Origin of the sequence: Clostridium sp. CAG:221 (assembly GCA_000435835.1) — a bacterium.
Classification (GTDB): domain Bacteria; phylum Bacillota; class Clostridia; order Clostridiales; family Clostridiaceae; genus Clostridium.
This window is the reverse complement of sequence record FR883425.1, coordinates 1-47,548: the sequence shown is the minus strand read 5'-3', so window position 1 is coordinate 47,548 and position 47,548 is coordinate 1. Positions and strand designations below refer to the sequence as shown.

Genomic DNA, 47,548 nt, shown 5'->3' with positions numbered 1-47,548 from the left:
CTTTGTGCTTCTTTTCTTTCGTTTATCATTAGTAAAACCTCTATGTAATAAATTTATATATTTTAAATTATATTACATATTTGTATAAAATTAAAGACTGTTGACACTTTGTCAACAGTCTGAAGGAATTTCCCTTAGGGAAATTCCTTCTTATTATTTAAAATAAACTCAGAGAGTTTTTTCCTAAATTCATAATTCATCATTCATCACTTATAATTATCAATGGTTTTTATATCGAAGGTGAAGGGGAATTCTGTGGCTTGTTTGTTTATAAAGTCTACATCATAGCCAGTGCCATCTTTATAGAAGAAGCCATGACTTAAATCTATTTTTATATAGCACATATTTTTGTCATTTTCATTATTATGTTTAAAATACCATGAACTAAAAGCATCCATCAGCTTATGACGTATTTCTGAGTTTTCTTTTTTTAAAGGATGACCTATATTATGGGCCATTCCACTGAATCTATAAGATTTATTACATAAAGCTACTTTTTCATTAAGTTCAAGTTCTAATACTTTTAAGGATTCAGCATGAGTAACAACATAAAAGGCACCATCATAATAAAATGTATCAACAAATCTTACAGAAGGGATGTTTTCATCGCAAGTTGCTAGAGCAAATTGATAATCTCTTGCAAATAAGTCTTCCAAAACTTGAATACTTTTTTCAAATGTATTCATATAAGCATTACCTCCAAATATTTATTATATTAATTAAGGGTTAAGAATACATGTACACTTATAATTATACCAATAAATACCAAAAAATATTACACTCCATAAAACATATAAACTAGAATAAAGGTAAAGAAATATATATAAATAACATAAACTCCAAAAAAATATTTTATCTATTTTATATCTCTATTTTTTGATACTTTTATTTTTTTAAGCTATAATATAAGTAATAATTATTATTAATAGATAATTCTGTTAGTATATGTACCTTATGAAAGTTCTTGAGTAATAATCAAGATATTAGTTAAAGATAAAATATAACAATAGATTAAAGGATGAGGTGTTTTATGGATTATAGAGAAATAATAGAATCAAATGATTCAGTTATAATAAAAGGTGTTAAGAATTTTAATATTAAACAAATATTAGAATGTGGACAGTGCTTTAGATGGCAAAGGGTTACTGATACTGATTATATAGTGGTATCTAATAGAAGAGTAATAGAAATTATACAAGAAGATGATGAGGTAATAATTCATAATACCAATATGAATGATTTTAAAAATATATGGGAAAATTATTTTGATTTAAATACAGAATATGGACCTTTAAAAGAAGAGTTAAGTAAGGATGAATTATTAAAACAAGCTATAGAGTTTGGCTATGGAATAAGATTATTAAATCAGGATCCTTTTGAAATGGTTATTAGTTTTATTATTTCAGCAAGAAACAGTATTCCTTCAATAATGAAGACCATTAAGAAAATATCAGAGAAGTTTGGTGATAAAATAGAATATAAAGGTGAAATATACTATGCATTTCCAACGCCAGAGCAATTAAAGAACGCAACCCTTGAAGATATCCAAGAGACAGGTGCATCTTTTAGAAGTAAATATATAATTGATACAATTTATAATATAAATATGGCTTTGGAAGCCAAAAAATCAGGAAATTTAACTGATGAATTAAAAAGGTATGATTTAGATTATATAATGTCACTTCCAACAGATGAATGTCATGTAGCATTACAAGCCTTCAAGGGAGTAGGTGCCAAGGTTGCAGATTGTATTATGCTTTTTTCTATGGGTAAAAAATCAGCTTTTCCAGTTGATGTATGGATTAAGAGAGCAATGATTCATTTCTATGTTGCACCGGATGTTTCATTAAATAAGATAAGAGTATTTGGTAGAGAAAAATTTGGTGAACTTTCAGGTTTAGCACAGCAATATTTATTCTATTATGCCAGAGAAAATAATATTAACGTATAATTTATTTATAAAAATAGTCAATATATTTAATATATTGACTATTTTTATATGTGAATAAAGAGTAAAGTTTTTTAAAAGGTATTGAATAATATATTTTTTATGCAATAATAGTTCTTAAAAGAACAGTTCTCTAAAGAACTAATTAAGGAGGTCTATTATGAGTAATACCACTGAAATATTAGTATCAGCCAGCATGTTTGGAAAGTTATATTCAAAGATGATTATGGAAGTTGCTGATAAGTATTCTATGAATAAGGTGGAAGTGGATATACTTCTTTTTCTTAATAATAATCCAAAGTATGATACGGCAAAAGATATTGTTGAACTAAGAGGAATAGCAAAATCATATGTTTCAAAATCTGTAGATAAATTAGTTGCTAAAAATTTCTTAAGTATTCATGCTGATAAAGAGGATAGAAGAGTTATTCATTTAAAGGTTGAAAATTTAGCTGGTGAAGTTATAAAGGAAGCATTGGAGGCACAAAGAAAATATGTAGATACTATTTATAATGGTATTTCCAAAGAAGAAGAAGAAGTTTTGAAAGAAATAGTAAATAAAATGTTAAGTAATATTAAGAAGGAGTTGTAATAATGTTTTTGGAATTTATAGTATATATTATAGCAGGATTAGGAGCTGGGATTGGTACAGGACTTGCTGGATTATCAGCAGCAGCAGTTATTTCTCCTATGCTTATAACATTTCTAGGCTTTCCAGCTTATGAGGCAGTAGGAATAGCATTAGCATCAGACGTGCTAGCATCAGCTGCATCAGCTTACACATATGGAAAAAATAAAAATATAGATATAAAAGATGGTATTGTAATATTATGTTCAGTACTTATCTTTACAATGTTTGGTAGTTTTGTGGCATCAAAAGTACCAAATGGTGCAATGGGGAATTTTTCAGTATTTATGACATTATTTTTAGGACTTAAATTTATTATTAAGCCTGTAATGACTACTAAAGAAGTAGTTGAAAATAAATCTGCTAAGCAAAAGGTAATTCAATCAATTTTTTGTGGAATCGTAATAGGATTTATATGTGGATTTGTAGGAGCTGGAGGAGGAATGATGCTTCTTCTTATTTTAACTAGCGTTTTAGGTTATGAACTTAAAACAGCAGTTGGAACAAGTGTATTCATAATGGCATTTACAGCACTTACAGGAGCGCTATCTCATATTAAAATAGGTGGTATGCCAGATATAAAAGCTTTAATAGTATGTGTTTTAGCTACCCTTATAGGAGCACAAGTTTCAGCTAAGTTTGCTAATAAAGCAAGTGCAGAAAAGCTAAATCGTGTTACGGGAGTTGTATTATCAGTATTAGGATTAGCAATGATAATAGTAAAGATGTTTTTGTAAAATGATATAAAGAGCTTAATTAAACTAGAGTTAATTAGGCTCTATTTTTATGAGGGTAAATTACAAAAATATTAAAATATACAATAAATTAACAAGATATAGTATAATATTATGTGGAGTATTGAGAAAGATTTGATAGGGGGAAAAGATATGTTTCAATTTGAAACTCAACTTAAAAAACTTAAGCATGAGGTCTTAACGGAGGTGGCAAAGCTTGCTAAAGAAGATAGCGTGACTTTGGATAATATTGAAAAGATTCCATATGAAGTTATTAAAGGAAATAAGCCAACATATAGATGCTGTGTATATAAAGAAAGAGCTATAGTTTTAGAAAGAGCAAAGCTTGCAGCAGGGTGTTTAGCAGATGGAGATAATATAGAGGAACACCTTGTTGACATAAGACCTGATGAACAAATAATGTATGTTATTGAAGCAGCTTGCGATAGATGTCCAATTAATAAGTATAATGTAACAGATTCATGTAGAAATTGTGTTGCACATAGATGTAAAGAAGCATGCAACTTTGGTGCAATAAGCATAGTTAATGGAAAAGCATATATTAATCAAGAGTTATGTAGAGAATGTGGAATGTGTAAAAAAGCATGTTCATATGATGCTATATCTGAAGTTATGAGACCTTGTAAGAGATCTTGTCCTACTGGAGCATTAGATATTAATCCAGAAGATAGAAGGGCGATGATAAAAGAAGAAAAATGCGTAAACTGTGGAGCGTGTATGAGCGCATGTCCTTTTGGCGCTATTTCTGATAAGAGTTTAATAGTACCAGTGGCTAAAAGATTAGGTAGAGGAAGAAGAATGTATGCCATAGTAGCACCAGCAATTACAGGACAATTTGGAGCAACAATGAATTATGGAAAGATTAGAAATTCTATTAAAAAACTTGGTTTTGTAGATATGATAGAAGCTGCTTTAGGAGCAGATGCAGTAACTGTTCATGAAAGCAATGAGTTTATAGAAAGAATGGAAAATGGTGATAAATATATGACTAATTCATGCTGTCCTGGATTCTTAAGCTTTATCGAAAAGACAGTATCCACTGAAGCAGGAAAGATTTCTGGAACTGTATCACCAATGGTAGCAACAGCTAAATATATAAAGGCACAGGACCCAGAAGCAAAAATAGTATTTATAGGACCATGTACAGCTAAAAAAGCAGAAGCTATTAGAAATGGTGCGGAAGGTGCTGTTGATTATGTACTTACTTTTGAAGAACTTTTAGCATTATATGCTGCTTTTGAAGTTAATCCATATGAATGTGAAGAAGATGATGTTAATGATGGTTCAGTATTTGGTAGAAACTTTGGTATGTCAGGAGGATTAACAGCAGCTATAGAAAATTATGTTAAGGATAGTGGAGTAAGCGTTGACTTTAAACCAGTAAAGGTTTCAGGTTTAGAATGTAAGAAGACAATGACTATGGCAAAAGCAGGTAGGCTTCCAGGTAATTTTATAGAAGGTATGATGTGTGAAGGTGGATGTATAAATGGTGCAGGAACAATAGTTACGCAGGCTAAGGCTAAAGCTGCCTTTGTTAAAATAAATAATGGGTCTCCTATAAAAGCAGTTATAAAAAATGAAAAGCTAGAAGAATTTAAAGATATTAATCTTGAAAGAAAAGTAATGGTAAAAAACAAATAATTGAAAATTGTTAATTATGAATTAATAAGTAATAAATAAATGATATAGAAAATATAAATCTCCTGATATAAGTTTACATCAGGAGATTTACTTTTAATGTAAAATATTTAAAATACTGAGAAATGGAGGAATGTTAAGCAACAGGGAGTAAATAAAATATAAATTAAAATATTAAGTTATATTTAACCATTAAAAGGCAATAATAAAAAAAGTAATATTTGAAAAGTAAGGAAAAAGGATATATTATAAAAATATAGATATTAGCACTCTATGATGGTGAGTGCTAACAAAAAAGTAGTAGGAGGTATTTTTAATGAATATTAAACCATTAGGAGATAGAGTTGTCATAAAGAAATTAGAGGCTGAATCAACTACAAAGAGCGGTATAGTTCTAACAGGTACAGCAAAGGAACAGCCACAAGAAGCTGAAGTTATGGCTGTAGGTCCAGGTGCTGTTGTAGATGGTAAAAGAGTAGAAATGGAAGTAAAAGTTGGAGACAAGATTTTATATTCAAAATATGCAGGAACAGATGTAAAAGTTGCTGGAGAAGAATATATAATATTAAGACAAGATGATATATTGGCAATTGTTGAATAAAAGGGAGGATAATTATTATGGCTAAAATGATTCAATTTGGAGAAGAAGCAAGAAGAGCTATGCAATCAGGTGTTGATAAGCTAGCTAATACAGTAAAGGTTACATTAGGACCTAAAGGAAGAAATGTTATACTAGATAAGAAATTTGGTTCACCACTTATCACAAATGATGGTGTATCTATAGCAAGAGAAATAGAGTTAGAAGATCCATATGAAAATATGGGAGCACAATTAGTTAAAGAAGTTGCAACAAAGACTAACGATGTTGCTGGAGATGGTACTACTACTGCTACTCTTTTAGCACAAGCTATAATAAGAGAAGGACTTAAAAATGTTACAGCTGGTGCAAATCCAATACTTATAAGAAATGGTATAAGAAAAGCTGTTGATGTAGCAGTTGAAGAAATAAAGAATATATCAAAACCTGTAGCTGGTAAAGAGGATATTGCAAGAGTTGCAGCTATATCAGCTGCTGATGAAGAAATAGGAACTCTTATTTCAGAGGCAATGGAGAAAGTAGGAAACGAAGGGGTTATCACTGTAGAAGAATCTAAATCTATGGGAACAGAATTAGATGTAGTTGAAGGTATGCAATTTGATAGAGGATATGTAAGTCCTTATATGGCAACTGATACTGAAAAGATGGAAGCATTACTTGATAATCCATTAATTTTAATAACTGATAAGAAAATTTCAAACATACAAGAAATCTTACCAATACTTGAACAAATAGTTCAAAACGGTAGAAAGCTTTTAATAATTGCAGAAGATGTTGAAGGCGAAGCAATGGCTACATTAGTAGTTAATAAGTTAAGAGGAACATTTAACTGTGTAGCTGTTAAAGCACCAGGATTTGGTGATAGAAGAAAAGAAATGCTACAAGATATAGCAATATTAACAGGTGGAGAAGTTATTTCTGAAGAATTAGGAAGAGATTTAAAAGAAGTTACTTTAGATATGCTTGGCCAAGCTGAAAGTGTAAAAGTTACTAAGGAAAATACTACAATAGTAAATGGAAAAGGTGAAAAATCACTTATTCAAGAAAGAATAGGTCAAATAAAGGTTCAAATAGAAGAAACATCTTCTGAATTTGATAAAGAAAAACTTCAAGAAAGATTAGCAAAACTTTCAGGTGGTGTTGCAGTAATTAAAGTTGGTGCTGCTACAGAAACAGAATTAAAAGAAAGAAAGCTAAGAATTGAAGATGCTTTAGCAGCTACAAAGGCAGCTGTGGAAGAAGGTATTGTTCCAGGAGGTGGAACTGCTTATGTAAATGTAATTAATAAAGTAGCAGAATTAACTTCAGAAGTTGCTGATACACAAGTTGGTATAAATATAATTGTTAAAGCTTTAGAAGAACCAATGAGACAAATTGCTATAAATGCAGGACTTGAAGGTTCAGTAATAATTGAAAAAGTAAAATACAGTGAAGCTGGAATTGGATATGATGCATTAAATGATAAGTATGTAAATATGCTTCAAACAGGAATTGTTGATCCAACTAAGGTTACAAGATCAGCACTTCAAAATGCAGCATCAGTAGCATCTACATTCTTAACAACAGAAGCCGCTGTAGCAGATATTCCACAAAAGGAAGCAGCTCCAGCACCTAATCCAGGAATGGGAATGGACGGAATGTATTAATAAAAAAACATCAAGCAAGTAAAATTGCTTGATGTTTTTTTCTATTTTTACTAATTTCACTAAAGTTTTATATAAAATACACAATAAAATATGTAAAAAGTGTTAATAATTTTAATAATTAATATAAATATGAGGAAGTGTTATATATTTGGAGATTATATTCATTGCAATTATTGGATTATGTATAGGCAGTTTTTTAAATGTATGTATTTATAGAATTCCAAGAGAGGAATCTATTGTATTTCCACCATCTCATTGCACCACTTGCAGCTATAAATTGCAGGGACGTGATTTAATTCCTCTTTTAAGCTATATTTTTTTAAAAGGAAGATGTAGGGGGTGTGGTGAGAGGATATCTATTAAATACCCTATTATTGAAATACTTAATTCATTATTATATGTGCTTGTATATTGTAACTATGGAAATTCAATTAGTTCATTAAAAGGATTTTTATTAACTTCACTTTTAATAGTTATTGCAGGTATTGATTTAGAAACGCACTATATCTATAAATCTACTACTATCTTTGGCATAGGTTCATTTGTATTCATAGCTATAATGGCCTTTTTAATTTCAGGACAAATACCCTGGGGGAATTTATTAGGTGGTGTTTTAGGTGTTTCCGTTATTGGAGCAATTGTACTTCTTACAGGGGGAATGGGTGAAGGTGATATTGAAATAGCTTTAATTATAGGATTATTTCTAGGTATTAAAAGAGTTATACTTGCCTTGTTTATAGCATTTATTTTAGGAGGAATTATAGCAAGTTTGATTTTAATATTAAAGTTAAAGGAAAGAAAAGGTGAAATAGCATTTGGTCCATACTTAGCTATGGGAGCAATTATTTCATTATTATATGGCACAGAAATAATTAATTGTTATATGTCATTGATGAAAATATAACATTTTTTATTATAATGGGAGAAACTTTTATGGCAACATTAGATAAGAAGCGGTTAGGAGATATTTTAGTTAGATCAGGAAAGATAACTTATGATCAATTAAATGAAGCATTAATCTCTCAAAAGGTATTAGGTAAGAAACTAGGTGAAATTTTATTGGATAATGGTACCATCAGTGAAAGGGATATGATGGAAGCAATTAAGGAGCAAACAGGAATAAAGGAAATAGATTTAAATACGGTAAGCTTTGATAAAAAGGTTATTAAGATGATACCACAAAACTTATGTAATAAATATACTCTAATTCCTTTTGGTTTTTGTGAGGGTAAACTGCAAGTAGCGATGCATGACCCTTTAAATATATTCGCTATTGATGATATAAATATTGCATCTGGCTTTGAAGTAGAAGTATTTATTGATATAAGAAGAAATATAAAAAAGTTTATAGATTTAAATTATAGTAATGAGGAAGTAGTTAAAGCAGCAGAAGAGTTTAGTAAAGAAGCCTTGGAGTCAAAAGTAATAGTAAAAGATGATGATATTGATGATATAAAGAATGCCCCTGTAGTAAAGATGATAGAGTATATGTTTAAGAACTCCATTGAAATGAGGGCATCGGATATACATATAGAGCCTTATGAAAAAGAGGTAAGGATTCGTTATAGAATAGATGGAGAACTTAGTACGGTAAATTTAATAGGTATTGAGAGTCTTCCACCATTAGTTGCAAGAATAAAGATATTAGCAGGTCTTAATATTGCAGAAAAAAGAATACCATAGGATGGAAGAATAATTACCAAAGTTGATGAGAAGGAAGTGGATTTAAGAGTTTCTATCCTACCAGTGGTCTATGGTGAAAAAGTGGTTATAAGAATTTTAGATAAGAATAACTATAAGGTTCATAAAGAACATTTAGGTTTAAGTACTGAAAATATTAATAAACTTAATAGAATAATATCTAATCCTCATGGCATTGTTTTAGTAACAGGACCAACAGGAAGTGGTAAATCAACAACTTTATATAGCATTTTAGATGATATAAATTCTGAAAATATAAATATTGTTACGGTAGAAGACCCAGTGGAGTATACCTTGGAGGGAATAAATCAGGTAAATGTTAATAATAAATCCGGTATGACTTTTGCAAGTGGTCTTAGAAGTATATTAAGACAGGATCCAGATGTAATAATGATTGGAGAGATAAGGGATGATGAAACAGCAGAAATTGCTGTTATATTCAGCAAAGGGATGTGGATATTGCAATAATAGTGGATATATAGGTAGAGTAGGTGTTTATGAAATTATGGAAATAACTAAAACTCACAAAGAAGCCATATGGAGGCATTATTGAAGAAGCAATTTTTCTTATAGATACATCTAATAAAATGAATAAAGGAAACAGATATTCACAGATACAAAATGGGATAGTTAATTCTATAATTAATGATAAAACTTTTATAAATACAAAATTTGGTGTTATAACTTTTAGTGATACTGCATTAGTTGGTGATAGAAATTATATAGATAATCCTAAAGATGTCAGTATGAAAGGAAATATTTCTGCTTCAAATCTCTTGCAACCATTATTTAGTTTGACAGATTTAAATTCAAAAGATGGATTTAGACAACTTTTTCAAACTAATAAAATTATCACAAGTGAAAGCAATCACAGAAATATTAATGAAGCATTATTATTAGCCAATGATATTTATAAATGTTTTGGTGAGGAGAATAAAAATAGGGCTATTATAATTTTAACTTCAGGAGAAATGAAATATTCTGTAGAAGCAATAAAGTCCATTAAAGAACAACAAATAAAAGTAATAACACTAGATATAAGTGATGATAAAGATAATAATATTGAAAAATTACATGACCAATTAGGAGGAAATCTCAATGATTATATTATAGGAACCATTGATGGTGGTAATTATAATAGTGTGGATACTGATATGGCAGAAGTAGCTAAGAGGCTTCTTAGTGTTAATAAGAAATTATCATTTGATGTTATAAATGCCAAGTTACATTTTGATACCAATACAAATTTTGATTATATATCTGGAAGTGAAAGAATTAAGGAGATAATATCTGATGGAGAGCAATTGATAGTTAAATTAGAAGATATAGTTTATCAGTATAAAGAGACTGTTAATGGCTATGATGTTTATGAGTCAGATTCATTTATCATATCCTTTAGAGTTAAGATTCCTTATGGAAAAAGAGGACAGTTGAAATTTGGTAAAAATAATGAGGAACAAAGTATAATAAATAACTATATAATTTATAATAAATTTAATAAGAAGAATTTTATAAAGGCTATTGATACACCTATAGTTAATATGTTAGAGGAGTATTATGAAATAAGTCATGGAATATATAATGGAATAAAGGATGATAAAATTATTATTGATGAAAAAGAGAGGGAGTTTTTAGTAGGGACAAATGTAAATTTTGCAGCATCTTTAGAGGTTGAAAAAAGTGAAAAAATAATTTTAGATTTAGATAAAAAAGGAGTTTTAAATAGTACACCTACAGTATACGAGTTTATAAATGGAAACCTTAAAGAATTAGGAGAAATGACAAAAGATAATGAAAAATTTTATTATAATGTTCAAGAATATCATGAGAAAAGATATATTATAATATTATACAATTATACATTAGTAGATGATGTAATTATTAGATATACCAATGATATAACTGTAGGCAATAGTAGTAAAATGGCTACTTTAAGGGCAATTAAAGGAAATGAAGAAAGTCAAGAAAAAATAAAATTACCTGATTTGTTTTAATATTGACAATATAAACTAAATACTCTATAATAAAAAAAAATCGAAAAACAACGAACATTATGAAAACTTGTATATACCCTGGATATGGCAGGGAGTTTCTACCGGAAACCAATAATTTCCGACTATAAGTAAGATTAAATGTCTTTATATCTTATAGAGTAAATTTAAGATTATTAGGCGTATTAACCTTACTTAAAGGTTAATATGCTTTTTTTTTACAATTAAATAGACTATATTAGTAATTATTACATATTTTAAATATTTGGAGGGAATCACAATGGCTCAAATTATTAAAACTGCTTACACATTTGATGATGTGTTATTAGTACCAAACAAATCTGAAATTTTACCTAATGAAGTTAGTTTAAAAACTAAATTAACAAAGAAAATATCATTAAATATACCATTAATGAGTGCAAGTATGGATACTGTTACTGAATCTAAAATGGCTATAGCTATGGCTAGAGAAGGTGGAATTGGTATAATCCATAAAAATATGACTATAGCAGAACAAGCTATGGAAGTAGATAGAGTTAAGAGACAAGAAAATGGAGTAATAACTGATCCAATATTCTTAAATGAAGACAATACAGTAAAACAAGCGTTAGAGTTAATGGCTAAATATAGAATTTCAGGAGTTCCTGTAACAAGAGGAACTAAGTTAGTGGGAATAATAACTAACAGAGATATAGTTTTTGAAACAAACTATGATAAGAAAATTAATGAAGTAATGACAAAGAGCCCATTAATAACAGCAAAGGAAGGAACTACTTTAGAAGAAGCTTTAGAAATATTAAAGAAGCATAAAATAGAAAAACTTCCTTTAGTAGATGATGAAAATAATTTAAAAGGATTAATTACTATAAAAGATATTGAAAAGGCAAAGGCATATCCTAATGCAGCTAAGGATAGTAAAGGAAGACTTTTATGTGGAGCTTCAGTGGGAATTACTAATGACATGATGGAAAGAGTTGAAGCTTTAGTAAAAGCAAACGTAGATGTTATCACACTTGATACAGCACATGGACATAGTAAAGGTGTTATTGAAGGTGTAAGAAAAATAAAGAGTGTTTATCCAGAACTTCAAATAATAGCAGGTAATATTGCTACAGCAGAAGCAGTAAGAGATTTAGTTGAAGCAGGAGCAGATTGTGTTAAAGTTGGTATAGGGCCAGGATCAATTTGTACAACAAGAGTAGTTGCAGGTGTAGGTGTTCCACAATTAACAGCAGTTATGGATTGTGTTGAAGAAGGAAGAAAATACGGTGTTCCAGTTATTGCTGATGGTGGATTAAAGTATTCAGGAGATATAGTTAAGGCTTTAGCAGCAGGAGCACAAGTTTGTATGATGGGTTCAATGCTAGCTGGATGTGAAGAATCACCAGGTGAAACAGAAATATATCAAGGAAGAACATATAAAGTATATAGAGGTATGGGATCTTTAGCAGCTATGGAAAAGGGATCTAGTGATAGATACTTCCAAAATGGAACAAAGAAATTCGTACCAGAAGGTGTTGAAGGAAGAGTTGCTTATAAAGGACCAGTAGCAGATACTTTATTCCAATTACTAGGTGGTATAAAATCAGGTATGGGATATTTAGGAGCACCAACATTAGATGATTTATATGAAAATGCTAAATTTGTGGTTCAAACTTCTTCAGGTATAAGAGAAAGTCATCCACATGATATTAATATAACTAAAGAAGCTCCAAACTATAGCGTTAGAGAGTAATAAGACAGAAAGACATTAGGAGGATTCCAATGAAGAAAGAATTAATACTAGTGCTTGACTTTGGTGGTCAGTACAATCAGTTAATAGCAAGAAGAGTCAGAGAATGTAATGTATATTGTGAGGTTCATCCATACAATTTAAGTATAGAAAAAATAAGAGAAATGAATCCAAAGGGAATAATATTTACTGGCGGACCTAATAGCGTATATGGTGAAAACTCTCCATTATGTGATAAAGAAATATTTAATATTGGGATACCAGTGCTGGGAATATGCTATGGATCACAGTTAATGGCTCATGTATTAGGTGGAAGTGTAGCAACTGCACCAGTTAGTGAATATGGTAAAACAGAAGTTAATGTTGATGTAAAATCAAAAATATTTGAAGGGGTGCAAGACAAGACTATCTGTTGGATGAGTCATACAGATTATATAGAAAAAGCACCAGAAGGTTTTAATATAGTAGGAAATACTCCAGTATGTCCAGTAGCAGCTATGGAATGCGCAGAAAAGAACTTATATGCAGTTCAATTCCATCCAGAAGTTATGCATACTCAAGAAGGAACTAAAATGTTATCAAACTTTGTGTACAATATTTGTAATTGTACTGGAGATTGGACAATGGATTCTTTCGTTGAAAAATCAATTGAGGAAATTCGTGAAAGAATTGGTGATGGTAAAGCACTTTGTGCATTATCAGGAGGTGTTGATTCATCAGTAGCAGCTGTTCTTTTATCAAAAGCTATTGGTAAGCAATTAACATGTGTATTTGTTGATCATGGTTTACTTCGTAAAGATGAAGGTGATGAAGTAGAAGCTATCTTTGGACCAGAAGGTCATTATGATTTAAACTTCATTAGAGTAAATGCACAAGATAGATTCTATGAAGCTCTTGCTGGAGTAGAAGATCCAGAAAGAAAGAGAAAGATTATCGGAGAAGAGTTCATTAGAGTATTTGAAGAAGAAGCTAAGAAAATAGGTGCGGTAGATTTCTTAGTTCAAGGAACAATTTATCCAGATATAATTGAAAGTGGTCTTGGTGATTCAGCAGTAATAAAATCACATCATAATGTTGGTGGACTTCCTGATTATGTTGATTTTAAGGAAATAATTGAACCTTTAAGATTACTATTTAAGGATGAAGTAAGAAAAGCAGGATTAGAGCTTGGTATTCCTGAAAAATTAGTATACAGACAACCATTCCCAGGTCCAGGATTAGGTATAAGAATAATTGGTGAAGTAACAGCTGAAAAAGTAAGAATAGTTCAAGAAGCTGATGCAATTTATAGAGAAGAAATTGCTAATGCTGGATTAGATAAAGAAATTGGACAATATTTTGCAGCGTTAACTAATATGAGATCTGTAGGAGTTATGGGTGATGAAAGAACTTATGATTATGCAGTTGCACTTAGAGCTGTAACAACAAGTGATTTCATGACAGCAGAATCTGCTGATCTTCCATGGGAAGTACTTGGAAAAGTAACAACAAGAATAGTAAATGAAGTTAATGGCGTTAACCGTGTATTCTACGATTGCACAGGTAAACCACCAGCAACTATAGAATTCGAATAACAAATAGAACCTCGGAAATGCTAATATAATATGCATTTTCGGGGTTATTTTATATTTTTTGAGTTAAAAAGAAGCTAATTGTTTTTAGTAGAAGTATTGAAAGCATAATATTTGAGTTGATAATTGGTATATAACTGAAAATATAAGTGGTATAATGAAAATGGAAAGTGGAAAGTAGAATTTGTGGGAGGTAATGGTAGTTGAAAATGCATGAGTTTGGAAAAAAAAATAAGCAGAAGATATTACTTCTACATGGTGCTGGTTGTACATATAAGATGTGGACACCACAAATTGAAGTATTATAAAAAGAGTATCATGTTTACGCTCCTACAATGAGTGGACATGAGTTAAATGATGTTGATTTTATTTCTTCAACACATGAAGCAGAATTGATTATTACTTGGTTTCAGAAACATGGAATCAATGATTTGTTGTTAATTTGTGGAGCATCTTTGGGAGCACATGTTGCAGCAGAAATATTACAAAAGCAAAGGACATTTGCTCAGTATGCTATGATTGAATCGCTAAAAGCGTATCAGTATAAAGGTATTATTTTAAAATTATTTTCTTATATAGGAAATAAGGTGATAAAAAAGTGTGCTTCTACAAAAGGATATATGGATGGAACATATAATCAAAAATATGCATCTGATGATGCCAAGTGTACCATTAATAATATGAATAAAAAAACTCTAGAAAATATAATGATTGAATCAGGAAATTATCAAATTAAGCAACAAAAAACTAAAATTCAACAGTCTGAAGAAAAAACTATATTACTTTAAGTAATATAGTTTTTTCTTATTTACAAGTTGGAAAGAGGATTAGAATTTACAGCATCTCTTAAGTGATCTTCATCAACATGGGTATAAATTTCAGTTGTGGATATACTTTCGTGGCCTAGTATGTTTTGTAAGCTCCTAATATCTACATTACCATGCTTGTACATAAGTGTCGCTGCTGTATGTCTTAGCTTGTGTGGAGTATACTTAGCATTGGTAAAACCAGCATTTGAAATATGCTTTTTAACCAATATCTCAACAGTTCTTTTGTTAATAGGTGTATTTCTTGCTGATAAGAATAAGTAATTCTTATTTACAGCTGTTGCTTTAGAATCATCTCTAACAGATAAATATTGCTCCAAAGCTTTTATACATGCTGAATTAAGGTAAATGGTCCTTTCTTTATTACCTTTACCAATTATGGTTAAAGTGTCTCCTTTAATTTTACTAATTTCAATGTTGCATAATTCAGAAACCCGTAGACCACAATTAAGAAAGAAAACTAAAATACAATAATCTCTTTGGTAATTCTTATTGGTCTTATCTAATGATTCAAGTAATGTAATACTTTGATCTAATGTAAGGTAAATAGGGTGCCTTTCGTTAATTTTAGGAGATTCTAACTCAGTTGCAGGATTGTTCTCAATAACCTTTGCTTTATTATGTAGATAATTATAAAAAGATTTCAAGGTTGCTACTTTTCTAGCTCTTGCATAATTACTATTGTTTCGTTGTTTCTCCGCAAAAGATAAGAAAGCATACATATCAGTTAACTTAATTGCTTTTATAAAATCCGTATCCAAATCATCAATAGGTATCTCTGTAAATTGAAGAGTGTCATCTACTGGATAACCTTTATAAATCTTCATAAACTTAAAGAATACTGATAAATCAGTTTTATACGCACTTATTGTATTAATAGATTTACCTTTGATTGTTTCTAAATAATTTAAAAAATCCTTTACCATCATAGGAAGATTTTCTTTTTCTTCAATTTCTATTCCAAATGGATTTATTTTAGGTGCCTCTGAAACTTGTGCACTTAATGATTCTATTTCAATGCCTTTTTTTATAACAGTACTTTTATTTGAAATTTTATGAGCTTTTGATATAGATCTATTTATTCCTAATTCCTTAAGCCATTTTTGAATGCTCCTTACACCAATGTGATAAATTTCAGATAATTGCTTTGTGCTCAAGTGATGCTTTTCAACAAGAATATATAAATCCTCAATAATTGGTTCATAACTACGAGATGATTCTAATTCATAAAAATTAGTATATATTTTCTTTAATTTATTTTCATCTCGCTTATTTAAAGTTACATTTAATAACTTTTTTACTTCGCTTGTATAAGCGAAATCAGAATAATTATTATTTGAAGTTCGTTTTAATGTCAATTTTATACCCCCATTACACGCTCTAAAGCCTCTATTTTATTATATCATAGAGGTTTTAATAATTCAATAATACGAATTTCGCTAAATAGGTATTTAGCGAAATAGATAATATTAACTAAATTAAATAAGTTAATTAATTTATATGAAACATCTATTCAAAATATACATATCGATTTGTAGGTTTTAAAAATTTCTAAAACAATTGAAAAGTATATTTACTAATCTGTATAAAAACTAGAAATATTTTTTCGCTCAGATTTTAAATTCTTTTATAAGTAAAATATGGATAATAAATACTTAAATAAATTAATTTTCAATAGCTAAATATAAATAACATTTAATACTAATAATAGTTAAAATAATAAAAATAGCTAAAGATTATAATAAATTGATCTTTAGCTATTTTTATTAAACTTCTTTAATTTTTACAATTAAATCACTCATAATTAATTCAGATTTTGAAAAACCTTTTCTAAAATATCTAATTTGCTTATATTTAACATTATCCATTTCAAAATCAAGAACATCTATACGGTCGCCAGTATATTTAATTGGATCTTTTTTGTTTTTTAAATAAACGTTAATTTCCATAATATTTATCTCCTTGTATTTACTTAAATTAATTATATAAAATTTTAAATAAAAAAACTATAGATAAATTTAATTATCTATAGTTTCAAATAAATTATTTATAATTATTTTAAAATCCCAAATGGCTTACCAAGTGGTAATATAACTCTCTTTAAGTGACCATTTAATACGTTACCTGCACATCCATAGAATGATAAGATAGCTATTATTAATTCTGACCATGCAGCTATTCCGTGAGTTAATTCTGTAGCTATACCAAATGAGCTTAATGATAACCCTAAGAATAAGAAATCTATACATACAAAGATTAAGAATAATACTTTGTTAGTTTCTAAAGCACCTACTGTCATGAATAATGTGAAAATTAAGTAACCTAAGAATGCAACACCTAATTGAGTTGTATCAACTGAAGCAGCTAACTTTTCTCCAAATACTCCATTTTGGATCATCCAAGAGAATCCCATTGCATACCAGAAGAATGCGTATGCTCCAAATGCTGTAGCTCCAAATACATTATTATGTTTGAAATCATTAATACATGCAACTAATTGTGCTGATGCGCCTAAAAATATAGCCCATGGTAAAACTAAAGATACTCCTGAAGTTAAACCTAATTTTTGTGAAGAAGCAACTAAAGTTATTATTGCTAAACCAAATAATCCTAATGCAGATGGATCAGCAACAAGAACTTTTACATTTCTTTCATTTGTGTTTTCCATTATGTTTCCCCCTGTTGTATAAATAAAATCGACTATCCTAGATTAACAGAACATTAAGTTTTAGTCAATAATAATTTTTAAAACTTTAATCTTCTTATGTTAATATCACTAGATAAATTGTCAAAACTATACATAATTAGGATTTGATTATATTCCTTATCCTTCATAAAATTGCTTATAGGTTCTTTAAAGTGTCGTAGATCTACAATATCAATAGTTTCATAATTGTTTGCTAGAAATTGAATAAATGAATTGGCATAAGAATCCTTAAAAATTAATATGCTACTCCCCTTTCTTTCTTCAGCTATATTTTCATTAATTACTTTTGTTAATCCATTATTACCCCAAAGAAAAGCTGAATATTTATCACTGCTTTTAAATTTATCTAAATCCATTAACGAAAGATATTCTTTTCCATCTATTTCAATTTGTAAATTTGGCATATTGTAATATGTAATAAAATCACTATCTGCTTTGAAATATTTACTTCTATTATAATAGGTTCCAAAGAAGTTATTTATTTTTATTTCTTCTAACTTATCAATATCAATAGCTTCTAAACCTAAAGAATCCATATAAGTTAAATAAGCTAAATAAGCCCCATAAGATGTCCAATGATGATCTGTCTTATAGTATATATAATCATCTTTGTTTTTTAATAATTTTTCAGCAACATTTATGGCGTTTATATGGTTGTTACTTTCCAAAGAAAGATAGCTATTAATAGAATTAATTAATGATAATTGATCAACTAGCGGTAAATATCTTGGTGTTAATTCATCATATATAGCATAGGAATTAGGAATAATAAAAAAATCCACATCTGTTTTATAACTATTAGTAAAAGTTAAAATAGAATTAATATTGTTTTCCAGCATTTCGCCATTAAAAGTGGTAAATTTTTTAAATAAATAATTGTCCTTGCCAAAAATTATATCATTATTTTCTCTTTTTCCTAATAGATACTCTATTCTTGACTTTAAATCAATCCACTTATCTCTTAAAAAGAACTGATCATTAATATATTTTTCATAATCAGATGAAAAGCTAGTATCAATATATGATTCAAGTGATAAAATAGGAATTTGAGATAAATTCCTATTTTCAAGTTCTGAAAATTCTTTTGGAGAATTAATAATATCTATCACTGTAAAAAGAATTACTATGGCACTAAACACAAAGAATGTTGGGTATTTTTTAAAAATATTTTTCTTCATAGTATCACCTAAAATCTAAAATATAAAAATGGATTATAACTAGAATCTACTAAATATGCCACTGATAAAATAAATATTGATATTAAAATTAGTGTACTGACATACTTATTTATTTTCAAGCTATTCCAGATAGATGAAACCACTGGTGTACTGCATACTACTCCAATGACAATTATAATTAGATAATTTTGTAGATAATAAATCCATTCTGTATTATATTTGCATGCAAAAAGTTGTTTTAAAAATACCTTTAATAAATTTAAGTCTGTTATAGCAAATATAGCCCAACCCATTAAAAGCATAAATATTGTATAAATGTGTGCAAAAAACTTATAATTATTAAGATATTTATCTAAAATTAACTTCTCCAAGGAAATTAATAAAAAGAAGTATAATCCCCATAAGATAAAGTTAAATTCTGCACCATGCCATAGTCCAGTTAAAAACCACACTATCAGTAAATTTAAGAATGTACGTTTCTTCCCTTTTCTATTTCCTCCAAGAGGTATATATATGTATTCTTTAAACCAAGATCCTAAAGTTATATGCCACCTTCTCCAAAACTCAGAAATACTTTTAGATATGTAAGGATAATTAAAGTTTTTAGGAAATACAAATCCTAACATTTTTCCAAGTCCTATGGCCATTGTGGAATAACCACTAAAATCATAGTAAATTTGCAATGAAAAAGCCAATAAGCTAAGCCAAGCCATAGGGGTAGATATATTTGCAAAACCAATACTTTGTGCCTCTTCCCAAAGCATTCCAAAATTATTAGCTAGTAATACCTTTTTCCCTAAACCTATAATAAAATCTTCCACTCCCTCTTCTACTAAAGACCAATTATGTTTTCTGCTTATAAGCTTTTCCCTTATATCTGTATATTTAACTATAGGGCCAGCAATTAACTGTGGAAACATTGTTACAAAAGCCGCAAAATTAATAATGTTTTTTTCAGGCCTTATTCTTCCTTTATATACATCTATAGTATATGATAGCGTCTGAAATGTATAAAAACTTATTCCTAAAGGTAATGTCATTGAACTTAATGGTATATTGCTTTTAAAGATGTTATTCACATTTACAGTTATAAAATTATAGTATTTAAAAACAAATAGCATACCTATATTAAATATAATTGATGCACTTAAGAGTAATTTTTGCCTCTTTTTATTCTTTTCTTCTTTCCATATTCTTTGCGAGATACAGTAATCCACTAAAATAGACGTAATCATTAAAATAATGTATTTGGGTTCTCCCCATGAATAGAATAATAAGCTAAAGATAAGTAAACAAAAATTCTTGTATTTCATTGGAAGTAAGAAGTAGCAAATAAAGAAAATAGGCATAAATCTAAATAAAAAAATTAAACTACTAAAAACCATTTTTTCTCCTTATATAAAAGTTAGATTGTTAATTTAGCAATCTAACTTTTATGATTTATTTTTTCTTATATTCTTCTATTTTCTTAGCCAAGTCTTCTAAATACTCTACTCTTTCATACTTATAAAGAAGTTCTTCTTCTAGTGCTTCTTTTTCATTGGTAAGTTCATTTAAAAGACCATAATTCGATGGGTTTGCTTCCATTTCTTTATCTATATTGGCTATTTTCTCTTCTAATTTATCAATATCACCATAGATAGTTTCAAATTCCTTCTGTTCTTTAAATGAAAATTTAGGCTTATCTTCCTTAGTTTTTACATATTCTTTTTTCACTGTTGCTTTTTTATTGTTATTATCTTTTTCATTTACTAACTCTATTTCTTTATGAATTAAATAATCACTGTAATTACCATTGTATATTTTTATATTACCATTACCTTCAAAAGAGAAAATCTTATTACAAGTTCTATCAAGGAAGTATCTATCATGGGATACAACTACAACTATTCCTATAAATTCATCAATAAAATCTTCTAATATCTTTAATGTCTCAATATCTAAATCATTTGTAGGCTCATCTAGAATTAAAACATTTGGTGCTTCCATTAGTATTCTCAGTAAATGAAGTCTACGTCTTTCTCCACCTGAAAGTTTATTGATAGTTGTATATTGAAGTATACCATCAAATAAAAATCTTTCTGCCAATTGTGAAGCTGTTATTACAGTGCCATCTTCTGTTGGAATTGTTTCTCCACCTTCTTTTATATAATCAATGGCCCTCATATTTAAATCCATATGAGAATCATCTTGTGCAAAGGTACATATCTTCACTGTATCTCCAATTTCAATACTTCCTAAATCTGCTTTTACACTACCATTAATTAAATTAGTAAGTGTTGTTTTTCCCATACCGTTATCGCCAATAATACCAATTCTATCGCTTTTTAAGAATATATAAGAAAAATCATTTAATAATACCTTTTCATCATATCTTTTTGATATATTATATAATTCTATTGTTTTCTTTCCTAATCTTCTTCCCACAAAAGGCATATCTATATTTTCAGGAGCAGCGATATATTCTTTATTTACTAATTCATCAAAGCGTTGAAGTCTTGCCTTTTGTTTAGTAGTTCTAGCTTTTGCTCCTCGTCTTACCCATTGTAATTCTTTAAGTATAAGTTTTTGTCTCTTTTCCTCCATTGCAGCCTCAAGCTCTAGTCTTTCTGCTTTCTTTTCTAAGAAATAGCTATAGTTTCCATCGTATGAGTATAGCTTTCCCCTATCTAGTTCAATAGTTCTATTGGCAACTCTATCTAGGAAATATCTATCATGAGTAATCATCAGTAAAGCACCTTTTCTGGCATTTAAATAATCTTCTAGCCATTCTATAGATGAAGAGTCTAAATGGTTAGTAGGCTCATCTAGTATTAATAAATCGCAAGGACTTATTAAAGCAGATGCTAGAAAGACCCTTTTTTTCTGTCCACCAGATAAAGTAGACATTTTAACATTGTAGTTATGTATACCAAGCTTAGTTAAGATTGTTTTTGCTTCACTTTCTAAACTCCATAAATTTAGATTATCTATCTTAGCTTGTAATGCTATAAGTTTGTTATTAAGTTCTTCAGAAAACTCACTATTATTAATGGATTCCAGTAATAATTCATATTCTTTTAAAAGCTTCATTTCCATATTATCACCATGGAAAACTTGCTCAAGTACTGTAGTATCATCCTCATATTCTGTATTTTGAGATAAATACTCTATTCTTAAATCTTTACTTTTAGTAACATCACCACTGAAGAATTCATCTCTTCCAGCCACTATCTTTAAAAGCGTAGACTTTCCTGCTCCATTTAAACCTATTAAGCCTATCTTATCACCTTCATTTATATTTAAAGTAACATTATCCAATAGTACTTTTTCACTATATGATTTACTTATTTTATCTAATGTAATTAAATTCATATTGAACTCCTTTATTTATATTATTAAACATCTTATTTTAACATAAGTCATGTATAAAAATCAAAAAGGCACTTCATTAAGTAAATTTAATGAAATGCCTATTAATTATAAATTTGGTATTATCTTTTTCATATATGGTTTTATAAAGTTTATAAAAGGAACTCCTAATATAGTTACCACCACAAACTCTCCTAGTGCCACCTGGAAAATTGTAAGTATTAATGGTAAAGCATAAAGATAACTTAACATAACTCCTATAATTAGCCCATTTATTATGGTTGGCCATAAAGATGCTATAATTAATGCAGTTTTACTATTTCTTATAACCTTTGGTGTGTAATAAACAGCAAGCACACTTATAAATGTAGCTATAGTTCCAAAGATTACATCCATTATCCCATTAGGGCCTAGCATATTTGCAATAAAGCACCCTAGTGTTAATCCACCAATATAAAGTGGATCAAATAAAGCAAGTAGTACTAATACTTCTGAAATCCTAAATTGATAGTTTCCAAAAGATAATGGAGCTATAACTAATGTTGTAGCTGCATAAAGTGCTGCTATTGCAGCTGTTGTAACTATTCTTTTAGTCTTATTCATATTTACGTCTCTCCTAATAATAATATTAGAACCTTTTAAGAAAATAGACCAAATAAAAAAGGTACCTATATATAAATATAGGTACCATAATAACCTTAATAAGTCTATTATAAACACCTAGTTTTATTTAAAGACAGGAGGTTCTCGAACTGTCTGATACTAATTATACACAAAATTATCAAAAAAATCAATATTTATAATATTCTATTAAGGAGTGAGCGTATCCTTATGGTTTCACTATTACGCTTATACCACCAGTCGCGGCTCCATATAAATAAAATGTCTTTAGAATCAGCTAAAAGATATAATATTTCTTTTAAGTTATTTTCGTTAAAGTTATTTAAACTATCGAAATATATAGGTATGAAGTTTTTAGAATTTTCTTTCGTACACACTATATATTTTAATATATAATTATCATAATGGTAATTATATATTATTTTGTATCCCCAGGATTTTAATAAAGATAATATTTCACTTTCATAATTAATTCCTGTATTAGCAACAGCATCAGTTTCAGTACTTACATCTTCCTTAAAAAGTTTATTTAAATAAATATCCAAAGTAGAATCCTTATTTAAAATTCTATTTGTAAATTTAACAGCTTTAATAAGTATATTAAAATAATCCTCAATTGATTTATATTCACTAATATACGAATTATTTTTCTCAAGGTTATTTATAAGCAAGTAATAGTAATATTTATTGATGAACCTTAATAATTCTTCACCTTCATATACTGATTTAGTATTGGTATATATAAAGTTTAAAAGATTCAATACTTCTTCATCTAATGCTTCAACCTTATTTATAATGCTTAGATAGTTTCTATACTTCATTAATTTATTGCATAAATCCTTTAAATATAATCCAAACTCATCCTCGTTTAATATATATTTTGATATTGAATTATATTCTTCATCAATCAATACTGGTTTTAAAAATTTAAATGATTTGATGTATATATTTAAGCAATCAATATTTTCTTTAAATTGCTTTAATATTTCTCGTTCATAAGCATAATATTTATTAAATGCTTCATTTTTCTTATCTCTATAAATAAGTCCCTTAATCCAATAACTTATACTATTATTAGTATAACTTGTTATTAAATGTCCGTTATGATTAAAATTAATACGTTTAACTTCATTTTGTAATGCTTCTTCTGATAAAGACTTATTATAAATATCAGAATTTATAAAATCTTCTGTATAGGCATTACTATATATGGGTGGTAATAAAGCAAAGCTATTATTTAATAGTGCACTTAACTTATTAATAGCTATATTTAATTCTTCCATTTTTATATCCTGTCTTAACACAGAAAATATTTTATTGTTTTTAAATTTTATATATTTAAAATATACTGTTAATAATTTTTCATTAAGTATATATTTAGATAACTCAAGTACATTATCATGATTATTCCACTGAAACATTGAGCATTTAGTCATAGTAGTGAAAAAACGATATTCATTATCCTTATAATTTATATTCTGCTCTGTTAATTTATATAATTGTGTTAATGAATAACCACAGGAATCAACTTGTGAAAATGAATTATATACCTTTATTACTTTTTCTCCTTTAGCTTTAATTTCTCTAATTAGTATGTCTATCTTTTCTTTTGACACACTTAACTCCTTATTACTATCATCTAAATTAATCATATCCTTCATCATATAATTTTAGACCTCTCTATTAATATAGGTTCCATATATTTTATGATTTAGATATAAATAAGATTACATAGTAGAGAAGTTTTTGCTTACTAAGGCTCTCTTATACAAATAAAAAAGGATAGATTAAAAAATCTATCCTCACTTTTATCTATATTAATTTCTATTAAACATTTATATCAGTCTTTATATCAAGATATTCTTTATATTTTTCAAGATATGGGTTTACATATTCATCAATGAATTCAACAACTTGACTTGGTGCTCTTCCAACAAAATCTGTAGGATTTATTATTGACTCTATCTCTTCTCTTGATAAATTGAAAGTTGGATCATTTATGATTCTTTCAATTAAATCATTGTCTAAACCTTCACCTTTAACTCTTTGAGCTGCAGCCATTGAATGAACTCTAACTCTTTCATGTAATTCTTGTCTATCTCCACCTTTTTTAACAGAAGCCATCATAATGTTTTCTGTAGCCATAAATGGAAGTTCATTCATTACATGAGATGCTATTACTTTATCATATACAACCATATTTTCAGCAATGTTTATATATAGATTTAAAACACCATCTAATGCTAAGAAGCCTTCAGCAACAGAAAGTCTCTTATTAGCAGAGTCATCTAAAGTTCTTTCAAACCATTGTGTTCCAGCTGTTATTGCAGGATTTAATGAATTTACTATTACGTATCTTGCTAATGCACTTATTCTTTCACTTCTCATTGGATTTCTTTTGTATGCCATAGCTGAAGATCCAATTTGGTTCTTTTCAAAAGGTTCTTCCACTTCTTTTAAGTTTTGAAGAAGTCTTAAATCATTACTAAATTTATATGCACTTTGTGCAACTTCTGATAATGTATTTAAAACTATTGAATCTAATTTTCTAGGATAAGTTTGCCCTGTCACCCCATAACTTTTGCTAAAGCCCATTTTTTTAGCAACTAGCATGTCTAATTCTTTTACCTTTTCTTCATCACCATTAAATAATGCCATAAAGCTTGCTTGTGTTCCAGTTGTTCCTTTTACACCTCTTAATTTTAATGTAGAAATTAAGAATTCTATATTTTCTAAGTCCATCACAAGGTCTTGCATATATAACGTTGCTCTCTTACCTACTGTAGTCAACTGAGCAGGTTGGAAATGAGTAAATCCTAAAGTTGGCATATCCTTATATTTTAAAGCAAATTTAGATAAATGAGATAAAACTGCTACAATCTTTTCTTTAATTATTTCTAAAGCTTCCTTCATTAATATTATATCTGTATTATCTCCTACATAGCAGCTTGTAGCTCCTAAATGGATTATACCCTTAGCTTTAGGACATTGTAATCCATATGCATATACATGACTCATTACATCATGTCTTACTTCTTTTTCTTTTTTTATGGCATCATCGTAATTGATATTATATATATTATCTTTTAATTCCTTAATTTGTTCATCAGTTATGTCTAAGCCTAATTCTTTTTCTGCTTCAGCTAATGCGACCCATAACTTTCTCCAAGTAGAAAATTTCATATCTTCTGAGAATATGTAGCTCATTTCTTTAGATGCATATCTTGAATTTAGTGGTGTACTGTATAAATCTCTCATATTAATACCTCCGAATAAAAAGTTATTAAATTAATTTTTCATTCGTATTATATCATACTTTATTGAAAATTTACATGGTTTTTTTTCATAAATTCAAAAAAAGTGCATTTATGCACTTTTTTTCTTATTCTTCCATGTTTTCGATTAACTTAGCAATTTCTTCACAAGCTAAAGTTTCATCATCACCAGTAGCACTTACAGTTATTGCTGCACCTTTAGTTACTCCTAAAGATAAAACTCCAATTAAGCTCTTAACGTTAGCTTTTTTTCCGTTAAATTCAATGCTTACATCTGATTTGAAAGCTGAAGCTTTCTTTACTAATAAAGTCGCTGGTCTTGCGTGTAAACCAGTTCCATTGTTAACTACTACTTCTTTAGATACCATCTAACACACCTCTTTACTTAATTTTATATATATATCTAACGATTACATTATATAACGATAAAAAAATAATTTCAAGTATTATGTATATCTTTTAGAAAAAAAGCACTATTTTTTGGATTTATACTATGAATTTATTGGAAAATGAAAAAAAAGCTATAAAAATATTTATAGCTTTTAATGTTTAATATATGTTATCTAGGCTGGACTATTAACTTTATAGCGGTTCTTTCTTGTCCGTCTATTTCAATATCAGTAAAAGCAGGAACACATACTATATCTCTTCCGCTTGGTGCTACAAATCCTCTAGCAATGGCAATAGCTTTTACAGCTTGATTAATTGCACCTGCACCTACAGCTTGAATTTCAACTATATTTTTTTCTTTGATTATTGCAGCTAAAGCGCCTGCAACTGAATTTGGGTTTGATTTTGTTGATACTTTTAATACTTCCATTTAGATTCCTCCTAAATCGTTTACATAAATATTAATATAATATTACTTCTACACTTATATATATTCTATTAAAAGCAAGAATATCCTCTTTATTTTATAAAAAAATACATTTTGTTAAAACAAAATGTATTTTTTATTTATTATTTAGCAAAATCAACTGCTCTAGTTTCTCTAATTACGTTAATTTTAATTTGTCCTGGATATTCTAATTGCTCTTCAATACTCTTAGCTAAATCACGTGCTAATTCAATTGAACCAGCATCGTCTAATACTTCCGGTTTAACCATAATTCTTATTTCTCTTCCAGCTTGAATAGCATATGACTTTTCTACACCCTCATAAGAATTTGCGATTTCTTCTAACTTTTCTAAACGCTTAATATAAGTTTCTACAGTTTCTCTTCTTGCGCCAGGTCTTGCAGCTGATATTGCATCTGCAGCCTGAACTAATATTGCTTCCATTGAAAGCATTTCCACATCACCATGATGTGCTGCAATAGCATTAACTACTAATGGAGATTCATGGTATTTCTTAGCTAAATCTCCCCCTATTAATGCATGAGGACCTTCTTGTTCTTGATCTACAGCTTTACCTATATCATGAAGTAAACCTGCTCTTTTTGCTAAATTAACATCAAGACCTAATTCTGAAGCCATTAATGCAGCTAAATAAGCAACTTCGATAGAATGTTTTAAAACATTTTGTCCGTAACTAGTACGATACTTTAATCTACCTAATAATTTAGTTATTTCTGGATGTAAACCATGTACACCAGTTTCTAACGTTGCTTGTTCACCTTCTTCTTTAATGTCATTTTCAACATCCTTTTGAGCTCTCTCAACCATCTCTTCAATTCTAGCAGGATGTATTCTACCATCAACTATTAATTTTTCCAGTGCTATTCTAGCAACCTCTCTTCTTATTGGATCAAAACTTGATAATATAACAGCTTCTGGAGTATCATCAATAATTAAATCTACTCCTGTTAATGTTTCTATTGTTCTTATATTTCGCCCTTCTCTACCAATAATTCTACCCTTCATTTCATCATTTGGTAATGGTACAACATGTACAGTAGACTCTGAAACATGATCTGCAGCACAGCGTTGAATAGCTGTAGTTATTATTTCTCTAGCTTTTTTATCAGCTTCATCTTTTGCTTTAGATTCAATTTCTTTTATCATTAGTGCAGCTTCATGAGATACTTCTCTTTTAACTTCAGCTAGTAATATTTCTCTAGCTTCTTCTGAAGATAGATTAGCTACTTTTTCTAATTCTTCTCTTCTTTTTTGGCACAATTTTTGCACATTTGATTCCATTTCATCTATTTCACGAAGTCTTTTATTGATAGTTTCCTCTTTTTTCTCTAAAAGGTCACCTTTTTTATCAAGAGTCTCTTCTCTTTGAATAACTCTTCTTTCAAGTCTTTGAATTTCATTTCTTCTCTCACGAGATTCTTTATCAAAATCACTTCTAAGTCTGTGAACTTCTTCTTTTGCCTCTAAAATAGATTCTTTTTTAGTAGCTTCTGCTTCTCGTGTCGCTTTTCTAAGTAACTCTTCTGCTTCATTCTCTAAAATACTGACTCTTTTTTTTGTGGCTGTTTGTATCAGCTTATAAATTATGAAACTCATAATTGCTAACACAATAATATTACCTAATATTATTAGTAATATATTCATTCCAACACCTCCTAGCACATTAATTATACGTATATATAAAAATAAAAGCGTAGTAGGTGTCATATTATTCTCACTGAACCTTGAATATGATAAACCAGTATTTGTTATTATTTTATCTTATAAATAAAATTATGTCAAGTTTAGTTGATTTTATCATATTTTATTAATAAGCAATTACCTTATTATTATAACCTATATCATTTTGTTTATACAACAAAAAAAATCGCTATAAAGCGATTTTTTTACTAATTATTCTTCAGTTTGTTCAGATGTAGCCTTAACGTTACCTTGATTTAAAGGTAAATCGTATTTGCTTCTAATTTGATTTTCAATTTCTAATGCTACTTCAGGGTTTTCTCTTAAGTATTGTTTAGCATTTTCTCTACCTTGACCAAGTCTGATGTCATTGTAAGAGAACCAAGCTCCACTCTTTTGAACTATGCTTTCTTTAACACCTACATCTATAATATTTCCAACTTTAGAAATACCTTCGTTGTACATAATATCGAACTCAGCCACTTTAAATGGAGGTGCAACTTTATTCTTCATTATTTTAACTCTAGTTCTATTACCTATTATTTCATCACCTTGTTTAATAGAATCTATTCTTCTAACATCCATTCTTACAGAAGCATAGAATTTAAGAGCTCTACCTCCTGTAGTTGTTTCAGGATTACCAAACATTACACCAACTTTTTCTCTTAATTGGTTAATGAATATTACAATACAGTTTGACTTATTTATTGTACCTGTTAATTTTCTTAAAGCTTGAGACATTAGTCTTGCTTGCAGACCAACGTGAGAATCACCCATTTCTCCCTCAATTTCAGCTCTAGGTACTAAAGCAGCAACAGAGTCAACTACTACAACATCAATAGCACCTGAACGAACTAATGCTTCTGTAATTTCTAATCCTTGCTCACCAGTATCTGGTTGAGATACGATAAGATTTTCAGTATCAACTCCAACATTTCTTGCATAACTAGGATCTAAAGCATGTTCAGCATCGATAAACGCAACTGCCCCTCCCCTTTTTTGAGCTTCTGCTGAAATATGTAATGCCACTGTTGTTTTACCAGAACTTTCAGGACCGTATATTTCAATTATTCTTCCTCTAGGTACACCACCAATTCCTAAAGCTATATCTAAATCTAGAGAACCAGTAGAAATAGCATCAACATTTAGTGAGCTATGTTCTCCTAATTTCATTATTGAACCTTTACCAAATTGTTTTTCTATCTGTCCCATTGCACTTTCGATAGCTTTCATTTTATCCATATCGATATTTGCCATTAAACTTCACCCTTTCTCGAACATTTGTTCCATAAGTAAATTATAAACAAAATAATTCTGTTAGTCAATAAAAATATAATAGTTTTTGCTATATGTTAAAAGTTCCATCTAATAATAGAAGGAACTTTTTTAAGTATAACCTATTTTTAATATTTTAAACTATTTATTTGATGAAATTGCACCTTTATTTTTTATAAAGTAGTCAATTCCAGAAATTATAGTCATAGCTATTGCTATAAATAATGCTATTTTTGGAGCATATGCAAAGAAATTATTTAAAAATGCACTTGCTTCAAACGAACTATTTAATGCCTTTATTGATTCAATATTAACTTGCAATAATAATAATAATATAGCTATTATTTGAGTAACTGTCTTAATTTTTCCCCACCAGCTGGCAGCTATTACAGTACCTTCTGATGCAGCAACAGTTCTAAGGCCAGATACAGCAAATTCTCTTGCAATTATTATTACTGCAGCCCAACTAGGTATTAAATGTAATTCAACTAGTGAAATTAATGCAGCTGTAACTAATAATTTATCAGCTAATGGATCCATAAACTTACCGAAGTTAGTTATTTGGTTTCTGCTTCTTGCAATATATCCATCAAGTTGATCAGTTAATGAAGCTATTATAAATATTAATGTAGCTATTATTGAGCCATAAGGAATTCCTTTCCCAATTAAGAATATTAGGAATATAGGAACTAATATAACTCTTAACATAGTTAATTTATTTGCTAGATTCATCCCAAACATCTCCCACCAAATCGTATTCCATAACATTTGTTATCTTGACTTTAATTATATCACCTTTCTTTAGAGTTTTCTTCTTAGTAACATAAATTAAGCCATCTATTTCTGGAGCCATTTCATAATTTCTTCCTATGTAATATTCTCCAGTACTGCCATCTATAATAGTATCATATATATTACCTATTTTCAATTTATTTAAATCTCTAACAATACCTCTTTGAATATTCATAAGAGTTTCTTTTCTCTTGATTTTAACATCTTCATCTATTTGATTTGGTAATTTAGCTGCAGCTGTTCCTTCTTCTTGCGAATAAGTAAATACACCTACATTATCAAGCTTATAATCTTTTAAGAAGCTACATAACTCATTAAAGTCCTCTTCTGTTTCACCAGGGAATCCAACAATCAATGATGTTCTTAAAGTTATTCCAGGTACTTTTTCACGTAATAAATCAATTTTATCAATGATAGTTTCCTTATTAGTCTTTCTAGCCATCATTTTTAAAATATTATTGCTTATGTGCTGAATTGGTAAATCTAAGTACTTCATAACCTTTGGATTATTAGCTATAACTTCTATTAACTCATTAGTTATTTCTTCTGGATAACAGTAAAGAAGTCTTATCCACTCTAATCCTTCTATTTCTGATAATTCATTTACTAAAACATGTAATTGGTTCTTTCCGTATAGATCTTCACCGTAGTTAGTTAAATCTTGAGCAATTAGTATTATTTCTTTTACACCTTGATTTACTAATGAATTAGCTTCAGCTAATATAGATTCTTTACTTCTACTTCTAAATTTTCCTCTTATTTTAGGAATTATGCAGTAAGTACAGAAGTTATTACATCCTTCAGCAATTCTAAGGTAAGCAGTATGTGAATTTGTAGTTAATATTCTTTCACCTTCATTTACTCCTTCATCCTTATAAGTAGTTGATGAAACTCTTTGTTCTGTCTTTATAAAATCAACAATAAGTTTGTGTAGCTTCATATAGTCATTAACACCCATTAATATATCAATTTCAGGGATTAATTCTAGAAGCTCATCTCCATATCTTTGAGTTAAACAACCTGTTGCAATAATCATTTTACATTTATGCGTCTTTTTATATTCTGCCATTTCTAAGATGGTGTCAATTGATTCCTGCTTAGCACTTTCAATAAATCCACATGTATTTATTATTATAATTTCAGCATCCTTTGGATTATTTGTTATTTCATAAAACTTATTGATTGAACCTAATATTAATTCAGAATCAACTCTATTTTTATCACAGCCAAGGCTGACCATTCCGACTTTAAACTTACTCAAACTTCTTTTCCTCCTAAGTGTTTTGTATTTAACCATAACTTATTTTAATTGAACACAGCTATATTTACAAGTATTTTGTATTACTGTTTATTATAAATTTCATCTTTTGATATAAGTACTTTCCTTGGCTTACTACCATCCCTTTCAGAAATTATACCTTGGGCCTCAAGTTCTTCCATAATCCTTGAAGCTCTATTAAATCCTATTTTAAACTTTCTTTGTATAAAGGACGTAGAAACCTGTTGATATTCAACTACAAGTTGTATTGCTTCATCTAAAAGCACATCATTTTCTTCTCCTCCACTACTGTTATTAGTAGTGGATAAACTTTCGTTATTAATATGTTCAATAATTTCTTCTCTGTAATTTACTTCATCTTCACTGCTTTTTATAAAGTCTACTACATTTTCCACTTCCTCTTCAGATATAAATGCTCCTTGTATTCTAAGTGGCTTATTAGCACCCATTGGAGAGTAAAGCATATCCCCTCTTCCTAATAATTTTTCAGCACCAGTCTGATCAAGGATTGTTCTAGAGTCAATACCTGATGAAACAGCAAAAGAAATTCTTGAAGGAATATTAGCTTTTATTACACCTGTTATTACATCTACAGAAGGTCTTTGAGTAGCAATAATAAGATGTATACCAGCAGCTCTAGCTTTTTGTGCAAGTCTACATATATAATCTTCTACATCGTTAGGGCATGTCATCATTAAGTCAGCAAGCTCATCTACGATTAAAACTATATAAGGAAGCTTTTCACTTATGAATCCTTTTTCAACTTGCTGGTTATAAGATTTTATATTCTTAACCTTGTATTTAGTGAATAGTTCATATCTTTTATCCATTTCATTTACAGCCCAATTTAAAGCACCAGCAGCTTTTTTAGGTTCTGTAACTACTGGAATTAATAAATGAGGAATTCCATTATAAACACTAAGCTCGACAACCTTAGGGTCAATCATCAGAAGTTTTATCTCATCAGGAGAATATTTATACAAAAGACTCACTATAAGTGAATTTATGCATACAGATTTTCCTGAACCTGTAGCTCCAGCAATAAGCATATGAGGCATTTCACTTAAATCACCAACTATGCATGTACCAGTTATATCCTTACCTAAAGCAAAAGAAATCTTTTTAGTACTTTCTTGGAATTCTTTAGAATCAAGTACTTCTCTTAAGAATACTGGGGTTTGCTTTTTATTAGGTACTTCTATACCAATGGCTGATTTACCTGGAATTGGTGCTTCCATTCTTACAGCGCTAGCAGCAAGTCCTAAAGCAATATCATCTTGTAGATTTACAATTTTTGAAACCTTAACACCTGGACTAGGTTGTATTTCAAAACGTGTTACCGATGGTCCTTTTGTAACTTGTAGAACTTTAGCTTCTACGCCAAAGCTCATTAAAGTATCTTCTAATTTATTTGCATTATCAAATAGATCTTGCTTATCTTCATTTTTCATTTTTGATTTAGTATTATTATTTAATAAATCTAGTTTTGGATAAGTATAAATTTTAATAGAATTATCTTTATTTGTATTAAGCATTGTATCAATTTCTTTAGTTACAACATTTTTCTCAGCTTCAGTAATTCCTTTACTATGTTTAGCATTAGAATGCTTTGTATCGTTATTAAAAAGCTCCACATTATCTTCATCAAGATTATCTTCTTCTGCTATATGGATATTTATTTCAGGTAATGTATTATCATTATCTTTAATTTCAGAATTTTTCATAAAATCTAATATCTGAATTTTATTATTAATTTCCTTAATAAATTTATCTTCATCTGAATCATCTATTGTTATGGATGGAGAAGAGGCTTTTTTATTTGAAGACTTAAACTTCTTATTATATTTTTCTTTTGATTTGAAAATATTCATAAATCCCATATATATTTCATATATTGTTATGTCCATTAACAATACAGAACTTATAATTGCAAAGGTTATATAAAATATATAAGCACCTAGAAACCCTATCAGCCTTGATAAAGGATATGCAACAATATGGCATAGTAGTCCTCCGTGGATATTTAATCCATTATCTTGGAGAATATCTTTTAATGTATTAGCGAATCCTATAGAATTAACAGTTTGAATCTTAACAGTAGCAAAGAATAGACCAATAATTACATAGATAACCGTTATACCTATAATCTTTCTTGTATATTTGATATTACTCCTAAACTTTATAAGATTAATTCCAAAGTAAATTAGATATATAGGAAGTGCTAATGATAATATACCTATTAAATTATAAATAATTTTTCTTGCAAAAACAGACAAAGCACCAGCAAAATTTGTATATATAGCTAAGGCTAATATCAAACCTAGGCCAATTAAAATTATGCCCTTTATATCAGTTTTATTATTGGAATTTTCGTTAGTATTTTTTTTATTCATTGGCTTTTTTTTATTCTTAGCCATTTTATCCCCCCTAGTGAATGTTAAATAAATATTTAATAGATTAATTATATTATAGTACAAATTTAATTAAAATAGATTTATTATTAAAAAAAGAAATCCATAAGGATTTCCTTTTACATATTATTTTCTTTAGACTCAATTAATTCATTAAGCTTATCTAATGCTTGTGTAATTCCTCCAACTTCATCAATAAGACCACATTCAACCGCTTGATCACCAATCAAAATTGTTCCTACATCATTTAGAAGCTCATCGGATTTTAGCATCATTTGTTCAAGAGTTTCTCTATCAATATGTGAAGTACGTACAATAAAGTTGTTAATACGTTCTTGCATTTTTTTAAAATAGTTAAATGTTTGTGCAACACCGATGACAAATCCATTCATTCTCACAGGATGAACTATCATTGTTGCTGATGGTGTAATAAATGAATAATCCGCTGAAGTAGCAAGTGGTACCCCAATTGAATGTCCTCCACCTATTACTATAGAAACAGTTGGTTTTGAAATAGATCTAATCATTTCTGCAATTGCAAGCCCAGCTTCAACATCTCCTCCTACAGTATTTAACACTATAAGTAAACCCTTTACAGCATCATTTTGCTGTACGGATATTAATTGAGGTATTATATGCTCATATTTTGTTGTTTTTGTTTGTGGCGGAAGTACCATATGACCTTCAATTTGTCCAATTATAGGTAATATATGTACGCTTTGATTCTTGTTATCAGTACCTAACTCTTTTATTTCTTCAAGTTTTTCTGATTGTGCCTTGGTATTACAACTAGATGAAGTATTATTTTCGTTATTACCATTTTCGTTGCTAATTTCAGGATTTAATTCGCTTATATGTTTTTTTTCATTAAAAGTTTCATTCATATTTAATATCCTTTCTAACTAATATTTTATTTTCTTATATCAAGTACTACAGCATATTTTACAAAACCATTTTTATAATTTCCTTTAACAATAAGAACATATTTTCCCTCTAAATCTGGAACTTTAATGCAACCTCTTTTGACAGTTAAAGCTTTATTGTCTAAATTCCATATTGAAACCGTGATTTCTTTAGGATCAGTACTAAATTGAAAGTTAATGTTTTCATTAGCTCTTACCTTTAAAGATGACTTTTTAAGAAGTTTTTCATAATCAGTAATAATATCCTTTGCAATTATTTTTTCAGAATTATTTTCAACTTCTGTAAAGCTATATGAACAAAGATATTTTGTTGAATGTTTGCCTCTAAGCCTAACTATTAATGATGGAATTACTTCCTTCTCTTTATTTTTTTCAGTATCTTTTTTATCATCCTTGCCTTCTTCAGCAGACTCATCAATTAATTCACCTTGTTCAAGTTTTTTTGCCTTTATTTCCTCTAATCTTTGCTGTTCAATTTGCTTTCTCTTGTCTTTTAATTCTTTCATTAAATCATCTAATTTAGGATAAGGAAAGCTTTCTTCATTTTCACTTTCTCCAGAATCATCAGGTTCTTCGTATGCCATAGGTATTTTTAAAGGAGTTAGTAAAGTTACTATCATTACAACTAATAATATTTTTTTCAACTAAAACCCTCCAACAAATTAATTACAATAATATGTTGCCCTTTTACGGAAAAAAAATTATTAAATTTTAAAAAAGAAGTATTGAAAAAAATTTTCAATACTTCAATTCTAATGACTATTACCAGCAGCAGCCACCAAATAGGAAGATAAGAATTATCCACCACCACCAGCCGCCACAGCCACCAAATCCGCCATAGCCGCCTCCAAAGCCGTTGCCAAATCCTCCACAACCACAATTTCCGCCGTATCCACCATAGCCACCGCCATAGCCGCCGTATCCACCACAGCAATTATTGTAACCGCAAGGATTACAACATTGATTACAACAAGAAGTACAGCATGTATTGCAAGGTGTGCAGCAACACTTGCAGCATTTACAAGATTTTTTGCTACTTGACAAGTTAATCATCTCCTATCTTTAGTTCTATAGTATATTCTATTCTTAACGTAGTATTTCGGTTCAAAATATGCATATTAAAATTTGAATAATTAGACTTTACTAGTTATATTTGATACTATTAAAATATACAAGTTTGAAAGGATGAAAAAAATGAGCAGTAATAGAAATCGTCTTGTTGCACCAAGAAATGTTGTTAATACAAAGATGTTATATACATTTTATATATTAAAAGAATTGGCTAAAGGAGAAACCATATTTGGTAATAAAATATTAGAGGTATTTCGTAATAAATTTCAAAATGCTGAGAGACCTTTTCCAGTTTCATCAAGTACTATATATGAAACATTATATGATTTGGAACTTAAAGGATATGTAACAAGTCATTGGATAGGTGATGAAGCCATGAATAAGCGAAGCAAAAAGGTATATGCCATTACCGATGATGGTGTAGAATTTTATAAAAATCATATAGCTGATTACGTTGATAACTTAAAAAAGACAAAATCAACATTAGATTTAATGATAGAAATGCTTATATAATTGGTAACATTTGACAGTTATTTCTATATATTATATCATTAAAATATTTATAATATATAGAAAGGGGTCACAAAATGATAGAAATTAATGAACTAGGAACTCATGAATCATTGATTTATTTTCCCAATAAAAGGCTAAAAGTAAAAAAAGTTATAAAAAATTCAAACAGTATTTTTTTATATTATTCTAAATTAGAACTAAAAGAGTTTTCAAAGATAAATGTAACATTGCAAAATATTAAAACTCGTGAAGAATATGAATGTGAATTTGATGCCACTGATGAATATATTGAAATTCATCTTGATGCATTAACAGATTATTTTACTGACAATGAAGCAACAATTTTTATAACTTTGCAAAAAGACAAGATTCTGTACTACTATATTCCTGTAGTAAATTCTTGTGAGCTTTTGGACATAAAAAAGCAAACATACAATACTAGCAATTATCAATGGTTTATACGAACTTCACCTACTGGTGAATTACGATTATCATGTTATAAACTTATAACAGCATAAGTAAAAAAGTTAGCAATTTCATTTGCTAACTTTTTTATTTGACAGATATTTAAATTTCATTATTTTTAATTCTTCTTGTTAAATCTTTAATTTTTTCTTCAATAACTTTAGCTGTTTTAATAAATTCTTCATCACTTTTTCCTGTTGGATCCTCTAACCCCCAGTCTTCAGTATGATCTGCTTTTAAGTATGGACACACTACGTTACATCCCATTTTTATAGCTATATCAATGGTTGGTATATCACTTAATAATTTAGACTTTTGAGTTTCATTCATATCAACTTTATATAAATCTTTTATTATTCTTACAGCATCTTGATTTATTTGTGTCTTAGTTTCTGTACCAGCTGAGTAACTTTCAAATACATCTCCTCCATAAATTTTTCCTAAGGCTTCGGCCATTTGTGATCTGCAAGAGTTATGAACGCAGATAAAAGCTACTTTTTTCTTCATTATTTATCATCCTTTCAATTCTCATCTATTTTCCATACGTAATATATTATTTTAACCATCTAAGTAGATGAACTTTAACTTTAAATATTGCATTTATATTCTTTAAAGTATTTGTCGGTATTAATAGTGGTTAGTTTTTTTAATAATTCACCAGCATAGCTACTCCCTTCAGTGCTAATTGAGTAATATGTCCATTTACCTTCTTTTCTGCTATTAACTACACCTGATTCACAAAGAATCTTCATATGATGTGATAATGTAGATTGACTTATATTTAAATTATCTAATAAATGGCATGCACATTTCTCGCCACTTTGAAGCATTTCTAAAATCATTAAACGATTTTCATCACAAAAAGCTTTAAACACCTTTGCATTATTTTGATAATTATTTTTCATTTTATCATCTCATATCTATTTTTTTCGATATGTATATTATATATTTCTTATGAAAATATTACAATATGCTTTTTCCTTCTAATGATTCAACAATATCCTCTTCTAAGGACTCTACTCATTATCATTTGTTCATAAGTTTTAAGCTAAACTTTCAATTGTAGATAATCTCTACCAAACGTTTTCTAATAACTTAATGCCAATCTTATGATTTTTCATTATTATATTAAGTAAAAAAAGCACCATAGCTATAAAGCTACAGTGCACCTTCCACATATTTTATTATTTTAAAGATTCAGATATGGTTACTAGTACTTTGCTTTGTATTTCTGCTATAACATTATGTTTTACCCTTGCATCAAAAGCTAAATATCCACCCTTGTTAAGTTCAAATTTTTCTCCACTTTCAAATGATATTTGAACTTTACCTTCATAAATAAATATTGATGCATAGCCATTATGAACATGATCTGGAAGTCCTTTACCCTCTTCAAAATCAAAATACATAGTTTTAAATTTAGGAGTCATGCCTAATAATTTTTTAGGTTCATTAATACTATTTACATCTATTGGATTTAATTCCATTCTATCTGTAACTTTTAAATTAGTTTTTTTAATTTCCATAATTATTCCTCCGATATTGCTAATTATCTTAAGTTTATTACTGTCATCTTAGGTCTTGACATAGATTCAAATACAGACACTACTAACATATATTTTTCTTTGTCAGCAGTATCTGTATTTATATTTTATTACTTAATCACTTACAAGGCGTTTTTCACCTGTAATTTCTTGAATATGTTTTATATTTTGAGTAACTTCAAGAGTTCCAAGATATTGATTTTTTTCATTACGCACTGCAAAATACCGTATATAGACAAATTGTTCACCTATATTAATCCAAAAATCCTCATTATTTTTTTGCCTGATTTACAGGATGCCCTGGAATATCAGCAGGATTGTCAGTACCACTTTTTTTAAATAACTTATTTTTAATTAAAGCAAGATCTATCTTTTTCATAGCAGCACCCTTTTTTATTGTCATGAATCTACCTGCTGTATTTAACATTCCTGGCTTTTTAATATCAACAAACCCTAATTAGTAAAGTAATTCAATAACTTCAGGATTTTTACTATGAAGATTATAAATAGAATCATTTAAATTTATTACTTTCATTGTAGTAGACCCTCCTTTATTTATGATTATAGTCTTATCTTTAAATTTCTAATTTATGCATTCTATAAATCTTGGTTAACATTTTTAATTATTTTGTTGGTGAAGGTAATTCATTTATAAATATTCTAAATAAGCTGTATGGTTTTTCTCTTATATCTTTTCCATAGTGATATCTAGCCTGTCTATGTAGCTGATTTACTATAACATACAAATATTTATCACATCCTATAGTAAATGTATCTGGCCACAACAGATGTGGACTATGAACAATAGTATCCATTTCACCATCAGGAGAAATTCTTCTTATGCTGTTATTCTCATAATCACCTGCATATATTGTCCCTTTCGAATCTGTAATCATGCCATCAGATGCTCCTTTCTCCCCTAAATACTTAACATAGGAGCAGAGAACAGAATCAGGAATAGATTCATCTCTTAAAACATCAGTATTTATTGAATATAGATCACGGCTGGCAAGAGGACAGTAATATAATGTCTTTCCATCTTCTGATATTGCAATTCCATCTGCAGCAATTGTAATCTGAGAAGTTTTTCCATCAGTATCTCTATTAAGCAATACCTTTCCTTCAACTTTTGGGATAAAATCTGTATTTGCTGTGGTTGTTGAATCTCCATTTAAACGTCTGAATGACCTGCCATCGCTTAAATCAACCACAATAATTGCCCCAGGACCCTTGTCTGATGAATCTGTAATATATGCATAGCCTTCTTTCCCAACACGATAATCAATACGTACATCATTTAAATATGTTGTAGGTAAAACTACATTATCAGGAAAAGAATAAATTCTTCTTATCTTATTAGTATTAAGATCTACTGCAACAAGCTTTGATCCTCCATCAATAGGCTGAGAAAAATTTGGTGCTGCAGTATCAAGTACCCAAAGTGTTCCACACTCATCTGCAACAACACTCTGTACACTTATAAAGCATCTTAGAAGGTTATCATAATCTACCTTATTCGTCTTTAAATCTGGATAAGGAACTAACTTATTATCTACTATTTCAGCTACAGTAAATTTAACATCATCACCCCACTTGGGAAAATTTACAAAAATACGTCCTTTTTTAGAAATAGTAACACCTGTAGGCATTGCACCATAAAAAGAAAATACTGATTCTAATTTGCCAAAGAACTTTTCCTTTGGAAGCTTTCTCTTTTTCATACTTCACACTTCTATATACTTATTTACTCACATTTATATAATATTGCTTTTTCTAAAAGATAATGCCAAAAAATAAATCTAATTCTTCAATAGTTTTACATAAAAAATAAGGCTAAAAGCAGTTTTGGATACCTTTAGCCTTTTATTTTTTATACTAATTTTAGATTAAATATATTATCAAGATTTAACTTCTTAATTCTTAAATTAATTTCATCCTTATCAAGGGTATATAAACCAACCTCTTGCATATGCTTAAAATACTCTGCGCCTGCAAAAGTATATCTATTCTTTCTGCCTTCTCTTGTTTTAGCCTTTTCATTAGCATAAGAAATTATATCTCCAATGGCAATTGAGCTAGGTAATATAAGAAGAGGCATTCCTATAGCAAGTCTTACAGCATTATGTCCTGCTAAACTACCAGTGCATATTGCTTCTGTATGACCTACAAACAAACCACTCTTTTCTCCTGCACAAAATAGATTGTCAACTCCTTCAACTTTAAGATCATTAGTTCTTGGAGCAACAGATAGATATCTTATGGAATTTCCTTTACTTCCTGCATAAGGATCAATATATTTAGCATATTCTAGTCCAGGAATCTTTCTAAGTTTTTCAAGTGGATAATATGTGGTCATCAGTTTAGCATGTGCAGTGTGTACAAAAGTGCAACTTTTGCAACATTGTTTTCAGTAATAAAGTTTAATATTAATACTAATATACTACAAGATATGGAATTAGATACATTTGCTCAAAAATTAAGATATCTTAGACTTGAGAGAAATCTAAATCAACATGAATTTGCTAATTTATTGAACAGGAGCTTTACTAGTGTATGTAATTGGGAACAAGGAAATAGAATACCCAAAACAGAAACTATAAAAGAAATAGCTGAAGTTCTTAATGTTGATTATACATATTTTAAAGTCCAGGAGTAATGATCACTGGTCTTTGAAAATTTACAATGAAAAATAGTATTGTCCACTTTATTTATTAATATATTTGTTAAACAAAACCCAAGTATTTAAGTTCTTGCCTAATACTTGGGTGAATTTCAGAAAGATGATAATGTAGTTATCATCTTTCTGAATAAATTTATATTTTTTCTATCTATTATTTAAAATTTGCTCAAACATCTTTTTACTATAGTCCCCAATATCTGAAGGATTTATCATATTATTTTTTTCTTTAACAGCCATAAAGTAATCTGCTATTAAACCTTTTTCAATTACTCTATTTGTACCTACAGAAAGTGGCAAATCACCTCTAGTTTTTAGCCAAGGCATTTCTGCATGTGTAAATGCTTCTAATATCTTTCCACTATAACATCCTAGATTTTTTATAACACTGTCTATAACAGCTTTTTCAGAAACCGATAAATCAGATGTATTACTAATATCATACCCTATAATTGGATCAAATCTATACTCTTTATATTTATAATATATATCCCTAAAAACTGGTCCATGAACCCATGCTTCACAATTTTCTTCAAATATAAAGTTATTTAAAAATGCATAATAAAAACCCTGAATATAATATAATATTTTTTGTAATGCAAGTGGCGTAATATCTTCACACTCATGCAATAAATAATTAACAACTGAATCTATTTTACTTTCATTGCAACTATGTTGCTCAAGTATTAACATCTTAGTTGCTTCTTTACTCTTATCATATGTTGATTTAGATTTTAATCTATCTTTATTACTTTCTAATAACTCTAAATAATAACTAGGATCATTAAATATTCTTTCCAAAATCATCGAATATTGTTTAGTTGGCATATCACCATCACAATATCTGCTAAATGTTTGTTCTCCCCATCCTAATAATAAAGATAATGGTCTTTTCCCTATATTATATTTTTTAGGTATTTCTAATATATGCTCAAGTGAAATTATATTATTTTGTTTTCTAAACTCATTATATAAATTTTTTAAATTATAATCGTTTATATTACTAACAAATACTTCACTATTACATTCCTTACAAAATGCTATTTTACCAGCATATCTATAAATTTCACCTTTTAAATTTGCTTCCATAATTTCATCTTTTTCAATATAAAGAACATCATCCCTACACTGCTCGCAAAAAGTCATATTCTTATTCATTTTACATTCCTCCCTCAAAAAACCCCAATTGATTATCTAAACAGATAAGCAATTGGCTTATTTCTTTTATGAAATGAAATTGTAACCACTCTCTTTTTGTCAATCTTATATTCTATAATATTAAATTTAGTATATATATCAACAAATTCTTCTTCTCCAAAAATATCAAATAAATTTCTTTGTGGGCAAAATACATAAAGTACTTCATGTTCATACCCTGGATTTGTGTTATTTAATGAATGACAAAAATCATCCACTTCTATACTTAGTAAAATTTCTTTTCTTTTTTTCTCATCTAATCTATATTCATTAATAAATTGAACATTCTCTGCTCTATTTTGATTTTGCGATATTATGTACTGGTTATCATTTATACAATCTTTTATCTTATTTAAAATAACCTGAACCTCTTCTCTTGTATAATTTTGATTATAATGTTCTGACACCGCATCAACCCCCAACTTTTATATCTTTAGTTATTATAATACTATATTATATACACATAGTCAATTTTTATGCACTAATTAGTACATTTTCTATTTGATTTTTAAATCGTTTCAATAATATTGATACATTTTTTAAAGAAAAAGAGTTAATGCTTAATAACCTAAACATTAACTCTAAAACTTTTATTCACTTTCTCCCTTAATATCTAATTTATTGACTCTAATTTATTTTTTCTCCACTCCCAGTTAGGCATGTGTACACTCATATACTCCCAAAACTTCTTACCATGATTAGGATACTTTAAATGTGCCAATTCATGAAGTATTACATATTCAATACAATAACGTGGCTTTTTAATTAGCTCTAAATTCAGATTAATATTTCTTCTTTCAACATTGCAACTACCCCATCTTGTTTGCATTGTTATTACTCTAATACTATTAACCTCTTCTTTTACTATCTGTTCATATTCATGTACTAATTCTGCAAACTTCTTTTTTGCTTTCTCTTGATACCACTTTTTAAGTAACTCTTGCTTTTAAGCAGTATTATTTTTATCCTTAACATGAATTTCAATATAGCCTCTATATAGCCTTACGTACTCTTTATTAGATTCAATTATCTTTAATCTATAGTTCTTACCAAGATACTTAAAGCTCTCTCCACTAACCATTTCTTTTTCTTTTGGCTTCTTGTAATTCTCATTAAAATGTTTTAATTGTGATTGTATCCACTCTTTCTTATTAGCTATAACTCTTTCTATATAATCATCTGTAGCTGCTTCTGGCACTGTTAAGTGAATACTTCCATACCTTTTAACTTTTAATGTTACATTCTTTACTTTCTTTTTATGAATTTCAATTTTCTAAACAATATTATTAAGCTTTTAATATCTTATTTTTGTTTCCTATATACTGCTAAATTTGCTTTTTCTCTTTTAAATGATGATATATACCCATTGTCCTTTAAAGCTTTTAATATTAACTCATTTTCATGATTACCACTTATTCTCATTTTTTTACTGCTGAATTCCAATAATCCAGTATACTCACTATCTATTTTTTCTAATAGTTCAACAATATTTTCTTTATAAATATTTTTTATTTGATATATTAACAATTTTATTTTACTCTCTTTATTAGGTAAGTACTCAATCATTTCCTTAATCATTGCATATTTTAATTCCTCTTTAACCAATATATCTTCTATTGAATTAAAAATTAATGCTGCTATAGACTCATCTATTTTAATATTTTCACTGTATTCCTGAAGTATCTTAAATTTATCTACATTAGTAATTTTTTGTGATTCAATTACCAATACTAAATCCTTAGTATCAAAACATTCAATTTTAGTATTAATAAATTTATTAATATTTGATTCAACTAGAGTAATATGCATTCCAAAATGACTATTTTTTAATGCTTTATATACCTCCTCAGTTACTGTAACTAATTCGTTATTAATTAATATATTAACTCTTTCTATGCTTAGTCCATTAAAATCAAAATCAATAAATGGTTCTCTTAATTTGCATGCTACTAAATTTATTACTATGTCTGAAACCATTTCTGACTTTATAAATTCTTCAACAAATCCGTCTATCTCCTTAACTTGCTTTTCTGAAAAATCATTCTCATATAATTCATCTTCTTTTAACTTTTCATAAACTTCCTTTTTATTCACAAATCCAGCTAAAACTTCATCTACTTTATCTCGATTTTTATAATATTCAAAAATATTTCTCCAACTAAAGCTTACTTTTAAATTTTTAAGTACATCTCCCCAGAAATTACTATCTTTAATATTATTAATATTTGATATGATAAACTCTTTTTGTTTTATTATGTTTCTTATTAGGTTATCTTCTATATTTTCATTATTTATTAGTTCTATTATAGTGTTTGAATCCTCACTTATATCACTGTAATTGAAGATATTCTGTATATATATATTTATGTTATCGTCAATATAATTTTTAAGTTCTTCTAACTCATAACTTTTAATACTAGAGTAGTTAAGATTAATATTTTCTAAATCATTAAGTAAGTTTTTTTCAATAGCTATAATTACTCTTAACATTTGTTCGTTAATTTCATATAAGTTATTTAAATATAAATATTTTATAATTTTATTACACACATTGTCTTTAGGATCACAAATCATTTCAAATGTTTCTTCATCTATATATTTTATTTTTATATTTAAATTTAAACATTTTTCCCCAAAATTATGGCTATAACACTCCCAAGCTATTGTTCTAATGAAATCTTCTTTTGATTCAATATATTCTTTCATAGTACCTTTACTATTTAATAATACAATCTCGTTTATATCGCAATTATTAAATATTAATTTTAAAATACTATCCCTTTGTTCGCATGTAATAATACTACTCAAAAATACTGCATTCCAGAATTTATCTGTAGTATTACATAATAACCTAATGAATTTTGATATACCACTTTTATTATTTAATTCAATAAATTTAAAAATGAAATTAAGATACTCATCATTAAACTCTGAAAGTAATTCAATAATTTTTTCTAATTTTAACTTATTATTATTACTATCAATGTTTTCCAAAAGATATTGCAATAAATTATAATTTAATATTGACACTGACTCAAAATCTTCTATTCTTAATCTACCTAAAATTTCTTTTATATTAGTCAAATCTGTATCATATCTTAATGGTTTATTTTGAATAACACCTTGAATATACTCGAAGTCTTTCTTAGTAAATCTACCTTCATAAAAATATAAAATATAAGAGGAATATGATTCATTTATGTAACCAAATTTTAATAACCTAATTATAAGCTGCTGTGCCTTTATATCTTCATCTAAATTACTAACAAATCTTGAATCTTTCATTAAACGTTCAATCGAACTGCTCTTAAATTCATTTATTTTTTTATCGAGTTTTTCAATTTCCTTTTTATTATAATTTATTTTATCTTTTATATTCTCTCCAATAGATTTTATTGCTGTTATCCTTTTCGAATAACTTGTCTTTTTACCATTTATAGTATCTAGGTTTTCAAAACTTATTTCTTGCCATGAATAATACATATTTTTATAAATTCTTGTAGCGTTTTTTGCCTTCATAATTACTTCAAAGTCTATTAATGAAGAAATGTCATATTCAGTATCATCAATCTTAACCCTCCTTATATTACTCTTCTTCCACTCATCTAAATATATTAATTTTAATTCTTCCTCATTTTCTACTATTTCTTTTTTTAATTGTTCTATATTACTTTTATACTGTTCTAATTCGATATATAATTCCTGCATAATACTATCTACATTTTCAGCTTTTTTATTAAAGACATTATACACCATACCTTGTTGTCTTAATAGCATAGTAAAATCAACAGGATATAAGTTTTTGTATACTATCATAGCAAGTAAATTATTTACATTTAGCGATTCACACTTTCCTTCAATAATAATTCTTTTATAATAAATTTTAAACTCATTATATATATTTGTAAGCAATCTCATATCATCTATAAAAAATGAAATATCACTTATCAACTCATCGCTTACTTTTTCTTTTTCCTCCCTATAAATAGTATTAAATTCATCAATTTTCCTTTTTAGAAGATCATATGAATTTTCACTATTTACTATTGGTATAACAGGTATAATAAAATCAAAGAATTTTGTCCTATTTTTATTATTTTCCTTATTATCTATACTTACAAACTCATTAACACTATTTTTTTCTACAAAAAATAACTCATCTTTAATTGCATATACAAATGTTACTTTTCTATTTATACTCTCAGAACTATTAATTAATTTATTTAACTCTCTTAACTTTGTAAATATTTCAACATTGTTAAATCTATCTAAGTCTTCGAAGAAAATTACATTATATTTAAACACTTCAAAAAAATACATTATTTCATCTAAATATTGATTAAAAGATTCTTCTTTTTGTCTCTTACCTACTTGTATATTTCCATCTTTGTTTTGTATTGAATTTATAGTAAATTTACTTAATAAAATTTTTATAAATACACTTGCTACATATAGCATAGTTATAGCACTTATAGCAATAATTATGTACATACTAATATTAGTATTGTATTTTAGTATAGGAATTTTAGTAAAATATTCTTGTAGGTAACTACTATTTTGATTAAAAGTTTCTATTACAGTCGGTTTAATAAGTAATGTTGATGTTATAATTAATAAAACAATTATAGCTATTATTCTAAGTATATCTAATTTTTTTATATTATTTATTTTTCTAAATCTTGAATAAGGCATTTTT

The 47,548-nt window shown here is 28.2% G+C and carries 40 protein-coding genes, 6 pseudogenes and 1 riboswitch; of the genes and pseudogenes, 15 read left to right on the top strand and 31 right to left on the bottom strand.

Annotated features, from left to right (window positions below; genetic code table 11):
• Positions 1–206: 206 nt before the first annotated feature.
• Entirely contained in the window at positions 207–686 is a 480-nt protein-coding gene (locus tag Q5O44_RS12915) for a pyridoxamine 5'-phosphate oxidase family protein (RefSeq protein WP_022168857.1), read from the bottom strand.
• Between the two features lie 344 nt (positions 687–1,030).
• Between Q5O44_RS12915 and Q5O44_RS12910 the strand changes: the two genes are divergently transcribed.
• The 12 genes and pseudogenes from Q5O44_RS12910 (at position 1,031) to Q5O44_RS12855 (ending at position 14,996) form a co-directional block, all read left to right on the top strand.
• Positions 1,031–1,951 carry a DNA-3-methyladenine glycosylase gene (locus tag Q5O44_RS12910; RefSeq protein ID WP_022168856.1) on the top strand — a complete coding sequence of 307 codons (921 nt, stop codon included), beginning with the start codon at positions 1,031–1,033 and terminating at the stop codon, positions 1,949–1,951.
• Between the two features lie 157 nt (positions 1,952–2,108).
• A complete protein-coding gene (locus tag Q5O44_RS12905; protein WP_022168855.1) occupies positions 2,109–2,540 on the top strand; it encodes a MarR family winged helix-turn-helix transcriptional regulator in 432 nt (143 codons plus the stop codon).
• A gap of 2 nt (positions 2,541–2,542) precedes the next feature.
• Positions 2,543–3,313 carry a sulfite exporter TauE/SafE family protein gene (locus Q5O44_RS12900; protein ID WP_022168854.1) on the top strand — a complete coding sequence of 257 codons (771 nt, stop codon included), beginning with the start codon at positions 2,543–2,545 and terminating at the stop codon, positions 3,311–3,313.
• A 150-nt stretch (positions 3,314–3,463) separates the two neighbouring features.
• Positions 3,464–4,972: a 4Fe-4S dicluster domain-containing protein gene (locus tag Q5O44_RS12895; RefSeq protein WP_022168853.1), complete on the top strand. Its 1,509-nt coding sequence runs from the start codon at positions 3,464–3,466 to the stop codon at positions 4,970–4,972.
• Positions 4,973–5,285: 313 nt separating this feature from the next.
• Positions 5,286–5,570 carry a co-chaperone GroES gene (gene groES / locus Q5O44_RS12890; protein ID WP_022168852.1) on the top strand — a complete coding sequence of 95 codons (285 nt, stop codon included), beginning with the start codon at positions 5,286–5,288 and terminating at the stop codon, positions 5,568–5,570.
• Between the two features lie 17 nt (positions 5,571–5,587).
• Complete coding sequence (gene groL / locus Q5O44_RS12885; RefSeq protein WP_022168851.1) at positions 5,588–7,213, top strand: chaperonin GroEL; 1,626 nt, start codon at positions 5,588–5,590, stop codon at positions 7,211–7,213.
• Positions 7,214–7,361: 148 nt separating this feature from the next.
• Positions 7,362–8,117, top strand: a complete 756-nt coding sequence (locus Q5O44_RS12880) for an A24 family peptidase (RefSeq protein ID WP_022168850.1) — start codon at positions 7,362–7,364, stop codon at positions 8,115–8,117.
• Between the two features lie 29 nt (positions 8,118–8,146).
• Positions 8,147–9,452 (top strand): annotated as a pseudogene (locus tag Q5O44_RS12875) (GspE/PulE family protein); the annotation flags it as partial.
• 7 nt (positions 9,453–9,459) lie between these two features.
• Positions 9,460–10,908 carry a vWA domain-containing protein gene (locus Q5O44_RS12870; protein WP_370545578.1) on the top strand — a complete coding sequence of 483 codons (1,449 nt, stop codon included), beginning with the start codon at positions 9,460–9,462 and terminating at the stop codon, positions 10,906–10,908.
• 47 nt (positions 10,909–10,955) lie between these two features.
• Positions 10,956–11,053: riboswitch (purine riboswitch) on the top strand.
• Positions 11,054–11,185: 132 nt separating this feature from the next.
• Positions 11,186–12,640 carry an IMP dehydrogenase gene (gene guaB / locus Q5O44_RS12865; protein ID WP_022168845.1) on the top strand — a complete coding sequence of 485 codons (1,455 nt, stop codon included), beginning with the start codon at positions 11,186–11,188 and terminating at the stop codon, positions 12,638–12,640.
• 29 nt (positions 12,641–12,669) lie between these two features.
• Positions 12,670–14,211, top strand: a complete 1,542-nt coding sequence (gene guaA / locus Q5O44_RS12860) for a glutamine-hydrolyzing GMP synthase (protein WP_022168844.1) — start codon at positions 12,670–12,672, stop codon at positions 14,209–14,211.
• 332 nt (positions 14,212–14,543) lie between these two features.
• Positions 14,544–14,996 (top strand): hypothetical protein, encoded by a 453-nt coding sequence (locus Q5O44_RS12855; RefSeq protein ID WP_022168843.1) that lies wholly within the window; start codon positions 14,544–14,546, stop codon positions 14,994–14,996.
• A 20-nt stretch (positions 14,997–15,016) separates the two neighbouring features.
• Here Q5O44_RS12855 and Q5O44_RS12850 read toward each other — a convergent pair whose 3' ends face one another.
• The 19 genes from Q5O44_RS12850 to Q5O44_RS12760 all read right to left on the bottom strand — a co-directional run bounded on the left by Q5O44_RS12850 (position 15,017) and on the right by Q5O44_RS12760 (position 36,438).
• Complete coding sequence (locus Q5O44_RS12850) at positions 15,017–15,964, bottom strand: tyrosine recombinase XerC (protein WP_291661235.1); 948 nt, start codon at positions 15,962–15,964, stop codon at positions 15,017–15,019.
• An 837-nt stretch (positions 15,965–16,801) separates the two neighbouring features.
• Entirely contained in the window at positions 16,802–16,984 is a 183-nt protein-coding gene (locus tag Q5O44_RS12845; protein WP_022168841.1) for a hypothetical protein, read from the bottom strand.
• A gap of 104 nt (positions 16,985–17,088) precedes the next feature.
• The gene (locus tag Q5O44_RS12840; protein ID WP_022168840.1) at positions 17,089–17,703 is read right to left on the bottom strand and encodes an acetate uptake transporter family protein; all 615 of its coding nucleotides are present in this window, start codon (positions 17,701–17,703) and stop codon (positions 17,089–17,091) included.
• Positions 17,704–17,780: 77 nt separating this feature from the next.
• Positions 17,781–18,920 (bottom strand): DHHW family protein, encoded by a 1,140-nt coding sequence (locus Q5O44_RS12835; RefSeq protein ID WP_022168839.1) that lies wholly within the window; start codon positions 18,918–18,920, stop codon positions 17,781–17,783.
• Positions 18,921–18,928: 8 nt separating this feature from the next.
• A complete protein-coding gene (locus Q5O44_RS12830) occupies positions 18,929–20,305 on the bottom strand; it encodes an MBOAT family protein (protein WP_022168838.1) in 1,377 nt (458 codons plus the stop codon).
• A 55-nt stretch (positions 20,306–20,360) separates the two neighbouring features.
• Positions 20,361–22,274, bottom strand: a complete 1,914-nt coding sequence (locus Q5O44_RS12825) for an ABC-F family ATP-binding cassette domain-containing protein (protein WP_022168837.1) — start codon at positions 22,272–22,274, stop codon at positions 20,361–20,363.
• A gap of 105 nt (positions 22,275–22,379) precedes the next feature.
• Positions 22,380–22,874, bottom strand: coding sequence for a QueT transporter family protein (locus tag Q5O44_RS12820; protein WP_022168836.1), 495 nt, complete (start codon positions 22,872–22,874; stop codon positions 22,380–22,382).
• A gap of 194 nt (positions 22,875–23,068) precedes the next feature.
• On the bottom strand, positions 23,069–24,556 hold the full coding sequence (locus tag Q5O44_RS12815) for a hypothetical protein (RefSeq protein ID WP_022168835.1): 1,488 nt from the start codon (positions 24,554–24,556) through the stop codon (positions 23,069–23,071).
• A gap of 163 nt (positions 24,557–24,719) precedes the next feature.
• Positions 24,720–26,150: an adenylosuccinate lyase gene (gene purB, locus Q5O44_RS12810; RefSeq protein ID WP_022168834.1), complete on the bottom strand. Its 1,431-nt coding sequence runs from the start codon at positions 26,148–26,150 to the stop codon at positions 24,720–24,722.
• A 124-nt stretch (positions 26,151–26,274) separates the two neighbouring features.
• A complete protein-coding gene (locus Q5O44_RS12805) occupies positions 26,275–26,535 on the bottom strand; it encodes an HPr family phosphocarrier protein (protein ID WP_022168833.1) in 261 nt (86 codons plus the stop codon).
• A 191-nt stretch (positions 26,536–26,726) separates the two neighbouring features.
• Positions 26,727–26,987: a stage V sporulation protein S gene (locus Q5O44_RS12800; RefSeq protein ID WP_022168832.1), complete on the bottom strand. Its 261-nt coding sequence runs from the start codon at positions 26,985–26,987 to the stop codon at positions 26,727–26,729.
• A gap of 140 nt (positions 26,988–27,127) precedes the next feature.
• Positions 27,128–28,669 (bottom strand): ribonuclease Y, encoded by a 1,542-nt coding sequence (gene rny, locus Q5O44_RS12795; protein WP_291661167.1) that lies wholly within the window; start codon positions 28,667–28,669, stop codon positions 27,128–27,130.
• A 249-nt stretch (positions 28,670–28,918) separates the two neighbouring features.
• Positions 28,919–29,962, bottom strand: a complete 1,044-nt coding sequence (gene recA, locus Q5O44_RS12790) for a recombinase RecA (protein ID WP_022168830.1) — start codon at positions 29,960–29,962, stop codon at positions 28,919–28,921.
• 159 nt (positions 29,963–30,121) lie between these two features.
• Entirely contained in the window at positions 30,122–30,712 is a 591-nt protein-coding gene (gene pgsA / locus Q5O44_RS12785; protein ID WP_022168829.1) for a CDP-diacylglycerol--glycerol-3-phosphate 3-phosphatidyltransferase, read from the bottom strand.
• The gene (gene rimO / locus Q5O44_RS12780) at positions 30,696–32,033 is read right to left on the bottom strand and encodes a 30S ribosomal protein S12 methylthiotransferase RimO (protein WP_022168828.1); all 1,338 of its coding nucleotides are present in this window, start codon (positions 32,031–32,033) and stop codon (positions 30,696–30,698) included. Before rimO ends, pgsA begins: the two co-directional genes overlap by 17 nt.
• Positions 32,034–32,113: 80 nt before the next feature.
• The gene (locus tag Q5O44_RS12775) at positions 32,114–34,468 is read right to left on the bottom strand and encodes a DNA translocase FtsK (protein ID WP_022168827.1); all 2,355 of its coding nucleotides are present in this window, start codon (positions 34,466–34,468) and stop codon (positions 32,114–32,116) included.
• 113 nt (positions 34,469–34,581) lie between these two features.
• Positions 34,582–35,346 (bottom strand): ClpP family protease, encoded by a 765-nt coding sequence (locus Q5O44_RS12770; protein ID WP_022168826.1) that lies wholly within the window; start codon positions 35,344–35,346, stop codon positions 34,582–34,584.
• 26 nt (positions 35,347–35,372) lie between these two features.
• Complete coding sequence (locus tag Q5O44_RS12765; RefSeq protein WP_022168825.1) at positions 35,373–36,029, bottom strand: hypothetical protein; 657 nt, start codon at positions 36,027–36,029, stop codon at positions 35,373–35,375.
• Positions 36,030–36,147: 118 nt separating this feature from the next.
• The gene (locus Q5O44_RS12760; protein ID WP_302638054.1) at positions 36,148–36,438 is read right to left on the bottom strand and encodes a ground-like protein; all 291 of its coding nucleotides are present in this window, start codon (positions 36,436–36,438) and stop codon (positions 36,148–36,150) included.
• A gap of 141 nt (positions 36,439–36,579) precedes the next feature.
• Here Q5O44_RS12760 and Q5O44_RS12755 point away from each other — a divergent pair, with 141 nt between their 5' ends.
• Complete coding sequence (locus Q5O44_RS12755) at positions 36,580–36,969, top strand: PadR family transcriptional regulator (protein WP_022168824.1); 390 nt, start codon at positions 36,580–36,582, stop codon at positions 36,967–36,969.
• Positions 36,970–37,043: 74 nt separating this feature from the next.
• Positions 37,044–37,487, top strand: coding sequence for a hypothetical protein (locus tag Q5O44_RS12750; protein ID WP_022168823.1), 444 nt, complete (start codon positions 37,044–37,046; stop codon positions 37,485–37,487).
• Between the two features lie 49 nt (positions 37,488–37,536).
• On the opposite strand, the gene Q5O44_RS12745 is transcribed toward Q5O44_RS12750, so the two are convergent.
• The 7 genes and pseudogenes from Q5O44_RS12745 to Q5O44_RS12715 form a co-directional block, all read right to left on the bottom strand.
• Positions 37,537–37,941 (bottom strand): arsenate reductase ArsC, encoded by a 405-nt coding sequence (locus Q5O44_RS12745; protein ID WP_022168822.1) that lies wholly within the window; start codon positions 37,939–37,941, stop codon positions 37,537–37,539.
• Between the two features lie 80 nt (positions 37,942–38,021).
• Positions 38,022–38,339, bottom strand: a complete 318-nt coding sequence (locus Q5O44_RS12740) for a helix-turn-helix transcriptional regulator (RefSeq protein WP_022168821.1) — start codon at positions 38,337–38,339, stop codon at positions 38,022–38,024.
• Positions 38,340–38,618: 279 nt separating this feature from the next.
• Positions 38,619–38,960: a cupin domain-containing protein gene (locus Q5O44_RS12735; RefSeq protein ID WP_022168820.1), complete on the bottom strand. Its 342-nt coding sequence runs from the start codon at positions 38,958–38,960 to the stop codon at positions 38,619–38,621.
• A gap of 132 nt (positions 38,961–39,092) precedes the next feature.
• Positions 39,093–39,260: pseudogene (locus Q5O44_RS12730) on the bottom strand (PAS domain-containing protein); the annotation flags it as partial.
• A pseudogene (locus Q5O44_RS12725) lies at positions 39,250–39,423 on the bottom strand (DUF1858 domain-containing protein); the annotation flags it as partial. The pseudogenes Q5O44_RS12725 and Q5O44_RS12730, both read right to left, overlap by 11 nt.
• 178 nt (positions 39,424–39,601) lie before the next feature.
• Positions 39,602–40,699, bottom strand: a complete 1,098-nt coding sequence (locus tag Q5O44_RS12720) for an L-dopachrome tautomerase-related protein (RefSeq protein ID WP_022168818.1) — start codon at positions 40,697–40,699, stop codon at positions 39,602–39,604.
• A 149-nt stretch (positions 40,700–40,848) separates the two neighbouring features.
• Positions 40,849–41,352, bottom strand: a pseudogene (locus Q5O44_RS12715) (FAD-dependent oxidoreductase); the annotation flags it as partial.
• Between Q5O44_RS12715 and Q5O44_RS12710 the strand changes: the two are divergent.
• Positions 41,353–41,634, top strand: coding sequence for a helix-turn-helix transcriptional regulator (locus Q5O44_RS12710; RefSeq protein WP_302638051.1), 282 nt, complete (start codon positions 41,353–41,355; stop codon positions 41,632–41,634).
• A 168-nt stretch (positions 41,635–41,802) separates the two neighbouring features.
• On the opposite strand, the gene Q5O44_RS12705 is transcribed toward Q5O44_RS12710, so the two are convergent.
• The 4 genes and pseudogenes from Q5O44_RS12705 to Q5O44_RS12690 all read right to left on the bottom strand — a co-directional run.
• On the bottom strand, positions 41,803–42,813 hold the full coding sequence (locus tag Q5O44_RS12705; protein ID WP_022168815.1) for a type II toxin-antitoxin system antitoxin SocA domain-containing protein: 1,011 nt from the start codon (positions 42,811–42,813) through the stop codon (positions 41,803–41,805).
• A gap of 32 nt (positions 42,814–42,845) precedes the next feature.
• Complete coding sequence (locus Q5O44_RS12700) at positions 42,846–43,259, bottom strand: hypothetical protein (RefSeq protein WP_022168814.1); 414 nt, start codon at positions 43,257–43,259, stop codon at positions 42,846–42,848.
• A 206-nt stretch (positions 43,260–43,465) separates the two neighbouring features.
• Positions 43,466–44,116, bottom strand: a pseudogene (locus Q5O44_RS12695) (M48 family metallopeptidase).
• Between the two features lie 38 nt (positions 44,117–44,154).
• Positions 44,155–47,548: pseudogene (locus Q5O44_RS12690) on the bottom strand (hypothetical protein); the annotation flags it as partial.

Coding starts and splice junctions, on each gene's coding strand:
- Q5O44_RS12915 (WP_022168857.1), bottom strand. CDS start 686: ATGAATACATTTGAAAAAAGTATTCAAGTTTTGGAAGACTTATTTGCA.
- Q5O44_RS12910 (WP_022168856.1), top strand. CDS start 1,031: ATGGATTATAGAGAAATAATAGAATCAAATGATTCAGTTATAATAAAA.
- Q5O44_RS12905 (WP_022168855.1), top strand. CDS start 2,109: ATGAGTAATACCACTGAAATATTAGTATCAGCCAGCATGTTTGGAAAG.
- Q5O44_RS12900 (WP_022168854.1), top strand. CDS start 2,543: ATGTTTTTGGAATTTATAGTATATATTATAGCAGGATTAGGAGCTGGG.
- Q5O44_RS12895 (WP_022168853.1), top strand. CDS start 3,464: ATGTTTCAATTTGAAACTCAACTTAAAAAACTTAAGCATGAGGTCTTA.
- groES (WP_022168852.1), top strand. CDS start 5,286: ATGAATATTAAACCATTAGGAGATAGAGTTGTCATAAAGAAATTAGAG.
- groL (WP_022168851.1), top strand. CDS start 5,588: ATGGCTAAAATGATTCAATTTGGAGAAGAAGCAAGAAGAGCTATGCAA.
- guaB (WP_022168845.1), top strand. CDS start 11,186: ATGGCTCAAATTATTAAAACTGCTTACACATTTGATGATGTGTTATTA.
- guaA (WP_022168844.1), top strand. CDS start 12,670: ATGAAGAAAGAATTAATACTAGTGCTTGACTTTGGTGGTCAGTACAAT.
- Q5O44_RS12855 (WP_022168843.1), top strand. CDS start 14,544: ATGAGTGGACATGAGTTAAATGATGTTGATTTTATTTCTTCAACACAT.
- Q5O44_RS12850 (WP_291661235.1), bottom strand. CDS start 15,964: ATGATGGTAAAGGATTTTTTAAATTATTTAGAAACAATCAAAGGTAAA.
- Q5O44_RS12845 (WP_022168841.1), bottom strand. CDS start 16,984: ATGGAAATTAACGTTTATTTAAAAAACAAAAAAGATCCAATTAAATAT.
- Q5O44_RS12840 (WP_022168840.1), bottom strand. CDS start 17,703: ATGGAAAACACAAATGAAAGAAATGTAAAAGTTCTTGTTGCTGATCCA.
- Q5O44_RS12835 (WP_022168839.1), bottom strand. CDS start 18,920: ATGAAGAAAAATATTTTTAAAAAATACCCAACATTCTTTGTGTTTAGT.
- Q5O44_RS12830 (WP_022168838.1), bottom strand. CDS start 20,305: ATGGTTTTTAGTAGTTTAATTTTTTTATTTAGATTTATGCCTATTTTC.
- Q5O44_RS12825 (WP_022168837.1), bottom strand. CDS start 22,274: ATGAATTTAATTACATTAGATAAAATAAGTAAATCATATAGTGAAAAA.
- Q5O44_RS12820 (WP_022168836.1), bottom strand. CDS start 22,874: ATGAATAAGACTAAAAGAATAGTTACAACAGCTGCAATAGCAGCACTT.
- Q5O44_RS12815 (WP_022168835.1), bottom strand. CDS start 24,556: ATGATGAAGGATATGATTAATTTAGATGATAGTAATAAGGAGTTAAGT.
- purB (WP_022168834.1), bottom strand. CDS start 26,150: ATGAGAGATTTATACAGTACACCACTAAATTCAAGATATGCATCTAAA.
- Q5O44_RS12805 (WP_022168833.1), bottom strand. CDS start 26,535: ATGGTATCTAAAGAAGTAGTAGTTAACAATGGAACTGGTTTACACGCA.
- Q5O44_RS12800 (WP_022168832.1), bottom strand. CDS start 26,987: ATGGAAGTATTAAAAGTATCAACAAAATCAAACCCAAATTCAGTTGCA.
- rny (WP_291661167.1), bottom strand. CDS start 28,669: ATGAATATATTACTAATAATATTAGGTAATATTATTGTGTTAGCAATT.
- recA (WP_022168830.1), bottom strand. CDS start 29,962: ATGGCAAATATCGATATGGATAAAATGAAAGCTATCGAAAGTGCAATG.
- pgsA (WP_022168829.1), bottom strand. CDS start 30,712: ATGAATCTAGCAAATAAATTAACTATGTTAAGAGTTATATTAGTTCCT.
- Q5O44_RS12775 (WP_022168827.1), bottom strand. CDS start 34,468: ATGGCTAAGAATAAAAAAAAGCCAATGAATAAAAAAAATACTAACGAA.
- Q5O44_RS12770 (WP_022168826.1), bottom strand. CDS start 35,346: ATGAATGAAACTTTTAATGAAAAAAAACATATAAGCGAATTAAATCCT.
- Q5O44_RS12760 (WP_302638054.1), bottom strand. CDS start 36,438: ATGATTAACTTGTCAAGTAGCAAAAAATCTTGTAAATGCTGCAAGTGT.
- Q5O44_RS12755 (WP_022168824.1), top strand. CDS start 36,580: ATGAGCAGTAATAGAAATCGTCTTGTTGCACCAAGAAATGTTGTTAAT.
- Q5O44_RS12750 (WP_022168823.1), top strand. CDS start 37,044: ATGATAGAAATTAATGAACTAGGAACTCATGAATCATTGATTTATTTT.
- Q5O44_RS12745 (WP_022168822.1), bottom strand. CDS start 37,941: ATGAAGAAAAAAGTAGCTTTTATCTGCGTTCATAACTCTTGCAGATCA.
- Q5O44_RS12740 (WP_022168821.1), bottom strand. CDS start 38,339: ATGAAAAATAATTATCAAAATAATGCAAAGGTGTTTAAAGCTTTTTGT.
- Q5O44_RS12735 (WP_022168820.1), bottom strand. CDS start 38,960: ATGGAAATTAAAAAAACTAATTTAAAAGTTACAGATAGAATGGAATTA.
- Q5O44_RS12720 (WP_022168818.1), bottom strand. CDS start 40,699: ATGAAAAAGAGAAAGCTTCCAAAGGAAAAGTTCTTTGGCAAATTAGAA.
- Q5O44_RS12705 (WP_022168815.1), bottom strand. CDS start 42,813: ATGAATAAGAATATGACTTTTTGCGAGCAGTGTAGGGATGATGTTCTT.